Origin of the sequence: Niallia sp. MER 6, assembly GCF_023714395.1 — a bacterium.
Classification (GTDB): Bacteria; Bacillota; Bacilli; order Bacillales; family Cytobacillaceae; genus Niallia.
This window is the reverse complement of record NZ_JAMAUK010000011.1, coordinates 57672-115342: the sequence shown is the minus strand read 5'-3', so window position 1 is coordinate 115342 and position 57671 is coordinate 57672. Positions and strand designations below refer to the sequence as shown.

The 57671-nt window shown below is 39.9% G+C and carries 57 protein-coding genes and 2 pseudogenes (2 of these 59 cut by a window edge); 43 read left to right on the top strand and 16 right to left on the bottom strand.

Going from position 1 to position 57671, the window contains the following annotated elements; genetic code table 11:
• The 8 genes from atpG to spoIIQ form a co-directional block, all read left to right on the top strand.
• Window positions 1-829, top strand: the 3' portion of a protein-coding gene (gene atpG, locus M3600_RS15180; protein ID WP_233315916.1) for an ATP synthase F1 subunit gamma. 32 nt of this gene lie to the left of the window's left edge; the window shows 829 of its 861 coding nt (coding positions 33-861); its start codon lies off the left edge, out of view; the stop codon is at window positions 827-829.
• Window positions 830-890: 61 nt separating this feature from the next.
• Window positions 891-2312: a F0F1 ATP synthase subunit beta gene (gene atpD / locus M3600_RS15175; RefSeq protein ID WP_233315915.1), complete on the top strand. Its 1422-nt coding sequence runs from the start codon at window positions 891-893 to the stop codon at window positions 2310-2312.
• Window positions 2313-2333: 21 nt separating this feature from the next.
• Window positions 2334-2741 (top strand): F0F1 ATP synthase subunit epsilon, encoded by a 408-nt coding sequence (locus tag M3600_RS15170; RefSeq protein WP_233315914.1) that lies wholly within the window; start codon window positions 2334-2336, stop codon window positions 2739-2741.
• A 198-nt stretch (window positions 2742-2939) separates the two neighbouring features.
• On the top strand, window positions 2940-3176 hold the full coding sequence (locus M3600_RS15165) for a DUF1146 family protein (RefSeq protein ID WP_233315913.1): 237 nt from the start codon (window positions 2940-2942) through the stop codon (window positions 3174-3176).
• A 208-nt stretch (window positions 3177-3384) separates the two neighbouring features.
• Window positions 3385-4140: a YwmB family TATA-box binding protein gene (locus M3600_RS15160; RefSeq protein WP_233315912.1), complete on the top strand. Its 756-nt coding sequence runs from the start codon at window positions 3385-3387 to the stop codon at window positions 4138-4140.
• A 33-nt stretch (window positions 4141-4173) separates the two neighbouring features.
• Window positions 4174-5481, top strand: a complete 1308-nt coding sequence (gene murA / locus M3600_RS15155) for a UDP-N-acetylglucosamine 1-carboxyvinyltransferase (RefSeq protein WP_233315911.1) — start codon at window positions 4174-4176, stop codon at window positions 5479-5481.
• A 284-nt stretch (window positions 5482-5765) separates the two neighbouring features.
• A complete protein-coding gene (gene spoIID, locus M3600_RS15150) occupies window positions 5766-6782 on the top strand; it encodes a stage II sporulation protein D (RefSeq protein ID WP_237942057.1) in 1017 nt (338 codons plus the stop codon).
• Between the two features lie 190 nt (window positions 6783-6972).
• Window positions 6973-7893, top strand: coding sequence for a stage II sporulation protein SpoIIQ (gene spoIIQ, locus M3600_RS15145; RefSeq protein WP_251646609.1), 921 nt, complete (start codon window positions 6973-6975; stop codon window positions 7891-7893).
• Window positions 7894-7996: 103 nt separating this feature from the next.
• Here spoIIQ and M3600_RS15140 read toward each other — a convergent pair whose 3' ends face one another.
• The 3 genes from M3600_RS15140 to M3600_RS15130 are packed head-to-tail and all read right to left on the bottom strand — an operon-like array spanning window position 7997 to window position 9971.
• The gene (locus tag M3600_RS15140; protein WP_251646607.1) at window positions 7997-8581 is read right to left on the bottom strand and encodes a ferric reductase-like transmembrane domain-containing protein; all 585 of its coding nucleotides are present in this window, start codon (window positions 8579-8581) and stop codon (window positions 7997-7999) included.
• Window positions 8574-9497, bottom strand: a complete 924-nt coding sequence (locus M3600_RS15135) for an FAD:protein FMN transferase (protein ID WP_251646604.1) — start codon at window positions 9495-9497, stop codon at window positions 8574-8576. The genes M3600_RS15140 and M3600_RS15135 overlap by 8 nt, the downstream gene beginning before the upstream one ends.
• A gap of 12 nt (window positions 9498-9509) precedes the next feature.
• Window positions 9510-9971 (bottom strand): hypothetical protein, encoded by a 462-nt coding sequence (locus tag M3600_RS15130; RefSeq protein WP_251646602.1) that lies wholly within the window; start codon window positions 9969-9971, stop codon window positions 9510-9512.
• A 382-nt stretch (window positions 9972-10353) separates the two neighbouring features.
• Between M3600_RS15130 and spoIIID the strand changes: the two genes are divergently transcribed.
• The 7 genes from spoIIID to M3600_RS15095 all read left to right on the top strand — a co-directional run bounded on the left by spoIIID (window position 10354) and on the right by M3600_RS15095 (window position 15647).
• Window positions 10354-10626 (top strand): sporulation transcriptional regulator SpoIIID, encoded by a 273-nt coding sequence (gene spoIIID / locus M3600_RS15125; protein ID WP_016204804.1) that lies wholly within the window; start codon window positions 10354-10356, stop codon window positions 10624-10626.
• Window positions 10627-11255: 629 nt separating this feature from the next.
• On the top strand, window positions 11256-12257 hold the full coding sequence (mreB, locus tag M3600_RS15120) for a rod shape-determining protein (RefSeq protein ID WP_233315905.1): 1002 nt from the start codon (window positions 11256-11258) through the stop codon (window positions 12255-12257).
• A gap of 267 nt (window positions 12258-12524) precedes the next feature.
• Window positions 12525-13343 carry a flagellar hook-basal body protein gene (locus tag M3600_RS15115; protein WP_233315904.1) on the top strand — a complete coding sequence of 273 codons (819 nt, stop codon included), beginning with the start codon at window positions 12525-12527 and terminating at the stop codon, window positions 13341-13343.
• Window positions 13344-13392: 49 nt separating this feature from the next.
• Complete coding sequence (locus tag M3600_RS15110) at window positions 13393-14235, top strand: flagellar hook-basal body protein (RefSeq protein ID WP_233315903.1); 843 nt, start codon at window positions 13393-13395, stop codon at window positions 14233-14235.
• Window positions 14236-14250: 15 nt separating this feature from the next.
• Window positions 14251-14529, top strand: coding sequence for a DNA-directed RNA polymerase subunit beta (locus M3600_RS15105; protein WP_233315902.1), 279 nt, complete (start codon window positions 14251-14253; stop codon window positions 14527-14529).
• Between the two features lie 104 nt (window positions 14530-14633).
• Window positions 14634-15071, top strand: a complete 438-nt coding sequence (gene fabZ, locus M3600_RS15100) for a 3-hydroxyacyl-ACP dehydratase FabZ (RefSeq protein WP_233315901.1) — start codon at window positions 14634-14636, stop codon at window positions 15069-15071.
• 168 nt (window positions 15072-15239) lie between these two features.
• Window positions 15240-15647, top strand: a complete 408-nt coding sequence (locus tag M3600_RS15095; RefSeq protein WP_251646600.1) for a hypothetical protein — start codon at window positions 15240-15242, stop codon at window positions 15645-15647.
• A 36-nt stretch (window positions 15648-15683) separates the two neighbouring features.
• On the opposite strand, the gene M3600_RS15090 is transcribed toward M3600_RS15095, so the two are convergent.
• Window positions 15684-16121: a YwpF-like family protein gene (locus M3600_RS15090; protein ID WP_233315899.1), complete on the bottom strand. Its 438-nt coding sequence runs from the start codon at window positions 16119-16121 to the stop codon at window positions 15684-15686.
• Between the two features lie 381 nt (window positions 16122-16502).
• On the opposite strand from M3600_RS15090, the gene M3600_RS15085 reads away from it, so the two are divergent.
• A complete protein-coding gene (locus M3600_RS15085) occupies window positions 16503-20300 on the top strand; it encodes a S8 family serine peptidase (protein WP_251646598.1) in 3798 nt (1265 codons plus the stop codon).
• A 94-nt stretch (window positions 20301-20394) separates the two neighbouring features.
• Here M3600_RS15085 and M3600_RS15080 read toward each other — a convergent pair whose 3' ends face one another.
• The 4 genes from M3600_RS15080 to M3600_RS15065 form a co-directional block, all read right to left on the bottom strand.
• Window positions 20395-23220, bottom strand: a complete 2826-nt coding sequence (locus M3600_RS15080; RefSeq protein WP_237942054.1) for a DEAD/DEAH box helicase — start codon at window positions 23218-23220, stop codon at window positions 20395-20397.
• Window positions 23207-24823 (bottom strand): SWIM zinc finger family protein, encoded by a 1617-nt coding sequence (locus tag M3600_RS15075; protein ID WP_237942053.1) that lies wholly within the window; start codon window positions 24821-24823, stop codon window positions 23207-23209. The genes M3600_RS15080 and M3600_RS15075 overlap by 14 nt, the downstream gene beginning before the upstream one ends.
• A gap of 210 nt (window positions 24824-25033) precedes the next feature.
• Window positions 25034-26104 carry a C40 family peptidase gene (locus M3600_RS15070; RefSeq protein ID WP_233315895.1) on the bottom strand — a complete coding sequence of 357 codons (1071 nt, stop codon included), beginning with the start codon at window positions 26102-26104 and terminating at the stop codon, window positions 25034-25036.
• A 211-nt stretch (window positions 26105-26315) separates the two neighbouring features.
• The gene (locus M3600_RS15065; protein WP_233315894.1) at window positions 26316-27212 is read right to left on the bottom strand and encodes a helix-turn-helix domain-containing protein; all 897 of its coding nucleotides are present in this window, start codon (window positions 27210-27212) and stop codon (window positions 26316-26318) included.
• A gap of 452 nt (window positions 27213-27664) precedes the next feature.
• Between M3600_RS15065 and dcuS the strand changes: the two genes are divergently transcribed.
• Together dcuS and M3600_RS15055 are read left to right on the top strand one after the other, a co-directional pair.
• The gene (dcuS, locus tag M3600_RS15060; protein WP_237942052.1) at window positions 27665-29263 is read left to right on the top strand and encodes a DcuS/MalK family sensor histidine kinase; all 1599 of its coding nucleotides are present in this window, start codon (window positions 27665-27667) and stop codon (window positions 29261-29263) included.
• Window positions 29260-29967 carry a response regulator gene (locus tag M3600_RS15055; RefSeq protein ID WP_233315892.1) on the top strand — a complete coding sequence of 236 codons (708 nt, stop codon included), beginning with the start codon at window positions 29260-29262 and terminating at the stop codon, window positions 29965-29967. The genes dcuS and M3600_RS15055 overlap by 4 nt, the downstream gene beginning before the upstream one ends.
• Before the next feature lie 55 nt (window positions 29968-30022).
• Here M3600_RS15055 and M3600_RS15050 read toward each other — a convergent pair whose 3' ends face one another.
• On the bottom strand, window positions 30023-30412 hold the full coding sequence (locus M3600_RS15050; protein ID WP_233315891.1) for a thiol-disulfide oxidoreductase DCC family protein: 390 nt from the start codon (window positions 30410-30412) through the stop codon (window positions 30023-30025).
• A 223-nt stretch (window positions 30413-30635) separates the two neighbouring features.
• On the opposite strand from M3600_RS15050, the gene M3600_RS15045 reads away from it, so the two are divergent.
• The 3 genes and pseudogenes from M3600_RS15045 to M3600_RS15035 all read left to right on the top strand — a co-directional run.
• On the top strand, window positions 30636-32636 hold the full coding sequence (locus M3600_RS15045; RefSeq protein ID WP_233315890.1) for a penicillin-binding transpeptidase domain-containing protein: 2001 nt from the start codon (window positions 30636-30638) through the stop codon (window positions 32634-32636).
• Window positions 32637-32811: 175 nt separating this feature from the next.
• Complete coding sequence (locus tag M3600_RS15040; protein WP_233315889.1) at window positions 32812-34227, top strand: SpoVR family protein; 1416 nt, start codon at window positions 32812-32814, stop codon at window positions 34225-34227.
• Between the two features lie 138 nt (window positions 34228-34365).
• Window positions 34366-35385, top strand: a pseudogene (locus M3600_RS15035) (homoserine dehydrogenase); the annotation flags it as partial.
• A 166-nt stretch (window positions 35386-35551) separates the two neighbouring features.
• On the opposite strand, the gene M3600_RS15030 reads toward M3600_RS15035, so the two are convergent.
• The gene (locus tag M3600_RS15030) at window positions 35552-35743 is read right to left on the bottom strand and encodes an aspartyl-phosphate phosphatase Spo0E family protein (RefSeq protein WP_233315887.1); all 192 of its coding nucleotides are present in this window, start codon (window positions 35741-35743) and stop codon (window positions 35552-35554) included.
• 356 nt (window positions 35744-36099) lie between these two features.
• Between M3600_RS15030 and M3600_RS15025 the strand changes: the two genes are divergently transcribed.
• The 4 genes from M3600_RS15025 to M3600_RS15010 all read left to right on the top strand — a co-directional run bounded on the left by M3600_RS15025 (window position 36100) and on the right by M3600_RS15010 (window position 39514).
• On the top strand, window positions 36100-36405 hold the full coding sequence (locus M3600_RS15025; RefSeq protein WP_127739040.1) for a PTS sugar transporter subunit IIB: 306 nt from the start codon (window positions 36100-36102) through the stop codon (window positions 36403-36405).
• Window positions 36406-36425: 20 nt separating this feature from the next.
• The gene (gene celB / locus M3600_RS15020; RefSeq protein WP_233315886.1) at window positions 36426-37754 is read left to right on the top strand and encodes a PTS cellobiose transporter subunit IIC; all 1329 of its coding nucleotides are present in this window, start codon (window positions 36426-36428) and stop codon (window positions 37752-37754) included.
• A gap of 105 nt (window positions 37755-37859) precedes the next feature.
• Window positions 37860-38189: a PTS lactose/cellobiose transporter subunit IIA gene (locus tag M3600_RS15015; protein WP_127739042.1), complete on the top strand. Its 330-nt coding sequence runs from the start codon at window positions 37860-37862 to the stop codon at window positions 38187-38189.
• Window positions 38186-39514 (top strand): 6-phospho-beta-glucosidase, encoded by a 1329-nt coding sequence (locus M3600_RS15010; protein WP_233315885.1) that lies wholly within the window; start codon window positions 38186-38188, stop codon window positions 39512-39514. The genes M3600_RS15015 and M3600_RS15010 overlap by 4 nt, the downstream gene beginning before the upstream one ends.
• A gap of 85 nt (window positions 39515-39599) precedes the next feature.
• Here M3600_RS15010 and M3600_RS28990 read toward each other — a convergent pair whose 3' ends face one another.
• Together M3600_RS28990 and M3600_RS15005 are read right to left on the bottom strand one after the other, a co-directional pair.
• The gene (locus M3600_RS28990) at window positions 39600-39725 is read right to left on the bottom strand and encodes a hypothetical protein (protein ID WP_282581408.1); all 126 of its coding nucleotides are present in this window, start codon (window positions 39723-39725) and stop codon (window positions 39600-39602) included.
• Window positions 39726-39858: 133 nt separating this feature from the next.
• Complete coding sequence (locus tag M3600_RS15005; protein ID WP_233315884.1) at window positions 39859-40818, bottom strand: exonuclease domain-containing protein; 960 nt, start codon at window positions 40816-40818, stop codon at window positions 39859-39861.
• 286 nt (window positions 40819-41104) lie between these two features.
• Between M3600_RS15005 and M3600_RS15000 the strand changes: the two genes are divergently transcribed.
• The 8 genes from M3600_RS15000 to M3600_RS14965 all read left to right on the top strand — a co-directional run bounded on the left by M3600_RS15000 (window position 41105) and on the right by M3600_RS14965 (window position 46895).
• Window positions 41105-41986: a GNAT family N-acetyltransferase gene (locus tag M3600_RS15000; protein WP_251646594.1), complete on the top strand. Its 882-nt coding sequence runs from the start codon at window positions 41105-41107 to the stop codon at window positions 41984-41986.
• 49 nt (window positions 41987-42035) lie between these two features.
• Entirely contained in the window at window positions 42036-42746 is a 711-nt protein-coding gene (locus M3600_RS14995; RefSeq protein WP_251646592.1) for a class I SAM-dependent methyltransferase, read from the top strand.
• A 64-nt stretch (window positions 42747-42810) separates the two neighbouring features.
• Entirely contained in the window at window positions 42811-43272 is a 462-nt protein-coding gene (locus M3600_RS14990; protein WP_237942047.1) for a GNAT family N-acetyltransferase, read from the top strand.
• Between the two features lie 388 nt (window positions 43273-43660).
• Window positions 43661-43987, top strand: a complete 327-nt coding sequence (locus M3600_RS14985; protein WP_251646590.1) for a MazG-like family protein — start codon at window positions 43661-43663, stop codon at window positions 43985-43987.
• An 81-nt stretch (window positions 43988-44068) separates the two neighbouring features.
• Window positions 44069-44797 carry a hypothetical protein gene (locus M3600_RS14980; protein WP_251646588.1) on the top strand — a complete coding sequence of 243 codons (729 nt, stop codon included), beginning with the start codon at window positions 44069-44071 and terminating at the stop codon, window positions 44795-44797.
• Between the two features lie 6 nt (window positions 44798-44803).
• The gene (locus M3600_RS14975) at window positions 44804-45640 is read left to right on the top strand and encodes a metallophosphoesterase (RefSeq protein WP_251646586.1); all 837 of its coding nucleotides are present in this window, start codon (window positions 44804-44806) and stop codon (window positions 45638-45640) included.
• Window positions 45641-45781: 141 nt separating this feature from the next.
• Window positions 45782-46534, top strand: coding sequence for a DUF2087 domain-containing protein (locus tag M3600_RS14970; protein ID WP_251646584.1), 753 nt, complete (start codon window positions 45782-45784; stop codon window positions 46532-46534).
• Window positions 46535-46553: 19 nt separating this feature from the next.
• Window positions 46554-46895: a GIY-YIG nuclease family protein gene (locus M3600_RS14965; RefSeq protein ID WP_233315876.1), complete on the top strand. Its 342-nt coding sequence runs from the start codon at window positions 46554-46556 to the stop codon at window positions 46893-46895.
• A gap of 24 nt (window positions 46896-46919) precedes the next feature.
• Here the strand turns inward: M3600_RS14965 and M3600_RS14960 are convergent, their stop codons facing one another.
• Window positions 46920-47342: an NUDIX hydrolase gene (locus tag M3600_RS14960; RefSeq protein WP_251646582.1), complete on the bottom strand. Its 423-nt coding sequence runs from the start codon at window positions 47340-47342 to the stop codon at window positions 46920-46922.
• A gap of 154 nt (window positions 47343-47496) precedes the next feature.
• On the opposite strand from M3600_RS14960, the pseudogene M3600_RS14955 reads away from it, so the two are divergent.
• Window positions 47497-48075 (top strand): annotated as a pseudogene (locus tag M3600_RS14955) (DinB family protein).
• 27 nt (window positions 48076-48102) lie between these two features.
• Here the strand turns inward: M3600_RS14955 and M3600_RS14950 are convergent.
• Window positions 48103-49011, bottom strand: a complete 909-nt coding sequence (locus M3600_RS14950) for a LysR family transcriptional regulator (RefSeq protein WP_233315873.1) — start codon at window positions 49009-49011, stop codon at window positions 48103-48105.
• A 118-nt stretch (window positions 49012-49129) separates the two neighbouring features.
• On the opposite strand from M3600_RS14950, the gene M3600_RS14945 reads away from it, so the two are divergent.
• Complete coding sequence (locus M3600_RS14945) at window positions 49130-50095, top strand: quinone oxidoreductase family protein (protein ID WP_251646580.1); 966 nt, start codon at window positions 49130-49132, stop codon at window positions 50093-50095.
• 18 nt (window positions 50096-50113) lie between these two features.
• On the opposite strand, the gene M3600_RS14940 is transcribed toward M3600_RS14945, so the two are convergent.
• On the bottom strand, window positions 50114-50506 hold the full coding sequence (locus tag M3600_RS14940) for a GNAT family N-acetyltransferase (RefSeq protein ID WP_237942042.1): 393 nt from the start codon (window positions 50504-50506) through the stop codon (window positions 50114-50116).
• A 144-nt stretch (window positions 50507-50650) separates the two neighbouring features.
• Between M3600_RS14940 and M3600_RS14935 the strand changes: the two genes are divergently transcribed.
• The 4 genes from M3600_RS14935 to M3600_RS14920 are packed head-to-tail and all read left to right on the top strand — an operon-like array spanning window position 50651 to window position 53163.
• Window positions 50651-51034, top strand: coding sequence for an aminotransferase yhxA (locus M3600_RS14935; protein WP_233315870.1), 384 nt, complete (start codon window positions 50651-50653; stop codon window positions 51032-51034).
• A gap of 25 nt (window positions 51035-51059) precedes the next feature.
• The gene (locus tag M3600_RS14930) at window positions 51060-51458 is read left to right on the top strand and encodes a DUF350 domain-containing protein (RefSeq protein WP_233315869.1); all 399 of its coding nucleotides are present in this window, start codon (window positions 51060-51062) and stop codon (window positions 51456-51458) included.
• Window positions 51459-51473: 15 nt separating this feature from the next.
• Window positions 51474-51929, top strand: a complete 456-nt coding sequence (locus M3600_RS14925; protein ID WP_251646578.1) for an RNA helicase — start codon at window positions 51474-51476, stop codon at window positions 51927-51929.
• A gap of 1 nt (window position 51930) precedes the next feature.
• Window positions 51931-53163 carry a glutathionylspermidine synthase family protein gene (locus tag M3600_RS14920; RefSeq protein ID WP_251646576.1) on the top strand — a complete coding sequence of 411 codons (1233 nt, stop codon included), beginning with the start codon at window positions 51931-51933 and terminating at the stop codon, window positions 53161-53163.
• 334 nt (window positions 53164-53497) lie between these two features.
• Here M3600_RS14920 and M3600_RS14915 read toward each other — a convergent pair whose 3' ends face one another.
• Window positions 53498-54118, bottom strand: coding sequence for a TetR/AcrR family transcriptional regulator (locus tag M3600_RS14915; RefSeq protein ID WP_233315866.1), 621 nt, complete (start codon window positions 54116-54118; stop codon window positions 53498-53500).
• Window positions 54119-54288: 170 nt separating this feature from the next.
• Here M3600_RS14915 and M3600_RS14910 point away from each other — a divergent pair, with 170 nt between their 5' ends.
• The 4 genes from M3600_RS14910 to M3600_RS14895 all read left to right on the top strand — a co-directional run.
• A complete protein-coding gene (locus M3600_RS14910) occupies window positions 54289-55470 on the top strand; it encodes a YhgE/Pip domain-containing protein (protein ID WP_251646573.1) in 1182 nt (393 codons plus the stop codon).
• 132 nt (window positions 55471-55602) lie between these two features.
• Window positions 55603-56067, top strand: coding sequence for a hypothetical protein (locus M3600_RS14905; protein ID WP_237942036.1), 465 nt, complete (start codon window positions 55603-55605; stop codon window positions 56065-56067).
• A 349-nt stretch (window positions 56068-56416) separates the two neighbouring features.
• Window positions 56417-57250, top strand: coding sequence for a transketolase (locus M3600_RS14900; protein ID WP_233315863.1), 834 nt, complete (start codon window positions 56417-56419; stop codon window positions 57248-57250).
• Window positions 57250-57671: the 5' portion of a transketolase family protein gene (locus M3600_RS14895; RefSeq protein WP_233315862.1), read on the top strand. It continues 523 nt past the right edge of the window; 422 of the gene's 945 nt are visible here — the first part of the coding sequence; the start codon lies at window positions 57250-57252; the stop codon falls past the right edge of the window. The genes M3600_RS14900 and M3600_RS14895 overlap by 1 nt, the downstream gene beginning before the upstream one ends.

Below are 57671 nucleotides of genomic sequence, written 5' to 3'. Positions count from 1 at the left end.
TAATTCAACGAAAAAGACAAGCCAAATCACAAAAGCGATGCAAATGGTATCTGCTGCTAAGATGAATAAAGCAGAAGCAAATGCAAAGTCTTTTGTTCCATATATGGAAAAGATAGAAGAAGTGACACAGTCAGTAGCGGCAGGGAGCAAAGGCAGCTCCCACCCAATGCTGGTTGCCCGTCCGGTTAAAAAGACAGGTTATATTATTATCACATCAGACCGCGGACTTGCGGGTGCATATAACAGTAATGTTTTAAGAAAGCTGAACCAGATTGTACAAGCTAAGCATCAATCAAAAGATGAGTATGCAGTTATTGCAATCGGTAAAGTCGGCAGAGATTTCCTTGTGAAGCAAGGGACAAATGTCATTTTGGACATTGTCGGAATTGCGGACCAGCCGGACTTCTTGGACATTAAGGATATTACGAACAAGTCTGTCGGCATGTTTAGTGATGGAACATTTGATGAAGTACACATCATTTACAGCCATTATGTGAGTGCAATCCAGCAGGATGTAATGGAGAAGAAAATTCTCCCTCTTACAGATATCGGGAATAACTCTGCTGCACTTACTTCCTATGAATTTGAGCCTTCTGCAGAAGAGATTTTGGATGTATTGCTGCCGCAATATGCAGAAAGCCTAATTTACGGTGCATTGCTTGACAGTAAAGCGAGTGAACACTCTGCTAGGATGACAGCAATGAAGAACTCTACTGATAATGCGAAAGAAATTATCAATGATTTGAGTCTAGTTTATAACCGAGCTCGCCAGGCTGCTATTACGCAAGAGATTACGGAAATCGTCGGCGGTGCAGCTGCGCTGGAATAGGATTTAAGCAATAGAATTGCGACTTTGCAATTCTATGAAAAGAAGTATTGGAGGGAAAAACATGAGCTTAGGACAAGTTCTTCAGGTAATGGGTCCTGTAGTCGACGTTAAGTTCGATGGTGGCCATTTGCCTGATATAAATAATGCTTTGAAAGTGGTTCGTATTTCAGGAGAAAATGCTTCTGACAACGCTGAAGTAACCCTTGAAGTTGCCCTGCATTTAGGTGACAATACGGTCCGTACAATCGCGATGTCTTCTACTGATGGAATCACTAGAGGAACTCAAGTAACAGATACAGGTAAGTCTATTTCTGTACCAGTTGGTGATGTTACTTTAGGACGTGTATTTAACGTATTGGGAGAAACAATCGACCTTGATCCAGAAATTTCAGCTGATGCTAGAAGAGACTCTATTCATAGAGAAGCTCCGAAGTTCGAGCAGCTTTCTACACAAGTTGAAATACTAGAAACAGGTATTAAAGTAGTAGACTTGCTTGCACCTTATATTAAAGGTGGAAAGATCGGTCTATTCGGAGGAGCAGGTGTTGGTAAAACGGTTCTTATCCAAGAACTTATCAACAACATCGCTCAAGAGCACGGCGGTATTTCTGTATTTGCCGGTGTTGGAGAGCGTACGCGTGAAGGAAATGACCTATACCACGAAATGACAGATTCCGGCGTTATTAAGAAAACAGCAATGGTATTCGGACAAATGAACGAGCCGCCAGGTGCTCGTATGCGTGTTGCCTTGACTGGTTTGACAATGGCTGAATATTTCCGTGATGAGCAAGGACAAGACGTTCTGTTCTTCATCGATAACATCTTCCGTTTCACACAAGCAGGTTCTGAAGTTTCTGCCTTGCTTGGACGTATGCCTTCAGCAGTAGGTTACCAGCCGACTCTAGCAACAGAAATGGGTAAATTACAAGAGCGTATCACTTCTACAAACGTAGGATCAGTAACATCTATCCAAGCGATTTATGTACCAGCAGATGACTACACAGACCCAGCGCCTGCAACAACATTTGCTCACTTGGATGCAACAACAAACCTTGAGCGTAAATTGACAGAGATGGGTATTTACCCAGCGGTGGATCCATTGGCATCTACATCACGCGCTTTGTCGCCTGAAATCGTAGGAGAAGAGCACTACAATGTTGCTCGTCAAGTACAATCAACTTTACAGCGCTACAGAGAGCTTCAAGATATCATCAGCATCCTTGGTATGGATGAGTTGAATGATGAAGATAAAATGGTCGTACATCGCGCAAGAAGAATTCAATTCTTCCTGTCACAAAATTTCCACGTAGCAGAACAGTTCACAGGACAGAAGGGTTCTTATGTTCCTGTTAAAGAAACTGTTAAAGGCTTCAAGGATATCCTTGATGGTAAATACGATCACCTTCCAGAAGATGCATTCCGCCTAGTCGGAAGAATCGAAGAAGCAATCGAAAATGCTAAAAAAATGGGTGTTGAAGTATAATTCTAGTCAGGAGGGGTAGAAATGAAGACGATTAAAGTCCATGTAGTAACTCCTGATGGCCCGGTGCATGATTCAGACGTTGAGACGGTTATCGCAAAAGCAGAAAGCGGAGAACTTGGAATAATGGCAGGCCATGTTCCAATGGTTGCTCCCCTTAAAATAGGTGTCATACACTTGAAAAATGGAAAGACTTCTGAGTATTTGGCAGTCAATGGCGGAATCTTAGAGGTTCGGCCAGATAAAGTAACGGTGCTTGCTCAATCTGCGGAAACTGCGGAAGATATCGATTATGATCGTGCTTTACGAGCTAAGGAGCGTGCAGAGCAAAGATTGCATGCGCAGAGTAGTGAACATATAGATTTTAAACGCGCAGAGCTTGCTCTCAAACGTGCAATGAACCGTATTTCTATAATCGAAAAAAGATATTAAAACCAAATGCCTCCTTTGCAAAAATGCAAATTGGGGGCATTTTTTTCGTTCGTGAAAGGGCTTTAAAAGAACAAAAAAGGTCTAGAAGAAACGAAAATGAAATAAAAATGAAATGAAAATGAAAAAATATGAAACCTTTTAGGTAGTTAGTTCGTCAAATAGAAGTTAGCAAGGAAACTTAAGAGTGGAGGTTCGGCCGTGATAGAAGATTTTGGCCAACAGGCGTTGCTCAGCATTGTAACAAATGTGGTATTTATTGCCCTGGCTTGGTGGGCATTGCAGTCCTTGAACATTGAAAAGTTCATCCGTGCAAACAAAGTAGTTCAAGCAAGAGTTTTATATGTGTTATTATCGATAATAATGGGATCACTAGTCAGTGACTTCTTCCTTAATTATCTGCTTTGGTCACAACAGTTGCCACTAATTATGCAATAAGATGCATTGGAAGAAACAATTACCAACTAAATAGGTCTTCATACATGTTTTCTTTTGTTCACTTTTTCAGTACAATTCAACTTGCGTGTTGAATAAAATTAGTTTGTACGCTGATATAGAATATATTCATGTCAAAAAGTGACGACAATTCGTGAGTATTTCATTCCCCTACTATGGAAACAATGCTAGTAAGGGGGAGGAATATAAGATGAATAAAAAAAGAACAGTAATTTATATCGTGTTAACAATACTAGTTGGTTTGGCAGCAGTCACTTTTGGGAATAACCCAATTATCGCGAAAAAACAGCTAGACCTATTTATCATAAATGGAATTTTACAAGAGGAACAGAACATTAATGTAACTGAATGGTCTCTGCATGCAAGAGAAAAATTGGAAAATGTGAAAAGCTTATCAGATGCAAAAGCCGTTCAGGCTGAATTGCAGGAAAAATTTCCTGATGCAAAATGGACGGAAACAGAAAACAGCAGCAGCTGGCAGGCTAAAGCTTTACTTTCAGCTGACAGCAGCAAAGAAGAGAGTATAACGGTCACTGCTTCATTAACAACCCAAACTGCTCAATCATATGTTATATATGAAGTGAAAGGGAAGGAGTTAAGTGACCAGTTCAGCAAAATGCTGAAAAAGGATATAGAAGAAAAAGTTTCAGCTATATTTCGTGGAAAACCAACAATTTTCTCTTGTATAAAAGGCGAATTCAATGATAAGATTAGTAAGAGTCTGCCTTATTATGTAAACCATTTATTGGATGCTTTTCAAGCGAAACAAATAGAGGCGTTAGAGGAAGATGATTTTGTATCAGCTTCAGCCATAACGTCTATCTTTGATGAGAAAATTCAGGAAAATGACAAGGCAATGAACTTGCAATTGGGAATCAGGACACAAGGAATGGGCGGTAAGACTACCTTTGTAGTTGGCACACCCATCATAACGATTGAATATTAATATAGAGACATTGGACGCGGAGGGGAATACACTTTGGATAAAATCATCGTCCGCGGCGGAAAAAGGTTAAATGGAACGGTTAAAGTAGAAGGCGCAAAGAATGCCGTTTTGCCTGTAATCGCCGCTACATTATTAGCAAGTGATGGAAAAAGCATAATTAAGTCAGTTCCAACTCTTTCAGATGTATTTACAATAAACGAGGTATTGCGTTTTCTTAATGCTGACGTAACTTTTGCCAACAACGAAGTAACAGTAGATGCATCAAAAGAGTTGAGTGTGGAAGCGCCATTTGAATATGTGCGCAAAATGAGAGCTTCTGTTTTGGTAATGGGTTCATTATTGGCTAGAAATGGCCATGCAAGAGTAGCATTGCCAGGAGGCTGCGCAATTGGCTCTAGACCGATTGATCAGCATCTTAAAGGCTTTGAAGCAATGGGTGCAAAAGTACAGGTAGGAAATGGTTTTATTGAGGCGTCTGTTGAAGATCGTCTGCATGGAGCGAAAATTTATTTAGATTTCCCAAGTGTAGGGGCAACAGAAAACATTATGATGGCTGCGACACTGGCTAAAGGTACAACAATCATCGAAAATGTTGCTAAAGAACCTGAAATTGTTGATTTAGCTAATTTCCTAAATGCAATGGGTGCAAAAGTAAGAGGTGCAGGAACTGGCACACTTCGAATTGAAGGTGTAGAAAAGCTGTACGGTGCAGAACATACAATTATTCCGGATAGAATTGAAGCTGGAACGTTTTTAGTTGCCGCTGCTATCACAGGCGGAAATGTCCTTGTACAAGGTGCAGTGCCAGAACATCTTTCATCTTTAATCGCAAAAATGGAAGAAATGGGTGTAGTCTTCAAAGAGGAAGAAGACGGACTTCGTGTTATTAGTGCAGAAAACTTAAAAGCTGTTGATATTAAGACAATGCCTCATCCTGGATTCCCAACAGATATGCAGTCACAAATGATGGCATTGTTGCTTCGCGCTAAAGGAACTAGCATGATAACAGAAACTGTTTTTGAAAACCGTTTTATGCATGTTGAAGAGTTCAGACGCATGAATGGCGATGTGAAGATTGAAGGTCGTTCTGTTATTATGAATGGACCAACAAACCTGCAAGGTGCTGAAGTAGCAGCAACAGATTTACGTGCTGCAGCAGCATTAATATTGTCAGGACTTGTGGCTGAAGGTATTACAAGAGTTACTGAACTGAAGCACTTGGATCGCGGATATGTTAACTTCCATGAGAAGCTGGCGGGATTAGGTGCTGACATTGAACGAGTGACAGAAGAAGAGCAAGTTACATTGACTGCAACTTATGTCGCAGATATGAATGCGTAATAAAACATAAGCAGCTATTATTCATTTCCCTTATGAGATGGATATAGCTGTTTTTTTTGTGCAGTTAAGCTTGGAAGAGGTTAATGAGGAAATGAAGAGATAACGAGAGATTACTCCCATACTATGCAAAGTTAGAAAAAATAGAACGCCTAGACCGATTATTTTCATGGTTTTTTCCTGATGAATAAAGTCATAAATGCTTGTCCAAGCCCATAAGAATGTTTTGTAAGACATTAATCGTCTTCTCGAAGCAATATCTACATCGTTCTTATGGAGGCTTATATATGATCAAATTCAAACCCTTTATCGCACTAGGAGCCATTCTGTTCAGCATCACTTTATTGCTTCCAGCTGTTTTGGTGCTTCCCTTTATTTCAGAACGAGGGAATGACAAAAATGATACGCCAGCACAAGTTACGCCAGCAGAAAACACAGGTCCATCTGTGGAAGTTTCCATCTATAGGGAAGAGCAAAAAAAGATAGAGAAAGTTGATTTAGAAGAATATGTTGCCGGTGTTGTGGCACTGGAGATGAATGCAAGCTTTGAACCTGAAGCACTAAAAGCGCAAGCATTAGCAGCAAGAACCTATATCGTCCGCAGGATGATCTCCCAAACGGATTCAGGATTGCCTGATGGAGCAATAGTCGGTGATTCTATTACTTATCAAGTATATAAGAATAAAGCAGAATTAAAATCAACCTGGAAAACCGGTGATTATGATTGGAAGATGAAAAAGATTGAGGATGCCGTTCAAGCAACAGCAGGACAGATTCTGACATATGACGGAGAGCCAATCGATGCTCTATTTTTCTCCACAAGTAATGGATATACAGAAAACGCTGATGATGTCTGGGCTAACTCTCTTGCTTATTTAACGAGTGTTGAAAGCCCGTGGGATAAGAACTCCCCAAAGTTTAACGGCAAAGAAGAGCTCAGTATTCAAGAGTTCGAAAGCAAACTTGGCGTCTCTGTAGGAAGCAGTACAAGCATTATGACAAATGTAGAGTATACGAAAGGCAAGCGAATTGCAAAAGCGAATATAAGCGGAAAAGAGCTTGCAGGGACAGACATTCGCGATAAGCTTGGTTTAAAGTCAACAGACTTCACTATGACCAGAGAAGGCCAGAATATCGTTGTGACAACGAAGGGATATGGTCATGGTGTCGGGATGAGCCAGTATGGTGCAAACGGAATGGCGGCTGAAGGCAAGACATATGAGGATATCGTCAAGTATTACTATAAAGGTGTAGCTGTAACAGATTCTGAGAAACTTCTGACAGCTTATATGGCAAATAAATAATATAGAAATAGCAGGAAGCTTCCTTGGCAGCAAGGGGGCTTTTTTTACTTTTCATCCCTTTAGAAAAAAAGTTTTTATTTTCATGCATAAATAAAACCAGTTTGTCGAAAAATAAGTTTTTTAAAAATTTTTTCTTGCATGTATATATTTATCATTATCTGTTCAGAATGATTGCTGAGGTGATGATAAAATGAGAGAGGAAGAAAACAAACGTACTTCTCCAAAATCAAAAGTAAAGAGTTTCTTTAAAAAGCGTTGGGCATTTCCAGCTGTTTATATCGCGAGTGCAGCTATTATTCTAACAGGTGTCCTTTGGTATCAAAACAGTGCAAGCGATACAGACAAGTTCAATTATGATGCGTCAAAAAATCCAAATACGCAGCTTAATGGTGATGAGCCTTCTGTACCAGTTACAAATGATGTTGAGAACTTTGCATGGCCAGTAAATGATCCAGATGCAGTAATTACTCAAAAAGGTTTTTATGACAATAGCCAAAGCAAGGAAGAGCAAATAAACTCACTAGTTTTCTATGATAATATGTACCAGCCTAATACTGGTGTAGATTTGAAAATGGAAGATAACAGTGAATTCGAAGTACTTGCTTCATTAAGCGGAACAGTTACAAAAGTATCAGAAGATTCTGTACTTGGTAATTCAATCGAAATCGAACATGCTGATGGTATCAAAACTTTCTATCAGTCTGTAAAGGATATCCAAGTAAAAGAGGGCGATGAAGTGAAAAAAGGTCAACCTCTTGCTACTTCTGGACAAAGCTTATATAACAAAGATGGCGGCATACATGTTCACTTTGAAATTCGTAAAGATAATGTAGCAGTAAATCCAATTGATTACTTCAATAAATCATTGGCTTCATTAGAAAATGCTGATACTTCTGAAGCAAGCAGCACTTCTGAGGAAAATGAAGTAACAGATGAATCGAACAAAGAAGAGTCTGTTTCAGAGGATGCAACAGAAAATCAATCAAATAAAGAAGTAACAGAAGAGTCAACAGACTCGAAAAATACAGATGCTGACGCAACAAATGAATCAACAGATTCTTCAAGTGATGATGCAGCAGACGAAAGCACTTCAGCTGATCCAAACGCATAATGCAAAACGAAAGAGTCCCATTCTTCGACAGAATGGGACTCTTTTTTCATGAATAAACCTATTTCAAAGACAAATTTCTCGGGAAATAATCCATACCTGTAAATCATGCTTTTTTGTCCATTATAGGCTTCTTTTTTACCTGCATTGCTTGGACAATTCGCAGGATAGTTAAAATAAACACAGTTGCGCCTGTGAATATATAGAGTATAAGCATCCATGTTGTCTGGCTGTCTGTGCCCAGCAGCAATCCGTGAAGAAGAGCTGCATAGAATGTTGGGAATGCGAGAAAATGGATGGCTCTCCACATCTTCTTCCCAATCTTTTTTAAGAAGTCTGTTGATAAAACTAATAACAAGAATCCATAAAAGGCAAATATGCCTAATGATAGGGAGATGACATTATGTTCGACTGTAAAAGGAATCAGGATATTAAAGATGGTGTAAGAGGTATATTCTGTATCGAATACTAGGACAAGACCATGAACCATTCCAAAAAGCAGCCCGAACCAGCCGGCAGCCTCATGAGTATTTAGAATTATTTTTTGCATTTTCTTCGGAAATATTGGAAGTTTAAAAGTTAGCCCAGTCAGCATGGAGATAAACAGCAATAAATAAGATGTGATGGCTGCTGCCCTTGTTACATTCCAAATGCTGAATAGGTCGCCAAAGGTGGATAACCATTCATTCATACTGTTTCACTCCTTCTTTTGCATAAAAGTTTATATTGCCAGCTTGCAGGCATAGGTCATCGCTTGTCAGCCCAATAAAAGCTAAATTATTTCCTTTAAATTGCTTTAAGCCTTCCTCCCAGCCAAGGATAAGCATGCATTTAGCAAGAGCTTCTGCCTCTGTTAATGTTGGGGCAATCACAGTTGCCTGAATAAGGTTGGAGGTGCTCGGCAGGCAGGTTCGCGGATCTACTATATGGTGACAGTGCTGTCCGTTGGCAGTTGTCCAATGCCTTTTTACTGTAGAACTTGTTGCAATACCTGCATCTCTTTGTAATTCAATGGAGGCAATCGTTTCGTCTGGTCTGCTTGGATGATCTATTTTGACCACACGCTTTCTTTGCTCTAAACCCCAAACACAAATATCCCCGCCTGCAGAAATAGCGCCAGTCTTTATTCCGTCATCCTGTAAAAGCTCAGCGATGCATTGTGCTGTCCAGCCTTTAGCTATGCCCCCTAAATCTATTTGAATATCTTGTTCAAGGGTTACGCTCCTCATGCCTGTATCGATTGTGAGCGGGCGGGAAATCAGTCTAGATGAGGTAGGCTGTTCAGCTGTCTTCGGACATGCCTCCATCAGTTCAAAGCTCCGGTCATAACCGAGAGCACAAAGCGTCCTGCCTAGATAAGGATTATAAATACCTTTTGTGACTGTAAAGTAGAAGTCCGCAATCCTAATAGCTTCAAACAGGATAGAGCTGCATACAAAAGGGATGTGAATGGTCCTATTTAATTGTGATAATTCACTAGCCTTGTCAAACCGTGACAGCGTCTTTTCTGCCTTTTTAAACAGATGTAATGTTTTTTTGGATGATTCCTCTGGTAAATCAAATGTGCGAATAGTGGTGTTCATACATGGGAATTCTGTTTGCTGCATATAATTATCTCCTTAAGATGAATGGCTGCGAAGGTCTCCACTTTCAGTTGTGCTCCCGTTAGTTAGAGGTGCTTGAAAGGACCCGCCGCTGAAATTATTGGACCCGCTGTTTGGGTCTGTTGTGGTACCTCCGCTGCTGTCACTTGAAGTATCAGAAGAACTGTCCTCTTGATAATCACCAGCCCAAGAGTCGCTGCTTCCAGATGAATAGGAACTTCCTGATGAATCACTGCTGCCTGAACCGTCGTCAGGTGTTGTATAACTTCCATTGCTCCCATTTGAAGGGATTTGGCTTCCGTCTTCCTGTGCGAAAGGATTTTGGCTGCTTGGCAGCTCGCTGGTGCCCCCTGATTGATTATAAGCAGTTTGCTGACTGTTCCCAGTTGAAGTTGTTCCATTTAAAAACCCTATAAAACCTGTAAAAGCTGCAACGCTGGATAAACCTATAATCCACTTTGTTTTTTTCGGTGCCATATACATCCCCCGTATCTATCAATATTTATTAATAAGGATTGTACGAAACAATCCTTAATTATTTCTTAAGCGCTACCCACTTTTAAAAAAATCAAAGGAAACCTTGTCCCTATTCATAATTTTCTGCATAAACTTTGACCCAAGCTAATAAACTGTTACAAACCTTACAAAGATGAAGTTTGGAGTGAGGGATCGTTTATAGATAAATGGATATGTAGTCGAGGACATGTTTAATCACGATAAGATCAGAAAGCAAAAGCTTTCTGCCGCATGTAAAAAGGAATATTCATGAAAGGAAACGTGCGGGATGAAGAATTTCGATGAAGCGAAAAGCGAGTCTCATTTCACACTTCTCACATCCAATTTAGGGAGGGCGAGTGGTGTGCACGATTACATCAAAGAGAGAACTATCAAGATTGGAAAGTATATCGTGGAGACGAGGAAAACAGTTCGCGTTATAGCGAAGGAGTTTGGCGTATCCAAAAGTACAGTCCATAAGGATTTAACAGAAAGGCTTCCTGAAATAAACCCGGATTTGGCAAACGAAGTAAAGGAAATTCTTGATTATCATAAATCGATTAGACATCTTCGCGGTGGGGAAGCGACAAAAATGAAGTACAAGAAGGAAGAATTGGAAGGGGAAACAGTACAATAACAACATGGAAAGAAAAAAACACAAGAATTTCATTTATGCTTATCTATCGATGGAGGACATCCTCCATCGGTAGAGAAAAAAACAGACAGAAATAGGACTTAGGAAATACTAAGTCTTTTTTATATGTCAAAATACATATCCAACACGCTCCTGTATTACTAACAGTTATATAAGAGATTGGAAAAAAATAGATAAATAATCGTTTAAGCGAACAAATATGAAAATTTTACAAATAAAAATAAGAAAAAATGCGCATATTTTTGACAAAAAGTTACTTCTTTCGTCAGCGGTATGATAGAATAGAAAATTAGAGTAGGACTAATATGATACGTGTTATGGCAAGGGTTGCAAGACATGTGAAGTGTTAGACATACACTTATCAGAAAACGAATATAAGAGAGTCAGCAGTTGTATTTTATATCGAACAACTGTTCTTCTGTCTGTCATAGTATTGCTTGAATTGTTAAAATGATCTGCTTATTAAAATGCGTTACATAATTTAATGAAACTAGTTTTGCTTTTTTGCGTTTAAATAATAGGAGAAATATTAACTTTTCATGTAAAGGTCTGTTTATAAAGAGAACAAATGGAAAAAACTGAATAATAGCCATAAGGAGGAAGTGTAAAAAATGTTCGCTAGAGATATCGGTATTGATTTAGGAACAGCAAATGTGTTGATTCATGTAAAAGGGAAAGGGATCGTCTTAAATGAGCCTTCGGTAGTCGCTCTCGATAAAAACACAGGCAGAGTGCTTGCAGTTGGAGAAGAAGCGCGCCGTATGGTTGGACGTACACCTGGAAATATTGTCGCTATTCGTCCGCTGAAAGACGGAGTTATTGCTGATTTTGATGTCACAGAAGCAATGCTTAAGCATTTTATCAATAAATTGAATGTAAAAGGATTTTTATCAAAGCCACGCATCCTTATCTGCTGTCCTACAAACATTACAAGTGTAGAGCAAAAAGCTATTAAAGAGGCAGCAGAAAAGAGCGGCGGCAAAAAAATCTACCTGGAGGAAGAGCCGAAAGTTGCTGCAATTGGAGCGGGTATGGACATCTTCCAGCCGAGCGGCAACATGGTTGTGGATATCGGCGGGGGAACAACTGACGTAGCTGTTCTTTCAATGGGTGATATTGTTACTTCTTCAAGCATCAAAATGGCAGGGGACAAGTTTGACAGTGAAATTCTTCAATATATTAAGAGAGAATATAAGCTCTTGATTGGAGAAAGAACGGCAGAAAACATCAAAATTAACATTGGAACTGTTTTCCCTGGCGCGCGTAAAGAAGAGATGGAAATTCGCGGCCGTGATATGGTTTCAGGTCTTCCTAGAACGATTACGGTTCATTCAGAGGAAATTGAACAGGCGCTAAGAGAGTCTGTAACAGTGATTGTACAAGCTGCTAAGAGTGTTCTGGAAAGAACTCCGCCTGAGCTTTCTGCAGATATTATTGACAGAGGAGTTATTTTGACAGGAGGCGGCGCGCTTCTTCATGGAATTGACATGCTGCTTGCTGATGAATTAAAAGTTCCTGTCTTGGTTGCAGAAAATCCAATGGATTGTGTCGCAATTGGTACAGGCATCATGCTTGACAATATTGACCGTTTACCAAAAAGAAAGCTTGGCTAATCAGGCTTTTCCATTGCTAAATAAATGAAAAATCGGCTGCCCGAAAGGGTAAGCCGTTTTTTTTGTTTAAAATTTAAAATAAATTTCTGTTTTGCATTAAATACCATTAGATATTTGTAAATAACATCCGATATAATAGGGGATGAAGTAAATACAATACAAAATATGACTTTTTTCAACAAATGACTACAGAAATGAACCTAACTTATTTTATAATATAACTAACTGTAATATGACCTTAACTTCTCAAAGATTGGAGAAAATGATATGTTTAAAGGATTTTATACAGCTGCATCAGGTATGTTAGCACAGCAAAGAAGAACTGAAATGCTGACAAACAATATGGCAAACAGCAATACACCTGGATATAAAGCCGATCAATCTGCTGTCCGCACATTCCCGGAGCTGCTTCAGCAAACGGTAGATACCTATACTCCCAGCGGAAAAACAACAAAATCAACAATTGGCTCTTTAGGGACTGGTGTTTATATGCAAGAAGCCATCCCAACATTCACACAAGGTGATATTACTCAAACTGACTTGAAAACAGACATCGCCCTAGTGAATATAAATGTTCCTGGGGATGACAATAATACGGCAGGCTCCATATTCTTTAATATTCAAAATGCAAACGGTGAGACAAGATATTCTAGGAACGGAAACTTCACACTGGACGGCCAAGGTTATTTGACAACAGGAAGCGGCTTATATGTAATGGATGAAAACAATGAGCGAATTCAGCTGCCTGACGATAACTTTTCCGTGTCTAATGAAGGTGTGCTTACAACAAGTGAAGGGCAAGCATACCGCCTTGGGGTGAGCTATACAGCAAATCCTAAATCTTTAGTAAAAGAAGGCGATGGCCTTTACCGGGCTGAGGATGGACAGGCACTTGAAAATGCTTATACAGCAAACGGTGTAACATTCCAGCTTAAACAGAACTTCCTGGAGAGTTCTAACGTAGATACATCCAGGACGATGACAGATATGCTGTCTGCATATCGTTCATTTGAAGCAAACCAGAAGATTCTTCAAGCATATGACAAAAGCATGGATAAAGCCGCAAACGAAATAGGTAAAGTTTAAGGCAGACCACGTTTGGGGAAGCAACCCAGGTTAAGGGGGAGAATATAAGATGAACAGAACGATGCTTATCGCTACAAATACATTGACACAGTTGCAAAAACAAATGGATACAATCAGTAATAATATGGCTAATGTTGATACGACTGGTTACAAAAAGAATAATGCTACATTCACTGATTTGCTTGTCCAACAGGTTAATAACCAAAAGGATCTTGCGCAGGAGGTTAACCGTCAGACTCCTAATGGCATTAGACAAGGAAACGGTGCAATGGTTGCCCAGACCCAGACAGTTATGACACAAGGCACTTTAAAAACGACGAACCGTCCGTTGGATACGGCATTTACGTCAGAGGGTCAGCTTTACCGTGTGCTTGTCCAAAATGGGCAAAACACTGAAGTTCAATACACAAGAGACGGTGCTTTTTATTTGTCTCCGGTATCAAATACGGAAAACATGCTTGTGACAAAGCAGGGGTATGCAGTTCTTGATGAAAATAATAATCCGATAATGCTCGATAAAAATGTAAGTCAATATACTTTATCAGAAACAGGTACTCTATCTGCAACTCTGAACAATGGACAGACTCAGAACGTTAATCTAGGTGTGACAGCTGTTAATTATCCTCAATTCCTTGAGAAAAAGGGAGATAATCTGTATGGTTTGCCTGCCAATCTAGATGAGCTTAACATGACGAGAGATCAAGTTCTGACAGATTTGGACGGAGCACTACGCGGAGAAGTTTCCGTCCAGCAGAATGTTCTGGAACAATCCAATGTTGATATGAGCAAGGAAATGGTTAACTTAATGTCGACACAGCGCTCCTATCAGTTTCAGTCAAGAGCTATCACTATTGCTGATCAGATGATGGGATTAGTAAATGAGATACGCTAAAAGGGAGATAAAATAATGTCAGTTAATACAAGCAGTCAAGAAGTCATGAAGACAAGGGAGCAGATAAGGGAAGAAAGACAAGATAATAACTCGCAAGAGAAGTCTTCTTCAAGGTTTGGCAGAGTTCGGATGTTCCCGATTTGGCTACGGTTAATCTTAATTATTGTATTGACAGCTGTAAGCATCACAGCCGGTGCTGTAATTGGCTATAGTGTTATCGGTGACGGTAAAGCTGGAGATACTTTCAAAAAGTCGACATGGACACATATAATAGATCTTGTTGAGAAAGAATAAGGATATATAATTATTTTTTTAAGGAAGGGATAATTTCCCTTCCTTTTTTATAAGGTTATTTAGTACAATTATACATAACCACATATTAGTAGGAGGTCATAAAAATGTTAGATATAAATCAAATTAAAGAAATCATTCCCCATCGTTACCCATTCTTGCTGGTCGACCGCATCTTAGAGGTCGAGGAAGGGAAGCGTGCAGTCGGAATCAAGAATGTTTCAGCAAATGAAGAGTACTTTAATGGTCACTTTCCAGAATTCCCAGTAATGCCAGGTGTGCTTATCGTTGAAGCATTGGCTCAAGTTGGAGCTGTGGCGATGCTGATTAAAGAAGAAAATAAAGGAAGACTTGCTTTCTTTGCAGGTGTTGACAGCTGCCGCTTCAAAAAACAGGTATACCCTGGCGATCAGCTTCGTCTCGAAGTAGAAATGACAAGAGTGCGCGGAAACTTTGGCAAAGGAAAATGTGTTGCTACTGTAGACGGTGAAATAGCGTGTGAAGCAGAAATCATGTTTGCATTAGGAGATAAAAAAGAAGAATAGAGCTTTTGCTCGGCAGAAGCATCTGGTGTTTAATGCCTATTGTTATATATTTATGGGAAAGTCAAATGACATGTAAAATGTCCTTTTTCTTGGACAAGATAATTATTGACCATATAAAAGGTCTTTAAAAATCTTAAAGGAAAAGGGGTTTTTCACTTGAATAAATGGATGACGCTATTAGGTGTTTCTGCATTGTCTGCAATGCTTCTTACTGGCTGCGGTAATAATGATGATCAAAGTCCGGCTCCGGAAGATGATACGACTGTAGAAGACACAGATACTACAGACAATAATATCATTCCAGACAATAACATCATTCCAGACGGTGACATGAATAACGGGACAGACAATAATCGTCTTAACAATGATGATGGTCTGAACAACAGAAATGGCGATAATGACAACAATGACAACAATATAGACAACGGTGATGATGGCTTTATCGATGACAACAATGACAATAATGACCGTAACACTGACAACGATCTTGATGCCGCTGAAGATGATAATGATCCTGGCGAAGACATGATTGAAGACCGTAAAGATCGCAATGACAAGGATGACAAAGATAGCTGATTTTAAAAAGGCAGTCTACAAATGTAGACTGCTTTTTTAGTCTGTATTTTTTTCTACAAAGAGCTGCTGTTTGCTGTGCATCAGTTCTTTAAACCTTTCAGACAGCACACGGCCTTCATAGCCGCTTTCAAGGAGATGATCAAGCAGCATCTCTGCATAATCCTTGCGATTCCTCATCAAGCTCCCTTGCAGCAGCACACTGATTGTGTCCGTAAATTTACTGACAGAATGGACAATGACTTCAAACGGTGCGGGGTCATTTTCCTTTTTAGAAATGACAGCATGTACTAGTAGCTTTTGTCCATCATTTAGCGCGTTTTCAAAAAAAGAGTAATCTGTGTGAGCCATATATAATTCGATCAGCCAATTATGATGGTCATCCTCTTTATTGATAATTAATCCGTCTAAAATAGGTATTGCTGTTGCGTTCCCCCCTTGCAGCAGCTGAATGGAGATAAGTTTGAATGTCTTCACTAGAATGCCTCCCCCGAAAGTATCTTAGTTCCTTTTATTATAACGCAGATTGGTTCATGCTCCAATGCATGCATATATTGACTGTTTTGACAATTTTGATTTTGCTGCTGAATTATTATTGTTATTACTATATTAAGAAATTTTTTAGGATTTATACTGCTAAAGTGGTGGAGGAAAGGATAGAAACTTGTCATACTATCGTGCCTTTCGCAAATATGTGTCGAATGGCGGGGGAATATGCGATGGAAACCAACTATTATCCTAGTATAAATTCCTGTGCAAAAGGACTTTAGCACCTTAATAGTAGAAACTAACTATGATACTTTTATAGGGTATCGATATATTCAGAAAATAAAGAATTATCAGGAGGGGAGCCTTGATATGCAAAAAGGGAAGATTTTAATCTTTGTCATTATGCTGTTTATGTTATTTTCCAATAGCGTCTTAGCTGCTGGCATACCAAATAAGGTGGAAAGTACTAAGGGGAAGGACAACCAGCTTACAGTAAAAAAAATCAGCGGCAGTGATGTAAAGGAGAAATATAAAGACACAGATACTGTCAGGGTCGTAGTCGAGATGGCAACAGAGCCGACAGTCGATTATGCTCAGAAACAGGACAAGCAAGTAAAAGAGCTGCCTAAAGCAACGAAGAAGAAGCTGAAAGAAGATAAACTTGCAGAACAGAAGGAAGTCAAGGCGAAGGTAAAGCAGGAAAAAGTCAAATTTACAGAAAAGGAAAGCTTTACAACAATCTTCAACGGGTTTAGTGGTGAAATGAAATATGGTGACATTAAAACCGTGGAAGAGCTTCCGGAAGTGGCAAAAGTACATATCGTAAATTCATATGAAAGACCAGACGAAGAAACAGATATGGTATACAGCAAAGAGCTTGTTCAAGCCCAAGAAGCTTGGCGGGATTATGGTTATAAAGGAGAAGGAATGGTTGTCGGTGTCATTGATACTGGAATCGATCCAAATCATCGAGATATGATTTTGTCTGAAGGGACAGAAGGGGAACTAACGAAATCTGAGGTAGACAAAGCTAAAACGGATACTGGCCTACTAGGCAATTACTACACAGAAAAGGTTCCGTATGGCTACAATTATATGGATGAAAACAATATTATCCAAGATGTTGCCGAAGGGGCAAGCATGCATGGTATGCATGTAGCTGGAACTGTCGGTGCGAATGGTGATGAAGAAAATGGCGGGATTAAGGGAATTGCTCCAGAGGCTCAAGTGCTTGCACTTAAAGTTTTCGGAAATGACCCTAATATGCAGTCCACATGGGGTGATATCTATATTAAAGCAATCGATGATGCAATCATCCTTGGTGCAGATGTCATTAACATGAGCTTAGGATCCACAGCTGGGTTCGTAGCAGAGGATTCTCCAGAACAGCAGGCAATCAGCAAGGCTGTTAATAACGGCATTCTTATGTCCATTTCAGCAGGAAACTCTGCACATTTAGGCAGCGGCTTTGCAAACCCGCAAAGCTCTAATCCGGACATCGGCGTGTCTGGTTCACCAGGCTTGGCCTATGACAGTGTCCAAGTAGCTTCTGTTGAAAATAATTTTATGAAATTGGATGGCTTGAATTATACAATTGGTGATGAAAATGGACAAGCAGCCTTCTTATCAGCTGGCAGTGTCCATCCCAATGATTTAGAGCAGAAGGACTTCGAGCTTTCTTATGCAGGGCTTGGAAAGCCAGAAAACTTTAACAGTGATGTTAAAGGGAAGTACGCGCTTATTCAAAGGGGAGAAATAGGATTTGTGGATAAGGCAATAAATGCCCAGAATGCTGGTGCTGCTGGAGTAATCATCTACAACAATACAGATGGATTTGTCAGTATGGCAAGTGACCCAGCTATTAAAATTCCGCAACTGTTCCTTCAGAAAACTGATGGAGATAAATTAGCAGCTGTCTTGGAGCAAAATGAAACAGTGTCTATTAATTTTGATGGCAGCCAAGTGACAGCAGCTAATCCTGAAGCCGGCAAAATGAGTGCCTTTACTTCATGGGGATTAACACCAAATCTTGATTTCAAACCAGAAATCACCGCACCTGGTGGTCAGATTTATTCTACATTAGAAAACAATCAATATGGGGTGATGAGTGGTACTTCCATGGCAGCACCGCATGTATCAGGCGGATCTGCCTTAATATTGGAAAGAGTGGACAGTGAATTTGGGGCAACAGGCTTTGATCGTGTCCGCATTGCCAAGAATTTGCTGATGAATACCTCTGAGCCTGTAACGGATATCGGTACAGTAAACAGCGCATTTGAATGGGATATTCCTTATTCACCGCGGAGACAGGGAGCAGGCTTAATGCAGCTTCATTCTGCCCTGCAATCGCCAGTCATCGTAACGGAAAATAAAACGGATGAGGCAAAGGTATCCTTAAAAGAGGTAGGCAATACATTCAGCTTTACCTTAAAGGCGGAAAACTTTAGCGATAAAGCAGTTTCATATGACATTACTGCGAATCTACAAACGGATTTTGCAGCATATGGAGAGCTGGGCTATAGTGCAGATGTTCTTGAAGCACAGGAAATTCTTGATGCGAGCATCTTGATTGACGGCAAAAAAGAGAAAACAGTGAAAATCGGGGCAAACAAAAGCAAAAAAATTAAAGTTACTGTCGATTTGAGCAAAGCAAAGGTAGTTGAACCATCCTTAACTGGAGACTTTGAAACACCTGTCGCGATTGATCAAGTGTTTGAAAACGGCTATTTTGCTGAAGGCTTTGTAACATTCACAGACCCGACAGACATGAATGCAGACTTGAATGTCCCTTATGTAGGCTTTAAAGGGGATTGGAACAAGGCTCCTATTCTTGACGGAATGAAATATGATACAGAGTCTTTCTATGGCATGAGTGGAGCAGTAACTACAGATGGAGAAGATTTCTCCTACTTAGGTTATGATCCTGTAAACGATAAATATACGAAGGAAGGCATTGCATTTTCACCTAATGGAGATGGTATTCAGGAAGATATCATTCCAGTGCTTTCATTCCTGCGCAATGCAAAAACCGCCGAGTTCTCTATTGTAGACAAAAACGGGAAAACAGTGCGTACCCTTCTTACAGAGGAAGAAGTGACAAAGGATTATTATGACAGCGGCAACGGAACATCCTACAAGCTCGACAGCGATTGGGCATGGGATGGAAAAGTGAACAATAAGCTAGTGGATGGTCAATACTACTATCGTATCAGCGCTACGATTGATTATCCTGGTGCTAAGCCGCAAATTGTTGATATCCCAGTGAAGGTCGACACGAAATCTCCATCTGTTAAAGCAGAGCTGACAGAAAATAATAAAGTGCTTGCAGTAGCTGCTTCAGATGATAAGAACGGGTCTGGTATCGCATATGTAGATATTTTGAAAGATGGAAAGTCCCTTTTAGAAAAACCATTAAGTGCTGACAGTGAAAGTTATACATTGTCCAAAGCGTTAAATGCTGGTGAAAGTCTGACAGTTGTTGCTTATGATTATGCTGGAAATGCAGCAGAAACAAAGCTTACAGCAACAGATACTAAAAAGGATACAACCATCCCAGTTGTTTCTTTAAATGATCCAGAAGCGCTTGGTATTTTTAATACGTTAGAGGTGCCTTTCACAGGCACGATTAAAGATGAATCAGCAATTAAGGAACTAATCATTGCTGGGAAGACGATTCCAACAACGCTTAATCAAGAAACAGGAGAATATGAATTCAGCCAAAGCTTGCCTTTCAAGAGCGGTGTCCACGCTTTTGAAGTAAAGGCGGTAGACGCTGCAGATAATACGGCAGTCTTCAAAAGAACGATTATGGTTGATAATGAGAAGGCATCTCTGCAATTAAGTGGTTTGCCAATAAACCGTATCGTAAAAGCAAACAAGAAAAGTGTAACAGTTGACGTTACAGCACGTGATAATTTTGATGAGCTGAAGCTTACCCTTAACGGCAGCCAGCTGTTTGCACAGAAATTTAAAGAGCCGTATGCAATGAGAAGTATAGAGAAAAAGCTTAAGAAGGTGGAGCTTATGCTTGAACCAGGCCTAAACGAATTCACTTTTGAAGCGATAGATCTTGGAGGTAATAAAACATCCAAGACAATCTATTTCTACAAGCTCGGAAAAACGGAGAAGCAATCAAGTAAAACAGTTGTTCCTGCTGATAAAGAATAGTTAGAAAAACCTAAAGGCCAATCAAATTGGTCTTTAGGTTTTTACTTTGGAAAACGATAAAACCCGGAGCTAGCGAGGCTCCGGGTTTTAGTGATTAAGAGAGGGATACAAGATCCTTCAGGTCATCTGTTGAAAGCTCTGTCAGCCAATTTTCATTTTGGATGATTTGGTCATTCAACGATTGTTTTTTCTCAAGCATAGCATCTATTTTTTCTTCCAATGTTCCTGTGCAGATCATCTTATGAACATGAACAAATTTTGTTTGTCCTATTCTGTATGCACGGTCTGTAGCCTGATTCTCTACAGCCGGATTCCACCAGCGGTCATAATGAATTACATGGTTTGCTGCAGTCAGGTTTAGTCCCGTTCCTCCAGCCTTTAAAGACAGGAGGAACACAGGGAACTCATTATTTTGGAATTGCTGTATCAGTGTATCCCTTGTGTTTTTCGGCACACTGCCATTCAAGAAAGGTACGTCCACCTTGTATTTCTTTTTGATCATTTCTTGAATCATATGACCCATCTCAATATATTGAGTGAAAATCAGGCAGCTTTCTCCTTGCTCTAGAATAGCATCAACAAGTTCGGCAAGTTTCTCCATTTTGGTGGAGCGGTCGATTAATTGAGCAGGATTTTCTTCCTTCAAATACAAGGCAGGATGGTTGCAAAGCTGCTTCAGCCTGCTTAGCATCTGTAATACGAGTCCTTTTCTTTCAAAGCCGGTCAGCTGCTCTATCCGCACAAATGTATCCGTAACAAGCTGTTCATAAAGGGCTGCCTGTTCAGGGGTTAAGCCGCAATATTCCTTCTGCTCAAGCTTATCAGGCAAGTTAAGGGCAACCTCTTCATCCTTTTTCGTTCTCCGCAACAGGAATGGACGAATGAGTGACTGAAGCCGTTCAATTCTTTCCTTTTTATTATCCTTTTCAATTGGAATGACAAACCGCTTTTGGAATTGCCCGATACTGCCAAGATACCCATGATTCGTGAAATCAAATATCGACCATAATTCATTGAGTCTGTTCTCCATTGGTGTGCCGGAAAGGGCGATATAATGTCGGCCTTTTAATTTACGGACAGCACGAGATTGCTTCGTCTGCGCATTCTTTATGTTCTGTGCCTCATCAATCGAGATGGAGCTCCATGTCACCTTTTCAAACTGATCAAAATCAATATGAGATAGACCATATGAAGTGAGAACAACATCATAATTCTGCAGCTCTTCAAGGAATTCCTCATCCTTCAAACGGTTTGATCCATAATGCAAATAGGTTTTGAGTGACGGTGCGAACCGTTCTATTTCCTTTTGCCAGTTCCCTAACACAGATGTAGGACAAATAATCAATGCTGGAGCATGATCCTCCCTGTCCGTCTCCTTCACTTTCAGCAAGTAGGAAATAAGCTGAACTGTTTTGCCGAGTCCCATATCATCTGCGAGAACCGCGCCAAATCCATACTTGCGTAAGAACAATAGCCAGCTCATGCCGAGAACCTGATAGTTTCTCAAATCTCCGAGAAACTTGCTTGGCACTTGCTCAAGGGGCAGATTTTTAACCTCCTTCAACTGGTGAATCATCGTTCTCCATTGCCTGTTAAGCTCAATCTGGATTTTCGCAAAAGCTTTAGGATTATCCAGTTCATCAGCAGATAAGTCATCCTGCTGATTTAGCTCCTGTTCAATTAAATCCCTCACATGCAAGCCTTCCTGCTCTGCTTTTTTCATGAGATCCTGAATTTGCTTAATAAAGGAGGGATCGAGCTTAATCCATCGTCCTCTTATAAAGACAAGCCTCCGTTTTTCCTCTACCATTTGCTTAAATTCATCTTCAGACAAAGTCACACCATTCATGGAAAAGCGCCAATTATAATCAAGCATTGCCTGCAGGCCGACAAAAGATGGGCGGTGGCTAGTAGTCGCAACCTTAGCCTTCACTTTCATGCTGGCACTTTTCATCGCTTGCCACCATGATGGCAGCAGAATGTCAACTCCAAGGGCAAGCAATGTTTCACTCGCATCTGTAAGAAAAAGCCATGCTTCTTCTTCTGTCAGCTGATTTGTCAGCCCTTTTTTGCCGGCGAGCCATGGGAACAGGGAAATCCATCTGGCCTGCTCTTCTTCAATATAACCTTCGTATTCAAGCCACTTTGTTGGGATGCCCTGTTCTTCTAAATCAATGACATTATCAGGATTGCTTTTTGCTTTCAAGAATATGTCGATATTCCATGTTTCCGTTAAATCAGCAGGCTCCACAAGTTTTATTCCTAATGTGAAAGGGTATGGAGTACTTTTGAGTCCCATCCATTCTTGCCAGGTTTCCTCTGTGAAATAGGCAGCCAGACTGGCAGAGGAAATATTTGCATTCCGCAACGCATGGATTTTCTCTCCAAAGACCCGTTTGCTTTCTTCATGCTCATTTAAGTACTCATCCAATGAGTCATGGAACCATTTTTTGATAAAGGATAAATTGCTTGTTCCTTCCAGTTCTTCGTCCAATGTTTCTTCCCAGAAATAGTCATTGAATTCTTCTGTGACACGCTTAGGCAACGCCCATTGGAAGGTATCCTTTTCCCAATTGCGGAAGTCTGGAATCCACTCTTTATTTTGGATAGACTCATACAAGCTTGGCGCTGCTGACAAGCAAACCTGCGCAGTGTCATTCCAATCCCATTCCATAAACCGGTTGAACCGTTCATTGGCAAACAGGGTGACCAGTTGCCATGGAGTGAGAGCAATTCCTTCCGTGCCAGCGACAGTTTCAGCGTTCAAAAATGTACCATAAAAGCTTTCTTCATGATGCTGGAAGAGAAGATTCTTCCAATAGCTTGGATATAAGTAGTCGTGATCAGCCTCTCCAGTTAAGAAAAAGCCTTTATCTTGATAATAATGAACATTAATTTTTAAATAATTATTCTTCAGCATGTATCAATTTACCCTTTCTGCATTCTTCATGAAAGGCTCTTAAACGTTTCGTCCGATCAAGCGTCATCTTTAAGAACAGCTCAAATTGCTGCTGTTTTTTTAATTTTTTATAGATAGTCCGCAGCTTTTTCATTTGGCGGACAGCAATGCGGTAATGGTCTCTGCTTTTTTGATCAATATGTTCCTGGACAGAGCGGTGATACAGCGATAAGAGCAATGCTTGATCGTATTCCTGCAGTGTCTTAATTTGCTCTTTTGTCAGCATATCGATTCCGAGTCCCATATAGGTATATAAATCAATCCATTTATCAAACTGCTTCTGTTCATACAAGAAGTCTTCGTATTTCCTGTAGCTGTATGGCAAAGTTTGATTAAACAGCCGTTCTAAAATATCCATCCTGTTTTTAGCATGACAAAACGGAGTAGCTGCCCTGATGCTCATACTTGTGAATTCATGGCAGAATTCAAAGTCATTCTCCTGTTGGATATAAGCTTTTAAGGATTGGATAAAAGGCGTTAAATACAATTCTAGTCTGTTCCAATCTCGTTTACTGTTGAGAATGTCTAACCAATAGAGCATATATGGCATGATCTCTACCTGCAGTTCCTGAATGCTGTGAACTGCCTTTTCGTCTTCTCTTAGAAGGACTTGCAAATGGGTAGCAGCAACCTTCTCTGTGAAAACTGGAGATTCTATGCTTGTGAGCTTTTTCAGCTCATCAAGTCTCCATTGTTTTTTCGTGAACAAGTTGGTCCAAAGGATTCGATATATTTGAATACTCTCAAATTCAATCGTCTTATGGAGATGCAATATTTCCCCGCTGTCATCTTTTAGCTTTTCCAAAAAAAGATCAAAGGCGAAGGGAAAGGTGAAATTGGACAGCCTGTTTAAATACTCCTGCACTCCTTGGAGCAAATCCTGAAATATATGGCGGTAATAACGGTTGATTACTCCGTCCGCGTGATTATTTTCTTTGCTCATGGAAAGAAACAGCTTAAAGGTGATTACATGCCCAACTAAAAGGTATAAATACTTCCACTCATTTTGCTGAGGAGAGGAATTTTTTAATTTGCGCATATATATATAGTACATTTCAGATATAGCACTAGGCTTCCTGCTGCTTTCTCCAATAACAGACTGAAAGGTTTCAGTGAAGAAGTCGACCCATTCTTCATAATCCGGTTCTTTGTTTCCCGGTTTTTTCAACAGATCGCTCGCACGCATAAGCGGAAGGCTGCTTAAATCAACAGCAGCTTTTTGAGGCGGCTGTCTCCACTCTGAAAGCCAAGCTGATACTTTGCCTGCAGCTCCGAGCACAGAGAAAAACAAGGCAAGCTGATGCCTGCAGTATCCTTCAGCAAAGCAAGTGCAACTGCTCATAGAGATATCATCAATATGAAGCACAGCCTTTGCAGAATTTACATCTTGTATAACCCCAGTCACTGTTTCGTGATCAATCTTCACTTGTGAGACATAATTTTGCCGATATAGAAGCAGCCCTTTTTCGACAACTTTCTGCGTAAGGGGATCACTAGAATCGAGAGCTTCTTGAAAGTTCTTAGCACATTGGTTTAAATGCTCTAAATATTGTTCATGCAGCATAGTAAATCCCTCCAGAAATCAGCGAAACCAAACAATCATGAGAAGCTGATTCATAATATGATAATCAAGAACTTGGCGTTCGTTTCTAAAAAAAGTCCATTTAATAATTATAGCGTTTTTTTGCAGGAGATGGTAGGGAAGAGGCAGGAGAAATAACAATTGCATAAAAACAAACAAGACCAGCCTTTTATAGGCTGGTCTTTGCTTTCATTAGTATAAACGTTTAATACTGTTAAAATGCTTCTTGTAATAAGCGTTATCTAAGCTTGTCTTTCTGACACCGTCAGAATCTGCGTGAACGAACTGATTATTGCCGATATAGACGCCGACGTGAGAGATTCCTTCTTTGTATGTATCCTCAAAGAAGACTAAATCACCGACAGCAGGGACATCAACATAGAAGCTGCGGTCATAATAACCTTGTGCAGAAAGACGGCTAATGGAATCACCAGTTTTGTTAAACAAGTAGTAAATTAGTCCGCTGCAATCAAAACCAGCTGTTGTAGATCCTCCCCAAGCATATGGAATACCAATTAAACTGTTTGCTACCGAAACAATGCTTTTATTAGAAGAGCTGTTGTCAGAAATGAATTCTGGCTTGCTTGCTTCCTCTTTATCAGCAGAGCTGTTTGTTTCCGTTACATTTCCTGTTGAACCGGTAACCTTCAGCTTTTGGCCAGGGAAAATAAGATCAGATGTTAAATTATTCAACTGCTTTAGTTTCGCAACGGAAAGATTATAAGATGATGCTATTTTTCCTAATGTATCTCCGCTTTTGATGGTGTATGTACCTGTACTCACAGTTGATGAGTTGTTTAATGATGAGCCAGAACTTGATGAATTGTTGCTGCTGGAAGACCCAGAAGAAGATGGTCTTGATACAACAAGCACATCACCAGGATATATAATGGTAGAACTGATGTTATTCCATTGCTTCAATTCGCCTAACGTAATCGAGAACTTGTTTGCAATCTTAATCAATGAATCTCCGGAAACGATCTTATAAGTTTTTGTGCTTGAAGTTGTTGTCTGTTTGTTTGCAGTTGTTGTGCTGCTTGAAGATGAACCTGTGCCTGCCACATTCAGCTTCTGATTCACATAAATAAGATCAGAGGATAATTTATTATCAGATTTCAATTGCTTGACAGTAGTATTATACTTGTTCGCAATCTTGCTTAGAGTATCGCCTTTCTTAACTACATAAGTACTAGCTGACGCATGGACAGAAAAAGCAGTCGAAAGAATAGCGGCAGTAGCAAAGACTGTGACTTTTTTCTTCATTTTTTTACACTCACTCCCAAAAAAATATAATTATCTAAAACTATCTTATCATAACGTATCGGTCTATAGTACCCGTTTTCATAGAAAAATAGGGTCGAAGAAGCAAAAATAGGAAATTAATCATGGTTAATTTAGGGTCTATTAAACATATTACGGGGAATAGGAGGAAAAGTGTCTAAAATAAAAAAGACAGGCGCCAAATAGGGATTTCCTAATCGGTCAGCCTGTCATTATGCTCCTCTTGCCATCTGTCTATCTTCTCTTGAATATAATCTGTATATCGGCTATCCTTTACTAAGTGGAAAATAACAAGTGCTTCTTTCATATAATTGCTGGCAAGCTTGAAATTCTCCTGCTGCTCATAATTATAGCCGATATGATAGTGAAAATGGGCAAGTAAGTATAGGTTGTCCTTTTGAATAGCCCAATCGATACCTTCTTTACAATAGGAAATGGAAGACTCGTATTCATTCAAGTCTGTAAGTGCTTTGGCGATGTTGAAGTACAATCGGCTTTTAATTGTCTCATCCTGCAAATGAGGTATTTTTTGCAAATAGGATAAGGCCTTGTAATAAATCTGCAAGGATTCCTCTAGTAATCCTTCTTCATAGTGAAATATTCCTTTGCTGATAAAGATCTCAATCTCTTTTTCGGTGAAAATCTTTTCAAATGTTAAGGCGATGGCATCTTCAATCAACTCTAGAGCTTTAGGGAAATCCTTATCTACCTCATAGACATATATGGCCTTATGCCATAGAAGGATTTGATAATGCCTCTTATTGCGTGTAAACAGCGGGTTTTTCTCTTCCGCTTCAACGATTTGCTTGATTGTTTCATAGTCTGTATTTCGTCGGGCAGCTTTTAATTGTCTGCTTGTTTCGATAACGTAATCGAGTCTTGGAGTTGTGCCGATATCAAAGAAATAGTTCACGTCTATTCCTAACCTTTGTGAGATTAAGTACAATGTGGATGAAAGCGGCAGGACCTCTCCCTTCTCAATTTTACTAATTTGCGCTTGTGTGCAAATATTGTGGGAAAGTTCTTTTTGTGAAAGTCCTACCTGTTTTCGCAATTCCTTTATTTTCTCTCCAACAGCTGAAAAATCCAATTGATCACTCCCTAAAAATATTCCTAAAGTTATATTTTTGTGCGCATGCATGTAAAAAAGCCTAAAAAAAGAGCTATATCACTCGTTATCAGTCATAATCACGAATACATCTATTTATATAATATGATTTAATAGATTTTACCGCAATATATTAAGAATATTTTGCTATTTAAAGAAGTGCCCACCTACGCCTTCTTTAAAAGGAGAGCAAGATAAAATCTTAATTGAGCATACTTAATAGAACCTTATCGGTTTCTATTAAACCCCATTTATCTGTTTTACGAGTAGTCCTTTTATCTCCAATTTTCTGCCGTTTTCTTTATGAGAGCGGTCTTTTTTTATGTGAATTAATTCTCCCCCCATTTACTCTTCAAAGGTGCTGGTTCCATTCATTATTGCATGCTGCCTCATTCTGCTATAATAGGAAAAAAACCTGTTGGGAGCAAAAAGTAATGAAAAAAAGATGGAGCCTGTTTGCTACCATTATGACACTTATCAGTGCAGTGGTTATTTTCTCCTTATTAATGACAGATATCCTGATCAGCAATTTGATTAATAATCATACAATAAACAGCCTGGAGGAAAAGGCTTTAACTATATCTAGAATTGTAGCGAAAACAGAAATTGTTCAAAATGCTCTTGAAGGAGACGAAGAAGCAAAGAATCATATTCAGGCATATACGAAGGAAATTCAGCTAGATAATGGCGTGGAGTTTGTCGTTATTCTTGATATGAACGGAATTCGCCTCACTCACCCTGATGTCCAAAAGATAGGAAAGAAGTTCAAGGGTGGAGATGAGGTGAAGGCTTTGTCAGGGAATGAACAGACTAGTGTTTCAAAAGGTACACTAGGAAAGTCGATGCGGGCATTTACTCCTGTATATTCAGAGGAAGGTAAACAAATCGGAGTTGTAGCAGTCGGAATTTCTCTTGCTAAAGTCAATGAAGTGCTGGCTGAAGGGAAGTGGATTATTGTATACGGGTCCCTGCTCGGATTGCTGGCAGGAATAGTTGGCGCCTATCTGCTGGCAAAATATATTAAAAGAGTGATGTTTAACATGGAGCCGGCTGCTATTGCTAAACTGCTGCAGGAAAGAAGTGCAGTCATTAATTCTGTCAGAGAGGGCATTATAGCAGTTGATATGGCAAGAAATATCACCCTCGTCAATCAGTCTGCTATCGATTATTTACATAAACTAGGATTAAATACCAATCCAATCGGCCTGCCGATCAGCAGTTATATTCCTTCAAAGGAACTCGACCTTGTATTAGAAACAGGTGAAGCGCAGCTTGATGAAGAACAGATTATCAATGGCACGACCATCCTTGTAAACAGGGTGCCGGTTAAGGTCGATAATAAAATTGTGGGTGCGTTGTTCACCTTCAGAGACAAAACAGAAATAAAAAAACTGTCCGATCAGCTTTCTGGTGTGAAAACCTATGCAGAAGCATTGCGGGCACAATCCCATGAATTTATGAACCGCATGCAAGTTATTATCGGCATGCTTCATATGAAAAATTACGACAGGCTGAAGGAATATCTTGATGACATTGTCGATCAGCAAAGCGGAGATATTTCTGCCATTACTAGTAACATAAAGGATCCAGTCATAGCGGGCCTTCTGCTTGGTAAGCTCAGCTATGCAAGAGAAAAGGGCGCAAGCTTGAAAATATCCGTTCTAACCGTTATTCCTGAATTGACTGCAGCTGCTTCCTTTGAAATCATCACAATATTAGGGAATTTGTTGGATAATGCTTTAGATGCAGTGGAGACTAGTTCGGATAAAGAAATTGAACTAAAGCTTAAAATGACCAACGGAATGATAGATATGATAGTGAAGGATACAGGGAAAGGCATGACTAAGGAAGAAGAGGCTCATATCTTTGAAAAAGGGGTTTCCTCAAAGGGAGAAAATCGAGGTTTTGGTCTTTATTTAGTCGGTGAAAGCTTGCGCAAGGTGTGTGGAACGATTGAAGTGAAAAGCGTCCTTAATAAAGGGACGACATTTAAAGCAAGTATTCCCTATATGAAGGAGGAAAACGGAAGTTGATTTCTGTATTGATTGTAGAAGACGATCCAATGGTAGCCGAATTTAATAAGCAATTTCTACAAGAGCTGAATGGCTTTAAAATCGGCGGCGTTGCCAGCCAAGTGGACGAAGCGATAGAGATAATTAAGAGAGAAAGTATTGATTTAGTGCTGCTGGATGTGTTTATGCCCGGAAAAAGCGGACTGGATTTCCTTTCTTATATAAGAGAGCTAAATGAAAATATGGATGTGATTTTAATCACAGCCGCATCTGACATGGAGCATATTCAGGCAGCCCTCCGATTAGGAGCTGTTGACTATATAATTAAGCCTTTTAAATTTGAACGCTTTAAAGAGTCATTAATGAACTACGCTCAAAAGAAAGAATTTATGAAGGAGCAGACGAAAGTCAGCCAGAGCTTCCTTGATGAACAGATCCTTAACCGAGACCAAAAGGCTGCAAAAGCAGAGCTGCCGAAAGGCTTGACGAAGGAAACGCTCAAAATTGTCTGGGATGCGATAGAAGCACAGCTTGAACAGGAATTCACAACAGACATTATCGCAGATGAAACACAGATATCAAGGGTGTCAGTAAGAAAATACCTGAACTTCCTTAACGAGCAAGATATTATCAAGGTAAGGCTGACATATGGCAGCATCGGCAGACCGGTCAACGTCTATTACGTAAATACGAAAAGAGCTGGCTGGATTGAGCAGTTTCTGTAATAAAGCATGCATATATAAGAAGGTCCCTGATGAACAGGGGCCTTTTTGCATTAGCTTATAGAAACCGCCGCTTTGTATCCTTTGTCGGGAGCATGCAATGATCTTTTTTACCGAACCATTTATAGCGATTTTTAGCGACATAGTCATAGATTGGGTCCCGTATGAATGAGGGAATAATTTTAAAGATATAGGCAAGCTTCCAAGCTCCCTGTAAATGGAGACAGATTTGAAGAGCAGCAGCTGATTTTTCATAAAGCCTACCATTTTCAATAAGTATGACACTATTTATCGTGAGGTCCTTTTTGAAGGGAGTGAGAAGCTCCTTGCCTTTTTCCTCCTGCAAAGGTGCAAAGGTAAAATAAGCGGCAGGGTCTCTTTTAATGATAAATTGAACGGCACTGTTGCAAAGATTGCAGACACCATCAAATAATATGACCGCCTTCATTTTTCCACCTGCATTTCTATGTTTTTTTCTAATCTAACATTTTTCCTTTATTAAGGAAAATATATTTCAAGAAAATGACAGGATAAATTATAATGAAATATGAAATATGGCAAGAAAAAGGCGATGTGCTGATATTTGTAAGAAAATTAAGTGGTGCTGTTGTAATATTCTTTTAATTTAAGTGTAAAAAATGGTACGCTTATACTAGGAGGGGAGAATGAGAATGAAGAAACTATTATGGCTATTGCCGATGATTCTGATTGTAATATTGGCTGGATGCAATAATGATGAGCCTACCCCGGATGATAGGCTTTCCCAATACATAAAGCTGTGGAATGACCAGAAGTTTGATGAAATGTACGGCTATCTGTCTTCCGAAGCGAAGAAGTCAGTTTCAAAGGAAGATTATGTTTCTCGTTATGAGAAATTATACAGTGATTTGGAAATCAAAGATTTGAATGTTTCTGCTAAAAAGCTGTCAGAAGATGAAAAGGATGATAATAAGAAAAAAGAGACTGCAGAGATTCCTTTCACAGCTAAAATGAACAGTATGGCAGGAGAAATCAGCTTTGATAAGGCTGCGAAGCTTGTGAAAGAAGAGCGCGATAAAGAAGAAAACTGGTATATAGATTGGGATACAACGTATATCTTTGCCGATTTAGGTGCTGAGGATAAAGTTTCATTAGAAACGGTTCCTGCAGAACGGGGAGCTATTGTTGATGTTTATGAAAATCCAATGGCGATGAATGGCATCATTTATCAAATCGGTCTTGTGCCTGAACAAATGGAAAATCAGACAACAGAAGTAGAAGAGCTTGCGAAATTGCTGGATATTAAAAAGGAAACAATTGAAAAGGCTTTAAGTGCAGATTGGGTACAGCCAAACCTGTTTGTGCCAATTAAGAAGCTGGCAACAGGCGATCAAGCATTTCTTGAGAAACTGTTTGCCCTTCCAGGTGTTCAGAAGCAGGATGTTGCAGGCAGAATTTATCCATATGGAGAAGCTGCAGCTCATTTAATCGGCTATATTGGCAACATTACTGCCGAAGAGCTGGAAGAGCAAAAAGGCAAAGGCTATTCAAGCTCTGATGTTATTGGAAAAAGAGGCTTGGAGCAAGTTTATGAAGAGAAGCTGAGAGGCGAAAACGGCGCGACAATTTCGATTTCTAAGGTCGATGGCACAAGTGTCACTCTCGCTGAAAAAGAAGTCAAAAATGGTGAGAACATCAAGCTGACTATCGATGGCGAGCTTCAAAAGAAAATATATGATGAAATGGACGGAGAAGCAGGAGCAGCTGCTGCAATCAATCCGACTACAGGGGAAACGATGGCCCTTGTCAGCAGTCCGTCTTATGACCCTAACAAGGTGGTTGCAGGGCTGACAATTTCTGAACAAGAAGAGTACAACAATAATAAGCTGGAGCCTTACACGAACCGCTTTAAGAACACATATGCACCAGGATCTGTGCTGAAGCCGGTTGTGGCAGCGGCAGCTTTAACAGAAGGTGTCATCACACCAGAGCAGGAACGCAAAATTACGACAAAGCAATGGCAAAAAGACAAATCATGGGGCAACTATTATGTAACGAGAGTGCATACTAGCAGTGAACCTGTTAATCTAGCTGATGCCTTGCTGTACAGTGATAATATTTACTTTGCGCAGACAGCATTAGATATGGGCAAAGATAAATATACAACAGAGCTGAAGAAATTCGGTTTTGAAGAAGAGTTTGATTATGCATATCCAATTACGAAAGCAACGATCGGCAAGCTGGACAGTGATATTCTGTTAGCTGACTCAGGCTATGGCCAAGGCCAGGTTCAAACAAGCGTTATTCAGCTTGCAGCAGCATATACACCGTTTGTTAACGGCGGCAACTTAATCAAGCCAATCCTTCTTCAAGACGAAGAAAAGGGCAAGGTCTGGAAGGAAGGCATCATGAGCAGTGCAACTGCTAATACAATTTCAGATGATTTGCAGCAAGTAATCGACAGTCCAAGTGGAACAGCACATGCTGGCAAAATCAACGGTATGACGCTTGCTGGGAAAACGGGTACTGCCGAGCTGAAAGCAAAGCAAGGTGAAAAGGGTACAGAAAACGGCTGGTATGTGACATATGATAAGAAAGATAAGGATATGCTTGTGGCGATGATGATTGAAGGTGTCCAAAATAAGGGCGGTTCTAGTCATGTTGTGAAAAAGGTCAAAAATATCCTCGAATAAACGTTAAGTCTGCAAAGGGCAATCCTTTGCAGGCTTTTTTCTTTAGTTTGGCAAAATATTTTTTTGAGTAATTGCTTGCAAGAATTTTTTTCCACTTTTTAAAAACAGTGAAATAACTCATCATTCTGCGATTTCGCTCATACATTAATTTAAGACGGTGAAGGGAGAGAACGGAATGAATGAAGTAGAGCAAAAGGAACTTCAATACGCCATCGAAGAAATTACAGAAATCGCCACTGGCTTTGGGTTGGACTTCTACCCGATGAGGTATGAAATTTGTCCTGCAGATATCATTTACACATTCGGCGCCTACGGCATGCCTACACGTTTTTCCCATTGGAGCTTTGGCAAGCAATTTCATAAGATGAAGCTTCATTATGATTTAGGCTTGTCTAAAATATATGAGCTTGTGATTAATTCTGATCCTTGCTATGCTTTTTTGCTCGACAGCAATTCACTTATCAATAATAAGCTGATTGTTGCCCATGTATTGGCTCATTGTGATTTCTTTAAGAACAATGTCCGCTTTCAAAATACGAAGCGGGAAATGGTTGAAAGCATGGCAGCCACTGCCGACCGTGTCCGCCAATATGAAATACTGTATGGCAAGCATGAAGTGGAAACATTTCTTGATGCAGTTCTTGCCATTGAAGAGCATATCGATCCAAGCTTAATGAGACCGAAGCTTGCTTGGACAATGGATGATGTAGAATTTGAGGAAGTGGAAGAAACGGTAGAAACGCCATATGATGATTTATGGGGCTTGGATTCCCGCAATAAGCCAAAGAAGGAAAAAAAGAAAATCATTAAGAAATTTCCTCCGCAGCCTGAAAAGGATCTTATGCTGTTTATCGAAAGCTTCAGCAGAGAGCTGACAGACTGGCAGCGTGATATTTTAACAATGATGAGAGAAGAAATGCTGTATTTCTGGCCACAGCTTGAAACGAAAATTATGAATGAAGGCTGGGCTTCCTATTGGCATCAGCGAATCGTTCGGGAGCTTGATTTAACGAGCTCAGAGGCTATTGAATTCGCCAAGCTGAACGCAGGTGTTGTGCAGCCGTCAAAAACGGGAATTAATCCTTATTATCTTGGTCTGAAGATATTTGAGGACATTGAAGAGCGTTACAATAATCCGACAGAGGAAATGAAAAAGAGAGGCGTTAAGCCAAACTCAGGCAGAGAGAAGATGTTTGAGGTCAGAGAAATTGAATCCGATATTTCCTTTTTGCGGAACTATTTAACGAAGGATTTAGTAACAAGGGAAGACATGTATTTATTCCAAAAGCAAGGCAGAGAATACAAAATTGTTGATAAAGGCTGGGAACAGGTAAGAGATCAGCTTGTCAGCATGAGAGTCAATGGAGGCTTTCCTTATATCACTGTTAATGACGGCGATTACTTAAAGAACGGCGAGCTGTACTTAAAGCATGGCTATGAGGGGATTGAGCTGGACCTTAAGTATTTGGAAAAGGTTCTTCCATATATACATCAGCTTTGGGGCAGAAATGTTCATATGGAAACGATTGTTGAGGACAAAAATATGCTGTACACCTATGATGGAAAGGCATTGCACCGCAAGTATCTATAAGAGGGAAATATTCGGGAGGCTTGCAGCTGCGGGCCTTTTTTCTGTTTCAAAAGGATTTTATAAAAGGAAAAAAGGATAAATACTCTTTCATCAAGAATTAAGTAAAAAAACGCTGAACAAGAAACGAGGGAAGGATCTGCCATGGAAGAAAGAAAAATAATCATAACAGGGTACGGAACGGTTGCGAAGGAAATAGTAAAGATAATTAAGGAGCACAATAAGAGATATCAGGATACCTATGGTTTTTCTAGCAAAATTACTGGCATTATCGGGTCACAAGGAATGATTTACGAGGAAGCTGGATTAGACTTAGAAACATTGCTGTCCTTCGGCAAAGGATCACAAGCTCTCAAGCAGTATGCCCAATACAAGCAGGTGCCATTGGCAACAGCGCAAATGAAAGGTGACGTATTGATTGAATGCTCCCCAACCAATCTGGAAACAGGTGAACCGGCATTGTCCTATATAAAAGCTGCTTTAAAGGAGAATATGGACATTATTTCAGTGAGCAAAGGCGCGCTTGTTCATGCTTTGCCTGAATTGAAGCAGCTTGCTGACAATAACGGCTGCCGCATCAAATACAGCGGCGCAACAGCTGCAGCTCTTCCGACTCTGGATATTGGTGAATACAGTCTCGCAGGCAGTCAGATTACCGGGATAGAAGGCATCCTGAATGGCACCTCTAATTTCATTTTAACAAGTATGTCAGATGCTAATCTTTCCTTTGAGAAGGCTCTGGAGCTGGCCCAAGATAAAGGGATTGCCGAGGCAAACCCAGCACTTGACGTCCAAGGATATGACAGTGCCTGCAAAATACTGCTGCTCGCAAACGGTCTGTTTAATAAAACATGGACGTTAAAGGATATTAGCATTGAAGGCATTGAAAAGGTAACAAAGGGCGATATGCAATATGCTAAAATAAACGGCAACGATATTAAGCTTGTCGCCAGTGCAAGAACCATCAATGGCAAAGTGTCTATTCAAGTAAAGCCTGAAGTTATTTTTGCAGATAACCCGCTGATTAATGTGAAAGGAACAAACAAAGGCATCTTGTTTCACACAGAAGAAATGGGTACGATTTGCTGTATTGGCGGCGCTTCCCATCCTAGAGGAGCAGCAGCGGCAGCTGTTAAAGACATGCTTAATTTATATCGGTAAAGAATAAACCGGCCACCATTACGAGGGCCGGTTTTTATTAAGGAGATAACGCTAAAAGCTGTTAAGAGAGTATCTGTGGTTGCATTCTGCTGACACCGCAGGCATAGCAAGCCGGATAAGCTTCCGTCCATAGGGGGCAGCTTCTCATACTACGGCTTGGCTTTAGTCATAGTGCTGATTTCTGGGCAGCGAGCCGCTGATACTTGACGATATACGTATCAAGCTGTTCACTGATCTGAAGTGTTCCCGGATCATTAAGTCCTTTATCGCTGCCTGATTTAATCAGCTTCAGCTTCAACGATTCAATATCTTGCAGCAGCGCGCTCATACTCTCCTTATTATCTTTTCTCGTTATCATAATGATTACTCCTAGGTATCAATCTTTGTACTTATTTTAACAAATTAATTTGGAAAAATTAAGTGTTTTTATAAGGAAATTTACATAATTTGAAAACATCCGACAAAAAACTGCAAGTTTGGTACAGACTTTTTCCAAAGAGACACAATCATTTCCGTTAGGCAAAGGAAAAACATTATGTGTTCATGTAAGCGCTTTTACATTAAGATAAGGACATAAGGTAATACAGCAACACGGAATGCAAAAAGCATATACGGCAAACAAAAACAAACTTAAATGAAACAATGGTATATGCTAGGAAGCATTCCAAAAAACTCTTTTATTATACAATTTTAATTTCTAGGAGGAATTATATTATGAATATTCTACTATGCTGTGCTGCAGGGATGTCTACAAGTCTATTGGTAACAAAAATGGAAGCTGCTGCAAAAGAACAAGGTATTGAGTGCAAAATCTGGGCAGAAAGCGCAGATGCAGTAAAAAGCCATATCGATAACGCAGATGTCCTATTGCTTGGACCACAAGTTCGCTATTTGCTTCCGCAAATGAAAAAGCTTGGCGCAGAAAAGGGAATTCCAGTAGATTCTATCAATATGATGCATTATGGAACTTGCAACGGAGCAGAAGTACTAAAATCAGCTATTAACCTAGTTAACAACTAAAATAGGATAAGGTGATAAATATGAATAAGTTCTTAGCCTTCTTAGAAGAAAAATTTATGCCTTTTGCAGCCAAATTGGCTGCTCAAAGGCACTTAGGCGCATTAAAAGACGGTATCATATTGGCAATGCCGATGATTATTATCGGTTCAGTATTCTTGATTCTAGGTTATCTGCCAATTCCAGGCTACGCAGACTTCATGGCAAGAACATTTGGCGATGCATGGCTGACAAAGATTTCTTATCCAGTTGATGCAACATTCAATATGATGGGTCTAATCGCAGCATTCGGTATTGCGTACAGATTGGCTGAAAGATACTCATTAGATGCTATTACAGCAGGGGTTATCTCACTATGTGCTTTCCTGTTGGCAACACCATTTAATGTTCCTTTCCTTGCAGAAGGTGCAACAGAAGCTGTAGCAGTAGGCGGCGCTATCCCAGTTGCATTAATGGGAAGCAAAGGTCTATTCGTAGCAATCTTAATCGCATTATTCTCAACAGAAGTTTATCGTTTCATCATTAATAAAAACATGGTAATTAAAATGCCGGATGGTGTTCCACCAGCAGTCAGCAAATCATTTGTTGCTTTAATTCCGGGCTTCATTGTAATCGCTATCATTTGGGTAATTCGTTTAATTGTAGAATATTTCGGTATTAACAGCATACATGATATTGTAACATTAGTTCTTGGCAAACCGCTTGGCCTATTAGGTGGATCATTAATCGGTTCTATTATCGCTTACGGATTAGTAATGCTTCTATGGTCTGCCGGTCTTCATGGTACAAATATCGTTGGGGGAGTTATGAACCCAATCTGGCTATCTAACACAGATGCTAACAAAGCTGCTTTCCAAGCAGGAAAAGAACTTCCGGAGATCTTTACAGCTCAGTTCTTTGAAGTATTTATCAACATCGGTGGTTCTGGTGCAACATTCGCATTCGTACTAATGATGGTATTGTTTGCACGAAGCAGACAAATGAAGGATTTGGGCAGATTATCAATCGGTCCGGGAGCATTTATGATTAACGAACCAGTTATTTTTGGTACACCAGTCGTAATGAACCCATTACTAATCATCCCGTTCTTCTTAACACCAATTGTAACAATCACAGTGACATATTATGCAATGAAACTTGGCTTTGTGGCAAAACCAGCAGGAATTGCAATTCCTTGGACTACTCCGCCACTAATCGGTGGATACTTGGCAACAGGCGGAAAGCTTTCCGGTGCAGTGATGCAGCTTGTCAACATTGGAATCGCATTTGTACTTTACTTCCCATTCTTCCGAACTTGGGATAAACAAAAACTAGCAGAAGAAAAAGGCACAGAATTCACAAAGGTAAGCTAATAACTATAACAACTTAGTGCGCAAGTGTTTTTGAAAACGCTTTAAAAATACTTGCGCTTATACTTAACAATTTTTACATTCTAAAATAGAGAGGCTGATTATAAAATGGCTAATATGGAAGAAACAGTATTCCAGATTATTCTCCACGGAGGAAATGGAAAAAGCTGTGCAATGGAAGCAATTGCTGCTGCTAAAGAAGGAAACTTCGAGCTTGCGAAACAAAAGATGGAGGAAGCTGCTGAAGCATTGAATGATGCCCACCATATCCAGACATCCCTCATCCAAAATGAAGTAAGAGGGAACAAAATTGAGGTTTCCTTGCTGATGGTGCATGCACAGGATCATTTAATGAATGCAATTACGCTTAAGGATTTAGCACAAGAAATTATTGATTTATATGAACTTGTTAAAACTCCTGGAGGTGTCCAAAAATGACAAACGGAATTAAAATTGCCACAATTGGCGGAGGATCAAGCTATACACCAGAATTAGTAGAAGGTTTCATTAAAAGATATGACGAATTGCCGATCAGAGAATTATGGCTTGTTGATATTGAAGCAGGGAAGGAAAAGCTTGAAATCGTTGGAAATCTAGCAAAACGCATGATTGAAAAAGCTGGCTTGCCAATTCAAGTTCATTTAACACTTGACCGCAGAGCTGCACTTAAAGATGCAGACTTTGTTACAACACAATTCCGTGTCGGCCTCCTTGATGCCCGTGCGAAGGATGAAAGAATTCCGTTGAAATACGGCGTGCTAGGACAAGAAACAAACGGACCTGGCGGTTTGTTCAAAGGCTTGCGCACTATTCCTGTTATTTTGGATATTTGTAAGGATATGGAGGAGCTTTGCCCTAATGCATGGCTGATTAACTTCACAAACCCTGCCGGCATGGTAACAGAAGCAGTGCTTCGCTATTCTAACATCAAAAAAATAGTAGGCTTGTGCAATGTTCCAATCGGCATGGAAATGGGTATCGCGAAGCTTCTAGAGGTTGATCATTCTAGAGTTCGCATCGACTTCGCGGGATTGAACCATATGGTTTACGGCCTTGATGTTTATGTAGACGGAGAAAGCGTAAAGGATAAGGTTATCAACCTGCTGACAGATCCAAACAACAGCTCATTCGTAAAAAATATTGAAGGTCTTGGCTGGGAGCCTGAATTTATCAAAGCATTGAATGTACTAACATGCCCTTACCATATGTACTACTATAAAACGAGCGAAATGATCGCGAAGGATCAGAAGAATTCGAAAAACGAGGGAACTCGTGCTGAAGTTGTACAAAAACTTGAAAAAGAATTGTTCGAACTCTACAAAGATCCAAATCTAGCAATCAAGCCGCCGCAATTGGAAAAACGCGGAGGAGCATACTACTCTGATGCTGCAGTCCGTTTAATCAATTCCATTTACAATGACAAACGCGACATCCAGCCTGTTAACACAATCAATAATGGTGCAATTGCCGGCATCCCGAATGACTCAGCTGTCGAAGTGTCCAGCATCATTACAAAGGACGGCCCAAAACCAATCGTGATGGGTGAGCTTCCAGTAGCAGTAAGAGGACTTGTTCAACAGATCAAATCCTTTGAAAGAGTTGCAGCAGAAGCAGCAGTAACAGGAGACTATGACAAAGCTATTCTAGCTTTGACAATCAATCCGTTATCACCATCTGACACAGTTGCGAAAGAAATAATCGACGAAATGCTTGAAGCACATAAAGAACATTTACCGCAGTTCTTCAACAAAGTAGAAGCTTAAAAAATATAAACCGAAAAAAGGCGGAGCAATCCGTCTTTTTTTGTTTGAACAGCTTTTCTTAAAAATGTATGATAGCAAAATTAAATTAAACAGCTGCTTCTTCAGAGTTATCTGTTTGTGTATGTGTAAATAAATAGGTTAGGTAGGAGTGAAGCTCAAATTTTTCCTCTGTAATAAAATCCGTTACATTCATTTTCGTCATTTTCTTCATCGTTAATTCCTCCTTTATACTAGCATTCTTCCCAAACTAGCAAACTCTTATGCATAGAAAGTGAAAAAAGATTAGTAGAAAAGAAAAAAACTATATGAAAAAGCCATGCAATTAGCATGGCTTCGGTTTATGACTATCCGTTCTTTCCATCAATCAGGCGCAAGAATTGCTCTTCGTTAACAATCTGGATATCCTGCCCCTTTTCTTGCAGCTCAAAAGCTTTCTTTTCTTTTGTGCTGATGCCTGAGGCACCGACAAGCTGTTTATCTTGAACGCCGACAACAAGGAAGTTTGTTTTTCCGCTCACACCGCTTTTGACAAGTCCGCCTGCGTCAACGACCTTCTGCATTGCTTCTTTCCTGTCTAGTGTTGCTAAGTCCCCTGTGAAGACGACGTTTTTGCCGAACAGTGCATGTGTCTCGTCAAAGGTTTCCGTTGTTGCTGCAATTTCGGAAATTGCTACAGAATTAAATTTCTTAACAGGTTTTGGAGCCGTTCTTTTTTTGCTGAAGGATATTTGCGGCTTTAATGCTGAAAATGGCTTTACTGAAATTCGTCGATTTGTCGTTAAATAAGCATCAAGATCACGTTCATCCATCGCTTTCACGCAGGCAATTACTAACTCTGCACAGGCAATCGCATCCGCTCCTGCATGATGATGGTTTTCTAACATTACACCAAAGCGGGCGGTGCGTGCTTTTAAAGATTGTCTCACACCTTCTCCCCTGCAGGCAGCCGTACTGATGGATATACTGTCAGCAAAGCGCAGCTGCGGTGCTTTAAGATTGTATCTTGCCAGACAGCTGTGCAAAACACTCATATCAAACTGAGCATTATGAGCAACAAGCAGCTGACCTGTCAGCTCAGACTCAAGCTGCTTCCATACTTGATCAAATGCTGGCTGCTCCATAACATCCTCTGCAGTAATGCCGTGAACTCGAATAAATCTCTCATTGAACTTTAACACGGGCGGTTTAATGAGATAATAGTCTGTCTTTACAACCCGATTGTTTTCCACATAAGCAAGTCCGACCGAACAGGCACTGTCCATCTCTTCATTCGCAATCTCAAAATCTATCGCAATAAAATCCATGTTATCACTCCTCGCACATACTTCTTATTAATAATATAACATGTACATTCACTAGAGTGATAATCAAGAAACAGAGCAAATTATTCCAAGCTGAGGCTCCTAGTCTTATAAACAGTATCCCTTCCTCCTTTCAAGGGATTTTCTAATGATTCTCAAAGATAATTTCCAATATATTAATATTTTGAAATAATTATTACTCTGTTGTAATCTTCGTCGAAAGATTACTTTTTCTGCACATATAGTCATATAATGGATATGTAAGTTTAGAAGTAAAGGAGGGATATAAATGGAAAAGTTGAAATTCGTGAAAGATTACAAACAAGATGACGTTTTGCGGCAAAGTTTTTCAGAGCTTGCTAGCAGTGTATTTGGGATAAGTTTTGAGGAATGGTATCAAAAAGACTGCTGGAATGACCGGTATATTCCATATTCTTTTCATGATCACGGAAAGATTGTTGCTAATGTCTCTGTTAATCTAATTGATTTACTAATAGCAGGACAGAAGAAGAAGGCTGTGCAAATCGGTACAGTTATGACACATCCAGACTACAGGGGATGTGGATTATCTCGCAGTTTATTAGAAAAAGTCCTTGCAGATTATGAGGAGAAAACAGATATAATATATCTTTTTGCTAACAATGAAGTGCTGGATTTTTATCCGAAATTCGGTTTTAAAGAAGTGGAAGAGCAAGAGTTCTTTCTTGAGTACAAGCATAAACAGACAGAAGGTGTGACTGTTCGTAAGCTCAATGGAAAAAGTGTAGACGATCTTCGGTTCATTGAGTCTGTGGCACGCAGGAGAAAACCGTTGTCTCAAGCATTTTCGACAGAGGGGGCATGGGGGATTCTGCTGTTTTATTGCTTGAATGTATTTCATGAGCATATCTATTATTTGGAAAAAGAGGAAGTTATCGTTATCTGCGAGATGGAAGGGAATAAACTTCATCTATATGAAGTGATGGCGAGTCATTCCATTGTTCTTGAGAAATTACTAGCGCAAATCGCAAAGGCTGATACGACTGAAGTGGTCTTTCATTTTACCCTAGACAACCTGACTGGTTTGTCAACAAGGCATTTGCCTAAAGAGGGTGATGCGCTGTTTGTGAGGACGGTAGGGGAGACTGTTTACCCGGAAAACAAGAGGCATTCATTATTAACAAAGGCATAAAATTATACTGGAATAAAAAAGATGAATATGTCTGGAAAATAAAAAAGGAGTGAGGACAATAGAAAAGGAAGGGCTCTCACTAGAAAGAATTATCTTTATCGGCAGGACATATGAGGAATATATCGATATGTTCTCACTGTCTTTAGAAGAATTAAAAGGTAAGCGGATACTAGATTGTCCAGCAGGTGCCTGTTCCTTTACTGCAAAAGGGACAAAGCAGCATCTAGATATAACAGCATCAGACATAGCTTATTACTATGGAAATGATGAGTTGTATGAAAAAGGTCTTGAAGACATAAAGCATACTGCCTCTGCTCTTGAAAAAGTAAAGGAACATTTTGTCTGGAACTACTTTAATGATGTCACAAGCTTGCTAAAGCATCGAAAAGCAGCGCTTAACGACTATTACCAGGACAGAGCTAGTAACCCTAAAAAGTATATTCCGTGCACTCTGCCAACTTTGCCCTTCGCAGAAGAGGAATTTGATATCGTGCTGTCAGCCCACTTTTTATTCACGTATGCAGACAGACTGGATAAGGAGTTTCATTTTGCTGCAATCGATGAACTGCTTAGAGTGACAAACGAAGAATTGCGGATTTTTCCGACAGCAGATCTTGACGGCAATAGATATGCTCATATGGATGAGCTGATTGATAGACTGACAGCAAAAGGTTATAAAGCACAAGAAATGAAGGTCGGTTATGAGTTTCAGAAAAATGCTAACACGATGCTGCGTATTATTAAAGGACATCACGAGTAAGCTGATGTCCTTTTTAACGCCATAATGATAGACTAAAGAACAAACGTTAGAAAGGGTTAGGAGCATGCAAACAGCGATAATGACAAAAAGCTGGGCAGAGGAAATCCTCAGCTGGAAGTATGAACCGCCATATGATTTTTACAATGATCATAATAAGGAAGAGTCGATGCAAGAACTGCTTGAAGAGCCTTATTTTGCAGTGTTGGATGACGGCGGGGCATTGATTGGTTTTTACTGTACGGGTACTTCTGCGCAAGTTCCCCTCGGGCTGTTTTATGGTGTTTATGTGGAGGATAGTCTAGATATTGGCTTAGGAATGAAGCCTGAACTGACTGGAAAGGGAATGGGGGCGAGCTTTATCCGCTATATTTTGAACCAGCTTAAAACAACCAGCAGCTCCGTCCGCCTCACTGTCGCAGCCTTTAATGAACGGGCAATTACTCTTTATGAACGTGCTGGCTTCCGAAAAACATATATGTTTACTGGTGAAGATATGATATTTTATGTAATGGCAAAAACCATTTAGAAAGGCTTATTTTGATAGATAATATAGAATGACCATAATTAATACACTTGGAATAACAAGAAGACTTGTGCGTATCCAATAGAACCTTGCCTTTGTATATTGGTTCTTTTTTCTTTCGAGTTTTTTCACAGATAGGCTCATGAATAGTATAGTGATTCCGGCTAAAAGACTTGCTGTGATATTATTCATCAGAACAAGACCACGAGAAAATGGCAGCTTTTCATAAACATCCTCCTTTAAATCCTATTATATGAAATATCTCTAATGAAAAACTTAGTCATTTAAACCTAATAGTGAAGGCTTTGTGTCCATGACTTAGGTGTCTGTCTTATTTGCACAAAGATTTTTTGATAAGATTTATAGTGTAAAAAAAGGGAGGCGGATTTTTGTGAATGTAAATGAATTTCAAGAATGGGTTAAAGCTTATTATGAAAAACGGGGCTGGTCCGAGCTGGATATTTTCATCCGCATCGGTTTTTTGGCAGAGGAAACAGGCGAGGTTGCAAGAGCGATACGGGCGTTAGAAATTGGCAGAGACAGACCGGACGAAGCGGAAGGAACAGTTGATCAGCAAAGACAGGAATTGACAGAGGAGCTTGGCGATGTGTTAGGCAATATTATTGTTATTGCTAACAAATATGACATTTCTCTTGAAGAAATCTTCCATTCCCAACGCGAAAAGCTTAATAAACGCTATGCTGAAAACGTAGAATAAAAATAGTTAAATAGAAAAAATTGGAACTTTCTCCTCCTAATCTGGTAATATATTGGTAGAGTAGCAGACAGGAGGATAATAATGGATAGAAAAGCGTGCTTGCTCAGTGATATTGCTGGTGCAGGGTTTTTGGCAGTTTTTTATATGGGATTAATCCTGTTTTTTGACTGGAATATGTATGCGTTTACGGTTGGTGGATCTTATTGGCTTCTTTTTTGGTGCAGCGGAGCTCTTGGTTCTTTTTTAGTGAGCCAGATTGCTGCAAGCTATCCAAAATGGACACTGCCAGCATACACAGCTGCAGCTGTTATGTTTTTTCTTTTGCTCAAACCGAGCTACACAATTGTTGTCTCTGTCCTGCTTAGTGCCGCATGCACACTGTTGCTTTATTTCGGGAAGAGTTTGGCAAGAAAACTCAAGCTATTCAGATACAGCTTTTGTGTGCTTCCCATCCTGTGCTTGTTGATTACCCTACCAGATACAACAATCAAAAAGGAATGGAATGAGGTTGTCGGCAAAAACTCATATTCTGCTTATTTTTTATACTTTGATGGGGCAAAGGAAATACCAATTGAAGTGAAAAAGGGTGAGGAGCTACTTGTGACGGTAAAGGTAAAAAATGAAAATGGCGGCGGATACAGCTATTATATTGTTGATAAACAAAACAGAACTGTCTCCTCCATAAAAACAAATCCAAGTCAGCTCAAGCTGAATATAGATAAAACCGATACTTATACAATAATAGTAAAAGGGGAAAGCTTGCGAGGCGGTTTTGATGTAGAATGGCAAAATCGCACACAAGACTCTTAGAGGTTTATGATGAAGAAAAGGAACCTGCTGCTTGCAGCTGGGCTTATCATTTGTGCAGCCTTGTTTTCTTATTACCAAAATAACAGACTAGATTGGAGCAGCTATACCATAACATCACAAAAGTTAGCTGGTGCTGGTGTGAAAATTGTTCAGCTGTCTGATTTACACAGCAAGCAATTCGGTGAGAATCAGACGCGGCTCGTTACCAAGGTGAAAGCAGTCAAACCTGATATTATTACATTTACAGGTGATCTTGTTGACCAGAAAAAATATAATGAAAAAGCTGCTCTTGCTTTAATGAAGCAGCTTGCAGCTATTGCACCAACCTTTTATGTTACTGGAAATCATGAGTATTGGTCTGGGCGTTATGAACAGTTGGAGGAAGGGTTAAAGGCGGCCAATATTAATATCTTGCATAATCGGAAGGAAAAGCTTCACATGAACGGAACGACGCTTCTTATCGCAGGTGTTGATGATCCAGCTGTCAGCGGAAACGATGATGCGGCATTAACAGTTGAAGGGGAGCTGAAAGTAGCTCTAGAAGGCGTGACAGAGCAGGATTTTGTTCTGCTGTTATCACATAGACCTGAGCTATTTTCCTTATATGAAAAGCATGATATCGATCTTGTATTGTCTGGACATGCACATGGCGGCCAGGTGAGAATCCCTTTTGTTGGCGGATTAGTCGCACCTGACCAAGGCTTTATGCCAAAGTATACTGCAGGTATGTTTGAAAAAAATGAAACAGCAATGATTGTAAATCGCGGGCTCGGCAACAGTATTATTCCACAAAGGGTGTTTAACACCCCGGAAATAGTCGAGATTACTATTAAGAATAAATAGCCTTAAAAGGAGAGGATGCAGAGAACTGTATCCTCTCCTTTTTTGAGTTATTGACAATTAATTTAAAAATGCATAGAATATAAACAAACGAAAGTAAAATTTGTTTGTTTAAATACAAACTTTTAAACGGAGTGTTTGTTTATGAAGGAAGACTATTTTAGCAAATCAACCCTAGAAGACTTAAAAAAGGGATATGTCGAGGAAACGGACACTTTTATCTGTCTTTTATGCGGTGAAGCAGTTGAAAAAGGAATCATCTATCCTGATGGAAATGTGCTGTACGAAGCGGAAAAGTTTATGAAGCTTCATATTGAAAGAAGCCATCAATCTGTTTTTGAATATTTAATAAGTCTTGATAAAAAAATAACAGGCCTAACTGACCACCAAAGCAATCTGCTTCGCCTCTTTTATCAAGGTAAGAGTGATGCAGAGGTACAGAAGGAGCTTGAAATCGGCAGTGCCTCAACGATTCGTCACCACCGCTTTGTGTTGAAGGAAAAGGAAAGGCAGGCAAGAACCTTTCTTGCACTGATGGAGCTGTTAAAGGAAAAAGATGGCCATGCGCCAAGCTTTGTACCTATTCATAAAACAGCAAAACAAGTGGATGACCGCTATAACATCACAGAGGAAGAACAAGAGAAAACAATTCGCAAATATTTTGAGAACCAGCCAGAAGCAAAGCTGAAAAAATTCCCTTTAAAAGAAAAGCAGCGGCTGATTATTTTAAGAGAGATTATGAAAAGTATCGATAATGAAGTGATATACAGCGAAACAGCTCTGAATGACTTACTAAAGCCAATCTATGAAGACTATGTACTAATTCGAAGATTGCTGATTGAGTACGGCTTTATTGACAGGAAAGACGACGGAAGCGAATACTGGGTCAAAAAATAATGCCAAGCAGGTGAATAAAATGGACAGGAAAAAGGAATTAAAGCAATTATATAAAGAAACACCAGTCGAAGCAGGTATCTATCTCATTAAAAATCGTGAAAATGGCAAGCTATTTGTTGGAAGCACACGAAATCTGAAAACATTAAACGGTGTGAAATTCACACTCGAAAACGGTGGACATACGAATAATGGGTTAGCAGCTGAGTGGAAGGAATATGGAAAGGATGCCTTCACATTTGAGGTGCTGGAAGTCTTAAAGAAAAAGAACGATCCATATTTCAATGAAAAAGAAGAACTAGGCAAGCTGGAGGAAAAATGGCTAGCAGAGCTGCAGCCGTTTGGAGAAAGAGGCTATAATTAAGAGGATGGGATGCCCATCCTTTTTTTATGGTTGGAAAAGTAAATATGGCACAGATACTTCCTCTTGGTCCAATCCTTGTTGCTCTTTAAGGAATATATACTGCTCTGCTTCCTTTAGCTCCATCCAAGCGATAGCTTCAATCTCTTCAGGCTGCTGTATAGCTAATTTCCCGCTCATAATTTTTCCGTAAAAGGTGAAAAAGACAGCATGGTGACCTCTGTCTGGAAAAAATTTTTCTGTAATTGAAGAAATTCCGCCTACCTCAACCTCTAATCCTGTTTCTTCCGCTCCCTCTCGGACAGCTGCATCCATGAGAGTTTCGCCCTGTTCAACAGCCCCGCCTGGCAATGTCCAGTAAGGACCATTGCTGCCGCTGTTTTGCACCATTAAGACATGTTTTTTTTCATCATCAAACAGCAAAACATAAACAACATCTACTCTTTTCAATCGACTTACACTCTCCCTATGGTAACTCGTAATTTAATAAGCTTAGTGTATAGATAAAGCTGTACTTTTACCATATTTATTCAATAAAATTTAACACTAGTAATGCATACTCTTTTTTGCTGCAATTATTTTATAAAGCAGTATTCTGAAATTAATGAGGAAGGAAAAACTGGAAATAAAGCAGAATCAATTAAGAGACACTAAAAAAGGAGTGACAAAGTTGAAACCAGCAATTACAGATTATCCAGAGCATTACCGTAATTATGTTAACCTTGTGCCTGAGGGAAATATCATTGAAATCCTCGAAAGCCAGCTTCATGAAACGAAGAACCTGCTTGCAGACATAAAAAAAGAGCAGGCTGATTTCCGCTATGCAGAGGGAAAATGGAGTGTGCTTGAGGTTGTCGGCCATGTGATGGATACAGAGCGAATTATGAACTATCGGATATTGTGAATGGCAAGGGGAGATCAAACACCGCTTGCTGGGTATGATGATGAAAGGTATGTGGAAGAATCTAACTTTTCAAGCAGAACGATAGCTGATCTTCTGGCAGAATGGACTGTTGTAAGAGCTGCCACTGTTGCTTTGTTAAAGGGGCTGCCAAAAGCATCTTGGATGAAAACAGGCTTTGCCAACAATGGAGAATTCACAGTAAACTCTATTGCTTATATTATTGCTGGCCATGAGCGTCATCATGTCGGTCTCCTTAAATCGCGATATATGCTTGGCTAAAGGGGAGAGAGCATATTGGCTAAGAAATCAAGTCGCCAATATGCTGCCTCCCGACAAGTAAAGCTTAGAGCTGATCTTAATAAAGTCTGTCAGCAATGGCGACAGATGTTTATCTTTGTGCCAGGCGAGATTTGTATAAATAGATGGAAGACTATTGCCCCAATCCAGCTTCTTAATTAAACCAGTCTCAGCCTCTTTTTCTATCGCCATTAACGGCAATATGGCAGCACCCATCCCTAAAAGGGCACATTGCTTAAGTGCTTCAATGCTAGAAAATTCCACCTTGGAGCGTGCATAATTCCCTGAGAGTGCCAATGTTTCTTCAAACGCTGTCCGATAAGAGCAGCCTTCCTCTGTCAACAGCAAGGTTTCCTGTGCTAATTCCTCTGGAGACACATATTGTAATTGAGCTAGTGGATGATCAGAGGCGACAAAGAGCACCATTTCCTCCTCCAAAAGCCGGACTGTATGCAGATAAGTGTCACTCCGGGAGATATCGGTAATGAAAGCAGCATCCAATTCCCCTTTTAACAGTCCTTCTCTGGCATGTTCATCAGAATGGGCCGGTTTGAAAATAACCTTCACCTCAGGATATTTCTGCTTAAATGTCTTTAAAATCGGCGGCAGCCTGTAAGTACATTGGCTTTCTTGCGCACCAATAATAATTTTGCCTGTCCTTGCTTTTTCATTAATAGATGTATGCGCCTCTTCTGACAGTCTGATTATTTCATCGGCATATTGCTTATATTTTTTTCCTGCATCCGTTAAGACAATCCGCTTGCCGAGCCGTTCAAACAACGGAGTACCAAGCTCTGCTTCAAGACTTTTTATTTGGGCTGTCACACTCGATTGTGCAAAGTTGAGCTGCTTGGCAGTCAACGTGAAATTTAAATTTTCTGCTGCAGTTTTAAATGTTTTTAGCTGTTTAATCTCCATATTCCCACCTCTAAATCGGTTTTTTCGATGATTTAAATAGTTATATTCAGCTTTTTTGATTAATGCTACCATTATAAAATAAAGATAAGGAAATAAGAACTTAAAAGGAGGATTTTTAATGAAGGCATTATGCTTTATGGAATTTGGACAAAAGGAAGTGTTGCGTTATATGGATGTGCCTCATCCGGTTATGAAGGAAGATGAAGTGCTAATAAGGACAAAAGCAATCGGGCTGAATTATGCTGATATTTACAGAAGAAAGGGCCATTATCATCTTGAAGGCGAACCGCCGTATATTCTCGGCTACGAAGGGGCAGGAGTTGTAGAAGCTGTTGGCAAACAGGTGCAGGGAATTAAGATTGGTGACTCCATTGCTTTCGCTGATGTACCTTATGCTAATGCCGAATTAGTGGCAGTCCCATTTCATAAAGCCATCCCAATCCCTGATAATATTGCCTTTACAGACGCAGCGGCTGTTCTGCTTCAAGGTTTGACTGCTCAATATTTGGTAGCGGACAGTTTCCCTGTCCAACAAGGAGATACAGTGGTTATTCATTCAGCTGCAGGCGGTGTCGGTCAGCTGCTTGTTCAATTGGCTAAAATAAAAGGAGCAAAAGTGATTGCCATTGTGTCATCAGCGCTTAAAGCAGAGGCGGCCAAAAAAGCAGGAGCGGACCATACGCTCACATATGCTGATAATTGGACAGCTTCCGTGCAGGAATTGACCGATACTAAGGGAGCGGATGCAGTCTATGATGCGGTCGGAGCAACTTTAATGCAAAGCTTTGAAGCAGTAAAGGTAGGCGGTACGGTAGTATTTTACGGAATGGCTGGCGGCAATCCACCGCTCATAGATCCTCGTATGTTGATGGATACAAGCAAAACACTCACAGGTGGAGACTTGTGGAATGTCCTAACTACCAGGGAAAACCGAATCACCCGCGCAGGCGAGCTGTTTCAGCTAATGGCAGAAGGCAAGCTTTTGCTTCCTTCCATAACTACCTTTCCATTAAGCGAGGGGCAAGCTGCTCATGGCTTGTTGGAAAGCAGAAAAAACATCGGAAAAATAATCCTCCTGCCATAAGAGCTGGAGGATTATTTATTAGTCCAAGTAAAGCACACCGCCGGATGATACCGTAAAACCGGACGTTTTGTAAAAGTTAGCATTATGCTCATCAAAGGAAACAGTCAGAATTCCTAACCCGAACTGTCTTGCCTCCGCAATCAATGCTGTGACAAGTTCCATGCCAATACCTTGCTTTTGTTTGCTTGGATGGACCATTATGTCCTCCACATAACCGTGTTCCAAGCCCATCCCGCATACATAGCCAAATGCGACAAGCTTGCCGAACTCATCCCTGCCGCCAGCCCAGAAATTACATCTCTCTAATAAAGAAGGATAGTCCTTATCCCGTCTTCCCCAGCCAACAGCCTCCCTGAGGTCAGGAACTTCATGATTTTCAATTGGAAGGTTAACCGCAATATTTACTTTCATGTATGCCACCCCTTTTTTTATTGAAAAAATGCTGTAAAGTAATTATAAAGGAATAGATTAGGTAACTTGACTATTTTTTTGTAAATATAGAATCTTTATGAAGATATATTCGTATAGTTACATCATGAGAGTGGGGTGATTAACATGGGGAAAACAAAAACAGTCATGACAGGGATTTTATCAACAGCTGTCCTTATTGGCATTACCGGCTGCAGCAGCAGCGGAACAGCAACAGGCAGTTCATCAAGCAATAGCGATATTCCACCAGTACCAGATGATACAAACTGCACCAATTGGGAATGGGATGATGATGATGGTGTCTGGGAATGCGAGGACAGCAATTCCAGATATTACGGCCATTATTTCTACGGTGGAAAATATTATAATTCAAAGTCTTCTTTGCTTAAAAATACGAGCTATAAGAAACAGCAGCAATCAAGCAGCTCCAGTTCAAGTGTGAGCGGTGGCAGTGATTCAACCAATAAATCAAGCGGCTTCGGAAGCGGCAAAAAAAGCTATGGCGGCTAATATATTTTAGAAAGGGAGTGTAAACGTGAACTTATACCTTAATTTCGGTTCTTATTTAGGAGTAGCAATTGTGCTGCTAGTTATCGGTATTCTGTTATTTATGTTAAGTACACCAAAAATAAATGAAATGAGGCTGATTGCAGAGAAAAATGTCAGTGCGGCATTGCTCCTCGGCGGTAAGGTCGTCGGCTTGGCAATAGTATTAGGAGCAGCAGCTGAATATTCGGTTTCACTGATAGATATGGCGATTTGGGGAGCAATCGGTATTGTAGCACAGATTGTCGTTTTCGTATTGGCAGAGGTAGTTACAATCCGCTTCAGTATCAGCAATGCTATTAAAGAAGATAATCGGGCAGTGGGCGTCATGCTGTTTTCATTATCTCTTGCGATTGGCTGGATTGTGGCAAAATGCCTGTCCTATTAATGAGGGAGCTGTAAAATGAAAAAACTGACGTATTTTATTGATAAAGGCAACGGAAACTATGAGCCATTTTATGAGTATGATGTTCGGGATGTTGGTATTGATGAGCTGTATGCAAGGCAATTATGCACATACCTCATCATGAGAGGCCAGCAATATGAGCTTGTATGCAATGAGATGTCAGGCAATGAGGAAATTCTCGTCATTCAGGACAGAGGCAGAAATGTCACCGTGCTTGATGAAAAGAACTACAGAGGCAAAGGCATCCATATCGAGTTTAGAAAGCATCGTGAAGCAGATAATTATCAATTGCTTGCTTCCATTCCTGTCGCAAGCCACTTTGATGTGATTCGCTTTTTACTGAAAGATATCACGGATATTCCCAATGTTGGCCAAATGGAGGTAACTTCAACAGAAATCGATGAAGACAGAGGCGTATACGTCCTGTATGTAAAGGATTTGGAGGAGGAATAGAATGGATCGCCACATAGAAAACAGAAGGCGCTTCTATTCGCAGATAGACCGCTTCTGGGCAGACCTTTACGGGGAGGAGTATGCCCTTTATGATGTGCATATGCTGTCACAGGAAGAAGTGGAAAAGATACGCCAAGTCAGTGAATATACTGGGCGAATATTCTTTAAAACATGGGAGCTTTTAAAGGAAGTGCCAGACCGGACATTGCGGGAAATGGGCTTTCCAGAAGAAGCCTTCTCTTTCTTGCGTCTGGAGACAATGGCAATAAGAAGTGTTATTTCCAGGCTTGATTTAATCCCATATCAAGACAGCTATAAATGCATAGAAATTAACGCAGACACACCAACCTTTATTAAAGAGCTGTTTTCCATAAACGGCAAAGTATGCTCAGAGTTTGCCGTAACAAACCCGAATGCAGGCTTGGAACAGGCATTAAAGACAGCTGTCCGCACTGCGATCGAGGAAGCGGCAGAAGCAATTGGCAAGGACAGGCCAACGATTGCCTTTACTGCCCATGACGACAATATCGAAGATAAAGAAACAAGCCTGTACTTGCTGAACATTTCAGAAACAACCGGCACATACATACCGCTGCATAAGCTCCAGATTGAAAAGGGGAAGGGGCTGTTTGACGAGGCTGGAAATCAAATTGACATCCTGTACAGACAAACCTTTCCAATTGAAAATCTTATTCTTGATGAAGATGAAGAAGAAAATAAAATTGGCATCTGGCTGTTAGAGCTTGTTGAGGAAGGGAAGCTGTCCATCATCAATCCACCATCTGCCTTCCTGCTGCAAAACAAAGCAGTTCAGGCAGTTATTTGGAATCTGCATGAACAAAGACATCCATTTTATACAGATGAAGAGCATCACTGGATCGAGTCCTATTTTCTGCCAACCTACCTCGAGGCTGAACCCTTCATAGAGCGGAATATGGATTTTGTGAAGAAGCCAGCCTTTGGCAGAGAAGGAGACACTGTTGAAATATATAAAGGGAGCGGCAGGCTCGCACTTGCGGATACCCAGAAGTCCTATACCGACTTTCTCCCTGTCTATCAGCAGTACATCGAGCATCCAAAAGCATCAATACAGACAGAAAAAGGCCGACAAGAAGGGAGCCTTCTTATCGGCAGCTTCCTTCTTAATGGAAAGCCCTCAGCCATCGGACTTCGGGCTGGAGGTACTATTACGAATAATTTATCTTATTATCTTCCGGTTGGGGTTAGGGAATAAAAGAAAAAAGGAAATCAGAAGGAGATCTGATTCCTTTTTTTGTTTTGCTATTTAAATATAATTTCTTTTTTATTTTTACTTGAATGTTAGCAATCAGTGACCTGCATTATCTGTAAAGTGCCCGTCACCATCATTCATAGAAATATACAAATTTCATGAGTCAGCTGAAGTTCCTGAATATCCTACTGAAAACCCATTAATGGTGTCGTAGTAAGTCCTTAATAAAAATCCCAGCTAGTTTTGTGAATGAGCTGGGATTTTACGTTTTTTTTGTATGTAAATGAAAAATTTAAGAATGTTGGGCTAAGTCGATGCATTTCTTCGCTTCTAATAGTTAGTTATTTTTTAACCCAGCTGCATAAAGAGGACCGTTGACTGTAATGGTTGTCAGGATACGAGCCATTTCTTGGGGAGATTCCTTCCTGCCGCTATGCAACCACTGTTGCACTACTCCAATCAATGCCGTTCCCATGTAGGATGCCAAGTATTGCCCTGGAACAAGGAAATTTTCTTCTTTTACAAGAGAGCTTGGATTGTTTCCATAAAGTGAATTCCAGATAAATTCTCTCAGTCTTGTCTGAAATGATAAATCACCTTTTGGACCTAATAAAGCTTTCATAATAGCACTATTACTGTTTAAATATTCAAATAATGCAACGGTAAGAGGAAATGGTGGCACAACTGGAGCATCCGCCTCAAGTGAAGCAATAACACTGGGGAAGTTTTGCTTTGCAATACTGGACATTTCCTCCATGATTTCTTCTTCACATTTTGCCATTAAGTCAAATTTATCTTGATAATGGGCATAAAATGTTCCTCTATTAATTTTTGCTTTAGTTGTTATATCTTTAACTGTAATGGCTTCAAAACCTTTTTCGGTTATTAACTCTATCAATGCGTCTAGAATAGATTCCTTCGTTCGAGTGACTCTTAAATCAGTTTTACCTTCAGACATCTCAGGTTCCTCCTTTGTTGTTATCCAACACAATTTATAAAGGTGTTCTTTATCCAACATATACTATTTATTTGCTTATTGAAGGAAGTACATTTCATCCATATAATTTAGAAGATAATAAACAACACGTTGTTCGTTTATTATACTTATCTTTTTGGAGGAGTTCAAATATGTTTAAAAACAAACTATTACTGTTATCACCATTCATTACATTGGTCATAATATTTATATTTTTATTAACATTAATTCCGTCGGTCCAACCAGTACCTAAAAATCTGCCGATAGCAATTGTGAATGAGGATGCTGGAGTGAAGATACCAGATCAATCAGAAATGAATGTGGGCAAAACAATAGTGGAAATGATTAAAGAAAATTCACAGACAACTTCAGACCAAGAAGACCCTGCAGTCAAATGGATTGAAGTAAGTAGTCTTAAGGAAGTTCAAAAAGGATTAGATAACCAGGAATATTATGCAGCCATGGTTATTCCGAAAGATTTTAGTGCTAACCAGGCTTCTTTACAAACAGCAGCACCTGCTTCACCATCTGAACTTCAAATCTTTATTAATCAAGGTATGAATACAATGGCATCAACATTGGCAGGGCAAATTTTGAACGGTGTAGTGGACAATATAAACAGCAATGTTCGTACACAACTACTAAATGGACTAGAAAAACAAGGAACAGCAATAAGCATACAACAAGCTGAAGCCCTGGCAACACCTATCACTTCAAAAGTTACTAATGTTAATGAAACTGGTACTAAAAGTGCTAATGGCAATGCACCTGTTTCTTTATTCCAGCCTCTTTGGATGGCAAGCTTAGCGAGTGCTGCCATTATTTTTATTTCACTTAAAAAGGCAACCATAACTAGTCGAAAAGAAAGTTTAGTAGTGAGATGTGTGCAGGTTTTTATTGGAGCAATTATCACACTGGTCGTAGGATTTGGATTAACTTGGCTGGCAGATGGAATGGTAGGACTTCATATTCCTGATTTTTTGAGTACAGCTTTATTTTTATCGATAACATCCTTTAGCTATTTTCTAATGATTTCAGCTGTCCTTTCCATTATGGGACTAAGAGGTATGCCTATTTTTATCTTAATGCTATTCTTTGGTGCACCATTACTGGCAATGGCTCCAGAAATGATGTCACCATTCTATCAAAACTGGGTCTATTCTTGGTTACCGATGCGATTTATGGTAGAAGGCTTACGAGAACTACTATTCTTTGATAAAGGTTTAACTTGGGATTCTGTTTCTACCCTTGTTTGGATTGGAGTTGTAGGCTTTGTCGTCATCTTAGCTTCTGCGTTAAAATTCAAAGCAACAAATAAGCAAACACAAAATTAAAAATTAGAAAAAATCCCAGCTTATCAGAAGTAGGGTTATGGTCAAATGAAAGAGGTATTTTCATTCTAGACAATCAACCGTTTTGAACTGCGATGCATATAATTTATCTATGTCGGTTTTTAGGTGAGTGTAATGAAGCTGGAGGACAAAACCTTAGATTGTCGTTTATTAAGGGAAATACAACGGGATATTGATATTGTGATTGCTTCGTTGCTTTTAACTGGGCAAATAACCGTTAGCCGAATTTACTTTGGTCCAGGTTACTTTGGTTTTACAGTCGGCGGGCCAATTACAGGTGGATCTAGGCTAGAAGCGAAAAAGGGCAATCAGTTTGCTGATATTTCATTAGATGTTATTGATATTATCTTAGCCATTCTGTTGATAAAGGACGAAATTAATCTTGTTGGTCTGTTTATCTCATCAGATGCGAGATTTTCTTTAAGTATCAGCGGACCCATTTTTGGAAGGGAAAAGGTAGTACCGGTTCTTCCATACTTAAAAAAGAATCAAAGGGAATTCAGAAATATTGTCAATACCAGCTTTCGTCTCGATACACAGCTAGTGGATAAACTTAAAAAAGCTAGTGAGGTGTTCTGAATGAGTTTAACAGATTTGCCTGTCATTAAAGGAACGAGCAGTACAGGGAAGTTTCTAATCGCATTATCTCTCGTGATTTTTATTTTCTTTTTTACTCAAGATAAGGAAATGGATAAATAAATACTTTCAAACGCTAAACAGCAAAGCTGCTTAGCGTTTTTTGTTGTCGTTAAATAGCGAAAATTCTAATAAATAATAGAGAAATAACAAATCCACCCAAATAAATCGTTTACATTTCTGTTGACAAATGTTGAAAACGTTTTATAATGGTAAACAAAGGTAACTTAGTATACAAGTAGACAAGTAAATAAGTATACAGGTTAAAATTCAATTCCTTGGGGTGATTAATATGAATGCAACAATTATTGAAGAGTTAAAGCAAAATGCAGTTGATCTTAGAAAAACGGCACTGACGATGATTCATAAGGCACAATCAGGGCATCCTGGAGGTTCATTTTCGGCGGCTGATATTATTGCGGCACTGTATTTTAAGGAAATGAACATCGATCCAAACAATCCTAATTGGGAAGATAGAGACCGTTTCGTTTTATCAAAAGGGCATGTTTGTCCAATTCAATACTCGGCTTTAGCGCTAAGAGGGTTTGTTGAGTATGACACCATTTATACACTTCGCCAAATGGGGTCTCCATTCCAAGGTCATCCGGATATGAAGAAGTGTCCAGGAATTGATATTTCTACAGGCTCTTTAGGTCAAGGTCTTTCATGTGCAGTCGGAATGGCGTTGGCAGGAAAAAGAGACGAAAAAGAATATAGAGTGTTTGCAATGGTTGGTGATGGCGAATGTCAGGAAGGACAGATTTGGGAAGCTGCACAAAGCGCCGTTAAATATGAATTAGATAACTTAGTAGTTTTTGTGGATGATAATGGACTGCAAATTGATGGTCCAACAGAAGAAATTATGCCGAACCAAGATCTTGAGCTGAAGTTTAAGTCCTTTGGTTTTGAAACAACAAGAATAGACGGCCACTCAATGGAGGAAATTGTTGCAGCACTAGACAGCGCAAGAAACTCTAAGAATAACAAACCGAAATGTATTGTTTGTAACACTGTAAAGGGAAAAGGTGTTTCCTTTATGGAACATTCGGTAACTTGGCACGGAATTGCTCCTAATGATGAAGAATACCAAAAAGCATTGGCAGAATTAGAGGGAGGGCTAAAATAATGAGTGAAAACAAAGTGTTACAAAAGAAAGCAACAAGAGAAGCCTTTGGTGATGAAATTGTCCGTCTTGGCGGATTAAATAAAGATATTTACGTTGTAGATATTGATATCGGTAAGTCTTGTAAAACAACAGAATTTGCCAATAAGTTCCCGAAACAGCATGTTAATGTCGGGATTGCTGAACAAAATGGCGCTGGATTAGCAGCAGGTCTAGCGACTACAGGCAAAATTCCTTTTGTAAGCACTTACGCGGTCTTCGGCTCGATGAGAATGGCAGAACAAATTAGACAGGAAATTTGTTACCCGAACTTGAATGTGAAAATTGCTTGTTCACATGGCGGTCTGACGCCAGCAAACGACGGTGCGAGCCATCAAGCGATTGAAGATATGGGTGTTTTGCGAACAATCCCTAACATGACAGT

Coding starts and splice junctions, on each gene's coding strand:
- atpD (WP_233315915.1), top strand. CDS start 891: ATGAGCTTAGGACAAGTTCTTCAGGTAATGGGTCCTGTAGTCGACGTT.
- M3600_RS15170 (WP_233315914.1), top strand. CDS start 2,334: ATGAAGACGATTAAAGTCCATGTAGTAACTCCTGATGGCCCGGTGCAT.
- M3600_RS15160 (WP_233315912.1), top strand. CDS start 3,385: ATGAATAAAAAAAGAACAGTAATTTATATCGTGTTAACAATACTAGTT.
- spoIID (WP_237942057.1), top strand. CDS start 5,766: ATGATCAAATTCAAACCCTTTATCGCACTAGGAGCCATTCTGTTCAGC.
- spoIIQ (WP_251646609.1), top strand. CDS start 6,973: ATGAGAGAGGAAGAAAACAAACGTACTTCTCCAAAATCAAAAGTAAAG.
- M3600_RS15140 (WP_251646607.1), bottom strand. CDS start 8,581: ATGAATGAATGGTTATCCACCTTTGGCGACCTATTCAGCATTTGGAAT.
- M3600_RS15135 (WP_251646604.1), bottom strand. CDS start 9,497: ATGCAGCAAACAGAATTCCCATGTATGAACACCACTATTCGCACATTT.
- M3600_RS15130 (WP_251646602.1), bottom strand. CDS start 9,971: ATGGCACCGAAAAAAACAAAGTGGATTATAGGTTTATCCAGCGTTGCA.
- mreB (WP_233315905.1), top strand. CDS start 11,256: ATGTTCGCTAGAGATATCGGTATTGATTTAGGAACAGCAAATGTGTTG.
- M3600_RS15115 (WP_233315904.1), top strand. CDS start 12,525: ATGTTTAAAGGATTTTATACAGCTGCATCAGGTATGTTAGCACAGCAA.
- M3600_RS15110 (WP_233315903.1), top strand. CDS start 13,393: ATGAACAGAACGATGCTTATCGCTACAAATACATTGACACAGTTGCAA.
- M3600_RS15105 (WP_233315902.1), top strand. CDS start 14,251: ATGTCAGTTAATACAAGCAGTCAAGAAGTCATGAAGACAAGGGAGCAG.
- fabZ (WP_233315901.1), top strand. CDS start 14,634: ATGTTAGATATAAATCAAATTAAAGAAATCATTCCCCATCGTTACCCA.
- M3600_RS15095 (WP_251646600.1), top strand. CDS start 15,240: ATGACGCTATTAGGTGTTTCTGCATTGTCTGCAATGCTTCTTACTGGC.
- M3600_RS15085 (WP_251646598.1), top strand. CDS start 16,503: ATGCAAAAAGGGAAGATTTTAATCTTTGTCATTATGCTGTTTATGTTA.
- M3600_RS15080 (WP_237942054.1), bottom strand. CDS start 23,220: ATGCTGAAGAATAATTATTTAAAAATTAATGTTCATTATTATCAAGAT.
- M3600_RS15075 (WP_237942053.1), bottom strand. CDS start 24,823: ATGCTGCATGAACAATATTTAGAGCATTTAAACCAATGTGCTAAGAAC.
- M3600_RS15070 (WP_233315895.1), bottom strand. CDS start 26,104: ATGAAGAAAAAAGTCACAGTCTTTGCTACTGCCGCTATTCTTTCGACT.
- dcuS (WP_237942052.1), top strand. CDS start 27,665: ATGAAAAAAAGATGGAGCCTGTTTGCTACCATTATGACACTTATCAGT.
- M3600_RS15050 (WP_233315891.1), bottom strand. CDS start 30,412: ATGAAGGCGGTCATATTATTTGATGGTGTCTGCAATCTTTGCAACAGT.
- M3600_RS15045 (WP_233315890.1), top strand. CDS start 30,636: ATGAAGAAACTATTATGGCTATTGCCGATGATTCTGATTGTAATATTG.
- M3600_RS15040 (WP_233315889.1), top strand. CDS start 32,812: ATGAATGAAGTAGAGCAAAAGGAACTTCAATACGCCATCGAAGAAATT.
- M3600_RS15030 (WP_233315887.1), bottom strand. CDS start 35,743: ATGATAACGAGAAAAGATAATAAGGAGAGTATGAGCGCGCTGCTGCAA.
- M3600_RS15025 (WP_127739040.1), top strand. CDS start 36,100: ATGAATATTCTACTATGCTGTGCTGCAGGGATGTCTACAAGTCTATTG.
- celB (WP_233315886.1), top strand. CDS start 36,426: ATGAATAAGTTCTTAGCCTTCTTAGAAGAAAAATTTATGCCTTTTGCA.
- M3600_RS15015 (WP_127739042.1), top strand. CDS start 37,860: ATGGCTAATATGGAAGAAACAGTATTCCAGATTATTCTCCACGGAGGA.
- M3600_RS15010 (WP_233315885.1), top strand. CDS start 38,186: ATGACAAACGGAATTAAAATTGCCACAATTGGCGGAGGATCAAGCTAT.
- M3600_RS28990 (WP_282581408.1), bottom strand. CDS start 39,725: ATGAAGAAAATGACGAAAATGAATGTAACGGATTTTATTACAGAGGAA.
- M3600_RS15005 (WP_233315884.1), bottom strand. CDS start 40,818: ATGGATTTTATTGCGATAGATTTTGAGATTGCGAATGAAGAGATGGAC.
- M3600_RS15000 (WP_251646594.1), top strand. CDS start 41,105: ATGGAAAAGTTGAAATTCGTGAAAGATTACAAACAAGATGACGTTTTG.
- M3600_RS14990 (WP_237942047.1), top strand. CDS start 42,811: ATGCAAACAGCGATAATGACAAAAAGCTGGGCAGAGGAAATCCTCAGC.
- M3600_RS14980 (WP_251646588.1), top strand. CDS start 44,069: ATGGATAGAAAAGCGTGCTTGCTCAGTGATATTGCTGGTGCAGGGTTT.
- M3600_RS14975 (WP_251646586.1), top strand. CDS start 44,804: ATGATGAAGAAAAGGAACCTGCTGCTTGCAGCTGGGCTTATCATTTGT.
- M3600_RS14970 (WP_251646584.1), top strand. CDS start 45,782: ATGAAGGAAGACTATTTTAGCAAATCAACCCTAGAAGACTTAAAAAAG.
- M3600_RS14965 (WP_233315876.1), top strand. CDS start 46,554: ATGGACAGGAAAAAGGAATTAAAGCAATTATATAAAGAAACACCAGTC.
- M3600_RS14950 (WP_233315873.1), bottom strand. CDS start 49,011: ATGGAGATTAAACAGCTAAAAACATTTAAAACTGCAGCAGAAAATTTA.
- M3600_RS14945 (WP_251646580.1), top strand. CDS start 49,130: ATGAAGGCATTATGCTTTATGGAATTTGGACAAAAGGAAGTGTTGCGT.
- M3600_RS14940 (WP_237942042.1), bottom strand. CDS start 50,506: ATGAAAGTAAATATTGCGGTTAACCTTCCAATTGAAAATCATGAAGTT.
- M3600_RS14935 (WP_233315870.1), top strand. CDS start 50,651: ATGGGGAAAACAAAAACAGTCATGACAGGGATTTTATCAACAGCTGTC.
- M3600_RS14925 (WP_251646578.1), top strand. CDS start 51,474: ATGAAAAAACTGACGTATTTTATTGATAAAGGCAACGGAAACTATGAG.
- M3600_RS14920 (WP_251646576.1), top strand. CDS start 51,931: ATGGATCGCCACATAGAAAACAGAAGGCGCTTCTATTCGCAGATAGAC.
- M3600_RS14915 (WP_233315866.1), bottom strand. CDS start 54,118: ATGTCTGAAGGTAAAACTGATTTAAGAGTCACTCGAACGAAGGAATCT.
- M3600_RS14910 (WP_251646573.1), top strand. CDS start 54,289: ATGTTTAAAAACAAACTATTACTGTTATCACCATTCATTACATTGGTC.
- M3600_RS14905 (WP_237942036.1), top strand. CDS start 55,603: ATGAAGCTGGAGGACAAAACCTTAGATTGTCGTTTATTAAGGGAAATA.
- M3600_RS14900 (WP_233315863.1), top strand. CDS start 56,417: ATGAATGCAACAATTATTGAAGAGTTAAAGCAAAATGCAGTTGATCTT.